This window comes from Butyricicoccus sp., assembly GCF_977037065.1.
In genome coordinates, this window is sequence record NZ_CDRQNY010000009.1 from 1 (window position 1) to 57,671 (window position 57,671).

General features: G+C 55.4%; 53 protein-coding genes (1 of these 53 running past the window's edge). 24 read left to right on the top strand and 29 right to left on the bottom strand.

Annotated features, from left to right (window positions below):
• Positions 1–455 (top strand): Gfo/Idh/MocA family protein (locus tag ACWVX6_RS04840; protein ID WP_455152494.1); only part of this gene is annotated, 455 nt, incomplete at its 5' end.
• 398 nt (positions 456–853) lie between these two features.
• Here the strand turns inward: ACWVX6_RS04840 and ACWVX6_RS04845 are convergent.
• The 4 genes from ACWVX6_RS04845 to ACWVX6_RS04860 all read right to left on the bottom strand — a co-directional run bounded on the left by ACWVX6_RS04845 (position 854) and on the right by ACWVX6_RS04860 (position 6,968).
• The gene (locus ACWVX6_RS04845) at positions 854–2,188 is read right to left on the bottom strand and encodes an MATE family efflux transporter (protein WP_455152495.1); all 1,335 of its coding nucleotides are present in this window, start codon (positions 2,186–2,188) and stop codon (positions 854–856) included.
• Positions 2,175–2,612 carry a MarR family transcriptional regulator gene (locus ACWVX6_RS04850; RefSeq protein WP_158575223.1) on the bottom strand — a complete coding sequence of 146 codons (438 nt, stop codon included), beginning with the start codon at positions 2,610–2,612 and terminating at the stop codon, positions 2,175–2,177. Before ACWVX6_RS04850 ends, ACWVX6_RS04845 begins: the two co-directional genes overlap by 14 nt.
• 103 nt (positions 2,613–2,715) lie before the next feature.
• Complete coding sequence (locus tag ACWVX6_RS04855; protein ID WP_455152496.1) at positions 2,716–3,411, bottom strand: DUF554 domain-containing protein; 696 nt, start codon at positions 3,409–3,411, stop codon at positions 2,716–2,718.
• 119 nt (positions 3,412–3,530) lie between these two features.
• Positions 3,531–6,968, bottom strand: a complete 3,438-nt coding sequence (locus tag ACWVX6_RS04860) for an S-layer homology domain-containing protein (protein ID WP_455152497.1) — start codon at positions 6,966–6,968, stop codon at positions 3,531–3,533.
• Between the two features lie 411 nt (positions 6,969–7,379).
• Here ACWVX6_RS04860 and ACWVX6_RS04865 point away from each other — a divergent pair, with 411 nt between their 5' ends.
• Positions 7,380–7,757 (top strand): hypothetical protein, encoded by a 378-nt coding sequence (locus ACWVX6_RS04865; RefSeq protein ID WP_455152498.1) that lies wholly within the window; start codon positions 7,380–7,382, stop codon positions 7,755–7,757.
• A 74-nt stretch (positions 7,758–7,831) separates the two neighbouring features.
• On the opposite strand, the gene ACWVX6_RS04870 is transcribed toward ACWVX6_RS04865, so the two are convergent.
• Positions 7,832–8,809, bottom strand: a complete 978-nt coding sequence (locus tag ACWVX6_RS04870; RefSeq protein ID WP_455152499.1) for a D-2-hydroxyacid dehydrogenase — start codon at positions 8,807–8,809, stop codon at positions 7,832–7,834.
• A 114-nt stretch (positions 8,810–8,923) separates the two neighbouring features.
• Positions 8,924–9,226, bottom strand: a complete 303-nt coding sequence (locus tag ACWVX6_RS04875) for a helix-turn-helix domain-containing protein (protein ID WP_455152500.1) — start codon at positions 9,224–9,226, stop codon at positions 8,924–8,926.
• A 119-nt stretch (positions 9,227–9,345) separates the two neighbouring features.
• Here ACWVX6_RS04875 and ACWVX6_RS04880 point away from each other — a divergent pair, with 119 nt between their 5' ends.
• On the top strand, positions 9,346–10,212 hold the full coding sequence (locus ACWVX6_RS04880; protein ID WP_455152501.1) for a hypothetical protein: 867 nt from the start codon (positions 9,346–9,348) through the stop codon (positions 10,210–10,212).
• 49 nt (positions 10,213–10,261) lie between these two features.
• On the opposite strand, the gene uraA is transcribed toward ACWVX6_RS04880, so the two are convergent.
• The 7 genes from uraA to rpmG form a co-directional block, all read right to left on the bottom strand.
• Entirely contained in the window at positions 10,262–11,524 is a 1,263-nt protein-coding gene (gene uraA, locus ACWVX6_RS04885) for a uracil permease (RefSeq protein WP_455152502.1), read from the bottom strand.
• A 45-nt stretch (positions 11,525–11,569) separates the two neighbouring features.
• Positions 11,570–12,412: a patatin-like phospholipase family protein gene (locus ACWVX6_RS04890; RefSeq protein ID WP_455152503.1), complete on the bottom strand. Its 843-nt coding sequence runs from the start codon at positions 12,410–12,412 to the stop codon at positions 11,570–11,572.
• 179 nt (positions 12,413–12,591) lie between these two features.
• Positions 12,592–13,287 (bottom strand): 50S ribosomal protein L1, encoded by a 696-nt coding sequence (gene rplA, locus ACWVX6_RS04895; protein ID WP_118360867.1) that lies wholly within the window; start codon positions 13,285–13,287, stop codon positions 12,592–12,594.
• A gap of 98 nt (positions 13,288–13,385) precedes the next feature.
• Positions 13,386–13,811 carry a 50S ribosomal protein L11 gene (gene rplK / locus ACWVX6_RS04900; protein WP_110435834.1) on the bottom strand — a complete coding sequence of 142 codons (426 nt, stop codon included), beginning with the start codon at positions 13,809–13,811 and terminating at the stop codon, positions 13,386–13,388.
• Between the two features lie 104 nt (positions 13,812–13,915).
• Positions 13,916–14,452, bottom strand: a complete 537-nt coding sequence (gene nusG / locus ACWVX6_RS04905; protein WP_110435833.1) for a transcription termination/antitermination protein NusG — start codon at positions 14,450–14,452, stop codon at positions 13,916–13,918.
• 17 nt (positions 14,453–14,469) lie between these two features.
• Positions 14,470–14,700: a preprotein translocase subunit SecE gene (gene secE / locus ACWVX6_RS04910; RefSeq protein ID WP_110435832.1), complete on the bottom strand. Its 231-nt coding sequence runs from the start codon at positions 14,698–14,700 to the stop codon at positions 14,470–14,472.
• Positions 14,701–14,718: 18 nt separating this feature from the next.
• The gene (gene rpmG / locus ACWVX6_RS04915; RefSeq protein ID WP_110435831.1) at positions 14,719–14,868 is read right to left on the bottom strand and encodes a 50S ribosomal protein L33; all 150 of its coding nucleotides are present in this window, start codon (positions 14,866–14,868) and stop codon (positions 14,719–14,721) included.
• 294 nt (positions 14,869–15,162) lie between these two features.
• Between rpmG and ruvX the strand changes: the two genes are divergently transcribed.
• Both ruvX and ACWVX6_RS04925 read left to right on the top strand, forming a co-directional pair.
• Positions 15,163–15,579, top strand: a complete 417-nt coding sequence (gene ruvX, locus ACWVX6_RS04920; protein ID WP_116705447.1) for a Holliday junction resolvase RuvX — start codon at positions 15,163–15,165, stop codon at positions 15,577–15,579.
• Between the two features lie 199 nt (positions 15,580–15,778).
• Positions 15,779–17,119 carry a Na+/H+ antiporter family protein gene (locus ACWVX6_RS04925; RefSeq protein WP_117491467.1) on the top strand — a complete coding sequence of 447 codons (1,341 nt, stop codon included), beginning with the start codon at positions 15,779–15,781 and terminating at the stop codon, positions 17,117–17,119.
• Between the two features lie 390 nt (positions 17,120–17,509).
• Here ACWVX6_RS04925 and ACWVX6_RS04930 read toward each other — a convergent pair whose 3' ends face one another.
• The gene (locus ACWVX6_RS04930) at positions 17,510–17,878 is read right to left on the bottom strand and encodes a hypothetical protein (RefSeq protein WP_117751899.1); all 369 of its coding nucleotides are present in this window, start codon (positions 17,876–17,878) and stop codon (positions 17,510–17,512) included.
• A gap of 175 nt (positions 17,879–18,053) precedes the next feature.
• Here ACWVX6_RS04930 and ACWVX6_RS04935 point away from each other — a divergent pair, with 175 nt between their 5' ends.
• Positions 18,054–19,352 carry a sedoheptulokinase gene (locus tag ACWVX6_RS04935; RefSeq protein ID WP_455152504.1) on the top strand — a complete coding sequence of 433 codons (1,299 nt, stop codon included), beginning with the start codon at positions 18,054–18,056 and terminating at the stop codon, positions 19,350–19,352.
• 136 nt (positions 19,353–19,488) lie between these two features.
• Positions 19,489–20,133: a CatA-like O-acetyltransferase gene (locus ACWVX6_RS04940; RefSeq protein WP_455152505.1), complete on the top strand. Its 645-nt coding sequence runs from the start codon at positions 19,489–19,491 to the stop codon at positions 20,131–20,133.
• A gap of 45 nt (positions 20,134–20,178) precedes the next feature.
• Here ACWVX6_RS04940 and ACWVX6_RS04945 read toward each other — a convergent pair whose 3' ends face one another.
• The 3 genes from ACWVX6_RS04945 to ACWVX6_RS04955 all read right to left on the bottom strand — a co-directional run bounded on the left by ACWVX6_RS04945 (position 20,179) and on the right by ACWVX6_RS04955 (position 23,426).
• Positions 20,179–20,613 carry a hypothetical protein gene (locus ACWVX6_RS04945; RefSeq protein WP_455152506.1) on the bottom strand — a complete coding sequence of 145 codons (435 nt, stop codon included), beginning with the start codon at positions 20,611–20,613 and terminating at the stop codon, positions 20,179–20,181.
• Positions 20,601–21,713, bottom strand: coding sequence for a GGDEF domain-containing protein (locus ACWVX6_RS04950; protein WP_455152507.1), 1,113 nt, complete (start codon positions 21,711–21,713; stop codon positions 20,601–20,603). Before ACWVX6_RS04950 ends, ACWVX6_RS04945 begins: the two co-directional genes overlap by 13 nt.
• Before the next feature lie 207 nt (positions 21,714–21,920).
• A complete protein-coding gene (locus ACWVX6_RS04955; protein WP_455152508.1) occupies positions 21,921–23,426 on the bottom strand; it encodes a Y-family DNA polymerase in 1,506 nt (501 codons plus the stop codon).
• A 351-nt stretch (positions 23,427–23,777) separates the two neighbouring features.
• On the opposite strand from ACWVX6_RS04955, the gene yedF reads away from it, so the two are divergent.
• The 9 genes from yedF to ACWVX6_RS05000 all read left to right on the top strand — a co-directional run bounded on the left by yedF (position 23,778) and on the right by ACWVX6_RS05000 (position 32,368).
• A complete protein-coding gene (yedF, locus tag ACWVX6_RS04960; protein ID WP_118761811.1) occupies positions 23,778–24,389 on the top strand; it encodes a sulfurtransferase-like selenium metabolism protein YedF in 612 nt (203 codons plus the stop codon).
• The gene (locus tag ACWVX6_RS04965) at positions 24,389–24,631 is read left to right on the top strand and encodes a DUF3343 domain-containing protein (protein ID WP_455152509.1); all 243 of its coding nucleotides are present in this window, start codon (positions 24,389–24,391) and stop codon (positions 24,629–24,631) included. Before yedF ends, ACWVX6_RS04965 begins: the two co-directional genes overlap by 1 nt.
• Before the next feature lie 11 nt (positions 24,632–24,642).
• A complete protein-coding gene (locus tag ACWVX6_RS04970) occupies positions 24,643–25,776 on the top strand; it encodes an aminotransferase class V-fold PLP-dependent enzyme (protein ID WP_455152510.1) in 1,134 nt (377 codons plus the stop codon).
• 30 nt (positions 25,777–25,806) lie between these two features.
• Positions 25,807–26,367 carry an alpha/beta hydrolase gene (locus ACWVX6_RS04975; protein ID WP_455152511.1) on the top strand — a complete coding sequence of 187 codons (561 nt, stop codon included), beginning with the start codon at positions 25,807–25,809 and terminating at the stop codon, positions 26,365–26,367.
• A 69-nt stretch (positions 26,368–26,436) separates the two neighbouring features.
• The gene (locus ACWVX6_RS04980; RefSeq protein ID WP_455152512.1) at positions 26,437–27,957 is read left to right on the top strand and encodes an amino acid adenylation domain-containing protein; all 1,521 of its coding nucleotides are present in this window, start codon (positions 26,437–26,439) and stop codon (positions 27,955–27,957) included.
• Positions 27,944–28,720, top strand: a complete 777-nt coding sequence (locus tag ACWVX6_RS04985; RefSeq protein ID WP_418999229.1) for a GNAT family N-acetyltransferase — start codon at positions 27,944–27,946, stop codon at positions 28,718–28,720. Before ACWVX6_RS04980 ends, ACWVX6_RS04985 begins: the two co-directional genes overlap by 14 nt.
• A gap of 14 nt (positions 28,721–28,734) precedes the next feature.
• Positions 28,735–28,962 (top strand): acyl carrier protein, encoded by a 228-nt coding sequence (locus ACWVX6_RS04990; RefSeq protein WP_318361100.1) that lies wholly within the window; start codon positions 28,735–28,737, stop codon positions 28,960–28,962.
• Complete coding sequence (locus ACWVX6_RS04995) at positions 28,962–30,503, top strand: MBOAT family O-acyltransferase (RefSeq protein ID WP_455152513.1); 1,542 nt, start codon at positions 28,962–28,964, stop codon at positions 30,501–30,503. The genes ACWVX6_RS04990 and ACWVX6_RS04995 overlap by 1 nt, the downstream gene beginning before the upstream one ends.
• A gap of 11 nt (positions 30,504–30,514) precedes the next feature.
• Complete coding sequence (locus ACWVX6_RS05000; RefSeq protein ID WP_455152514.1) at positions 30,515–32,368, top strand: polysaccharide deacetylase family protein; 1,854 nt, start codon at positions 30,515–30,517, stop codon at positions 32,366–32,368.
• A 57-nt stretch (positions 32,369–32,425) separates the two neighbouring features.
• Here the strand turns inward: ACWVX6_RS05000 and aguB are convergent, their stop codons facing one another.
• Both aguB and rnr read right to left on the bottom strand, forming a co-directional pair.
• On the bottom strand, positions 32,426–33,298 hold the full coding sequence (aguB, locus tag ACWVX6_RS05005; protein WP_455152515.1) for an N-carbamoylputrescine amidase: 873 nt from the start codon (positions 33,296–33,298) through the stop codon (positions 32,426–32,428).
• Positions 33,299–33,324: 26 nt separating this feature from the next.
• Positions 33,325–35,595: a ribonuclease R gene (gene rnr, locus ACWVX6_RS05010; protein WP_118481019.1), complete on the bottom strand. Its 2,271-nt coding sequence runs from the start codon at positions 35,593–35,595 to the stop codon at positions 33,325–33,327.
• 214 nt (positions 35,596–35,809) lie between these two features.
• Here rnr and ACWVX6_RS05015 point away from each other — a divergent pair, with 214 nt between their 5' ends.
• Genes ACWVX6_RS05015 through ACWVX6_RS05025 form a run of 3 tightly spaced genes read left to right on the top strand, consistent with a single transcriptional unit; the run spans position 35,810 to position 38,868 of the window.
• A complete protein-coding gene (locus tag ACWVX6_RS05015; protein ID WP_110435809.1) occupies positions 35,810–36,565 on the top strand; it encodes an SDR family NAD(P)-dependent oxidoreductase in 756 nt (251 codons plus the stop codon).
• Entirely contained in the window at positions 36,562–37,362 is an 801-nt protein-coding gene (locus ACWVX6_RS05020) for a tRNA lysidine(34) synthetase (protein WP_455152516.1), read from the top strand. Before ACWVX6_RS05015 ends, ACWVX6_RS05020 begins: the two co-directional genes overlap by 4 nt.
• Positions 37,363–37,374: 12 nt before the next feature.
• Entirely contained in the window at positions 37,375–38,868 is a 1,494-nt protein-coding gene (locus tag ACWVX6_RS05025) for an ATP-binding protein (protein WP_455152517.1), read from the top strand.
• 247 nt (positions 38,869–39,115) lie between these two features.
• On the opposite strand, the gene ACWVX6_RS05030 is transcribed toward ACWVX6_RS05025, so the two are convergent.
• The 7 genes from ACWVX6_RS05030 to ACWVX6_RS05060 form a co-directional block, all read right to left on the bottom strand.
• Positions 39,116–40,093 (bottom strand): TraX family protein, encoded by a 978-nt coding sequence (locus ACWVX6_RS05030; protein ID WP_118761819.1) that lies wholly within the window; start codon positions 40,091–40,093, stop codon positions 39,116–39,118.
• Between the two features lie 195 nt (positions 40,094–40,288).
• Complete coding sequence (locus ACWVX6_RS05035) at positions 40,289–41,722, bottom strand: hypothetical protein (protein WP_455152518.1); 1,434 nt, start codon at positions 41,720–41,722, stop codon at positions 40,289–40,291.
• A gap of 1 nt (position 41,723) precedes the next feature.
• Positions 41,724–42,542 carry a sensor histidine kinase gene (locus tag ACWVX6_RS05040; RefSeq protein WP_118360885.1) on the bottom strand — a complete coding sequence of 273 codons (819 nt, stop codon included), beginning with the start codon at positions 42,540–42,542 and terminating at the stop codon, positions 41,724–41,726.
• A 9-nt stretch (positions 42,543–42,551) separates the two neighbouring features.
• Positions 42,552–44,135, bottom strand: a complete 1,584-nt coding sequence (locus ACWVX6_RS05045) for a response regulator transcription factor (protein ID WP_455152519.1) — start codon at positions 44,133–44,135, stop codon at positions 42,552–42,554.
• 137 nt (positions 44,136–44,272) lie between these two features.
• Positions 44,273–45,241 carry a sugar ABC transporter substrate-binding protein gene (locus tag ACWVX6_RS05050; RefSeq protein WP_455152520.1) on the bottom strand — a complete coding sequence of 323 codons (969 nt, stop codon included), beginning with the start codon at positions 45,239–45,241 and terminating at the stop codon, positions 44,273–44,275.
• A gap of 88 nt (positions 45,242–45,329) precedes the next feature.
• Complete coding sequence (locus ACWVX6_RS05055) at positions 45,330–46,274, bottom strand: ABC transporter permease (protein ID WP_455152521.1); 945 nt, start codon at positions 46,272–46,274, stop codon at positions 45,330–45,332.
• 15 nt (positions 46,275–46,289) lie between these two features.
• A complete protein-coding gene (locus ACWVX6_RS05060; RefSeq protein ID WP_455152522.1) occupies positions 46,290–47,783 on the bottom strand; it encodes a sugar ABC transporter ATP-binding protein in 1,494 nt (497 codons plus the stop codon).
• Between the two features lie 445 nt (positions 47,784–48,228).
• On the opposite strand from ACWVX6_RS05060, the gene ACWVX6_RS05065 reads away from it, so the two are divergent.
• Both ACWVX6_RS05065 and ACWVX6_RS05070 read left to right on the top strand, forming a co-directional pair.
• Positions 48,229–48,714, top strand: a complete 486-nt coding sequence (locus tag ACWVX6_RS05065) for a hypothetical protein (RefSeq protein WP_455152523.1) — start codon at positions 48,229–48,231, stop codon at positions 48,712–48,714.
• Entirely contained in the window at positions 48,648–48,962 is a 315-nt protein-coding gene (locus ACWVX6_RS05070; protein WP_455152524.1) for a hypothetical protein, read from the top strand. The genes ACWVX6_RS05065 and ACWVX6_RS05070 overlap by 67 nt, the downstream gene beginning before the upstream one ends.
• Before the next feature lie 124 nt (positions 48,963–49,086).
• Here the strand turns inward: ACWVX6_RS05070 and ACWVX6_RS05075 are convergent, their stop codons facing one another.
• Genes ACWVX6_RS05075 through ACWVX6_RS05085 form a run of 3 tightly spaced genes read right to left on the bottom strand, consistent with a single transcriptional unit; the run spans position 49,087 to position 53,398 of the window.
• Positions 49,087–51,003 carry a sensor histidine kinase gene (locus ACWVX6_RS05075; protein ID WP_455152525.1) on the bottom strand — a complete coding sequence of 639 codons (1,917 nt, stop codon included), beginning with the start codon at positions 51,001–51,003 and terminating at the stop codon, positions 49,087–49,089.
• Complete coding sequence (locus ACWVX6_RS05080; protein WP_455152526.1) at positions 51,000–52,679, bottom strand: hypothetical protein; 1,680 nt, start codon at positions 52,677–52,679, stop codon at positions 51,000–51,002. The genes ACWVX6_RS05075 and ACWVX6_RS05080 overlap by 4 nt, the downstream gene beginning before the upstream one ends.
• Positions 52,676–53,398, bottom strand: a complete 723-nt coding sequence (locus tag ACWVX6_RS05085; RefSeq protein WP_455152527.1) for a LytR/AlgR family response regulator transcription factor — start codon at positions 53,396–53,398, stop codon at positions 52,676–52,678. The genes ACWVX6_RS05080 and ACWVX6_RS05085 overlap by 4 nt, the downstream gene beginning before the upstream one ends.
• 237 nt (positions 53,399–53,635) lie before the next feature.
• On the opposite strand from ACWVX6_RS05085, the gene ACWVX6_RS05090 reads away from it, so the two are divergent.
• The 3 genes in view from ACWVX6_RS05090 to ACWVX6_RS05100 are tightly spaced (each overlapping or abutting the next) and all read left to right on the top strand, a layout consistent with a single transcriptional unit that may run on beyond the window.
• A complete protein-coding gene (locus ACWVX6_RS05090; protein ID WP_118360898.1) occupies positions 53,636–53,989 on the top strand; it encodes a response regulator in 354 nt (117 codons plus the stop codon).
• On the top strand, positions 53,986–54,384 hold the full coding sequence (locus ACWVX6_RS05095; protein ID WP_455152528.1) for a hypothetical protein: 399 nt from the start codon (positions 53,986–53,988) through the stop codon (positions 54,382–54,384). The genes ACWVX6_RS05090 and ACWVX6_RS05095 overlap by 4 nt, the downstream gene beginning before the upstream one ends.
• Positions 54,381–57,671 carry the 5' portion of an InlB B-repeat-containing protein gene (locus ACWVX6_RS05100; RefSeq protein ID WP_455152529.1) on the top strand. 6,090 nt of this gene lie beyond the right edge of the window, so 3,291 of the gene's 9,381 nt are visible here — the first part of the coding sequence; its start codon is at positions 54,381–54,383; the stop codon falls past the right edge of the window. The genes ACWVX6_RS05095 and ACWVX6_RS05100 overlap by 4 nt, the downstream gene beginning before the upstream one ends.

Below are 57,671 nucleotides of genomic sequence, written 5' to 3' on the forward strand. Positions count from 1 at the left end.
CCGAGGCTGTTGAGATCTCCGCTGTTGGTTCCTGCCTCGTTAACCCGAACCTGCAGGAAGAGTCCGGTATTCCGGATGTTGACACCGCTGTTGTTACCATGAAGATGGCTAACGGCTGCATCGCTGTTATCAACAACTCCCGTCAGGCAGTTTACGGCTACGACCAGCGCGTTGAGGCGTTCGGCTCTAAGGGCATGGCTTCTGATGCCAACGACCTGCTGAACACCACCACCGTACTGACCAAGGATGGCGCTCACTCCGAGAAGCCGCTGTGGTTCTTCCTCGAGCGTTACAACCAGGCATTCATCAATCAGGTTATCTCCTTCGTTGATGCAATCAACAACGATACCCAGACTGTTGTCGGCGCTATCGACGGCCTGCGTCCGGTTCTCATGGCTAAGGCTGCTACCGAGTCCTGCCAGGCTGGCGGCGTGTTCGTCAAGGTCGGCGAGTAATTCTTCTTAGAATTTCTTTCTCCTCTCTCTATTCTAAATTAGAAAAGCAGCTCCAAATGCTTTTCATTCCCTCAAATACAACAGCAAGGCATTTTTTGAAGTGACCTCTAAAAGTCAGACAAAAATTGTTCAAGCGACCGAAAGGGCTTGCTGCCTGTGAATTACAGGCGGCAGGCCCTTTCGCTTTGCCTTGATTCTGCGGTTGCTGTAGTACAGATATGCAATGCGTTCCTGTTTGAAGTGTTCTGATGTTAGACTTCACCGCAGGGTTCGCCGACCTTAGCGCTCCGCCGTTTGCGCGCTTTTCCTTTACTCTACACCTTCATCCTATATACAATTCGTTATATTTCACCTATATATAACAAAAGAGTGCTGTTCCCTCAACAGCACTCTTTCCCTTAATACTGATACTTTTTCCGTCCCTTGACGAGAAAAAACACCGAAACCATCACGCCGAGCGCCTCTGCTACCGGAACAGCCAGCCAGATGCCGGTTTCCTGCAAAATCAGCGGCAGGAGCAGCAGCATCGCCACGAGGAACACAAGCGTGCGCGAAAACGAGATGATCGCAGACACGAGACCATCCGAGAGCGCGGTAAACAGCGAGGACGCGAAAATACTCGTGCCCATGAGCAGGAAGCTGACCGCATAAATCGGAAAGCCGTGCATGGCAATCCCATACACACTGCTGCCGCGCGGCGTAAACAGGGTCAGCGCCGGCTCGAGCGTCAGCCACGAGAGCAAATATGTGCCGAGCGAGCACGCCAGCACGAACGTTATGCAGATGCGGAAGATATGCCTCAGCTGCGGGATATTTTTCTCGCCGAATTTGTAACTGATAACCGGTGCAACGCCCATCGAGAAGCCGAAATACACCGCCGTAAACACGAACTGGAAGTACATTGCAATCGTGATGGCGGCTACACCGTCTTCGCCGCGGTAGCACATGAACAGCGTATTGAACACGAATGTGGTGATGGCGTTCGCAATGTTGCTGACCATCTCGGACGAGCCATTGCCGCACGCGGCAAGCAGAGTCTGTCCGTCGAATTTGAAGGGCACAAAGTACAAGCTTCCAGTGCGGTTTTTAGTGAAATACACCAAACCAACGATGGACGGCACGCAGTAGCCGAGGCAGGTGGCAATCGCCGCACCGGCAACGCCCATGTTCATCGGGCCCATGAACAGCCAGTCAAGCACCACGTTTGTGATGCCGCCGCCCACCGAGGTCAGCAGACCCAAGCCCGGCTTGCCTGCGGTGACGAACAATGTCTGGAAGGCAGTCTGCAGAAACAGCATGGGTGCAAACACCAGCTGAATGCGTGTATAAATACGGCAGTCTGCCCACTGCAGCTCACTCGTGCCAAGCAGACGCAGGATGGGGTTCAGAAACAGATTGCCAAACACGGCGAAAATCAGACCGATACCCAGCGCAACTGCAATCAGCATGGTGAAGTTGCGGCGCGCCTCTTCTGTTCGTCCCTCCCCCTGCCGGCGGGCGATAATAGCGCTGCCGCCCGTGCCGAGCATAATGCCGGTAGCCATCTGCAGGCAGTTGAGCGGAAACGACATATTGATGGCGGAAAGCGCGGTTGTTCCGGCAAACCGCGAAATAAACATGCCGTCCACGATGGTGTACATCGACAGCAGCATCATCATTGCAATGTTCGGCAGTGCGAATCGGAGCAGCGATGCGGCGTTGAATTTGCGCGCAAGCGCGTTATTCTGCTCCATTGCGAATCTCCTTTTCAAAAGAATCGGTAAATTTTCGGGTCATTTCCACCATCATGGCGAACTGCTCAGTGCCCATGGCAGCGGCGGCGCGTTCCTCTGCGCGATACAGACCGCCCAGCTTATCCGCTGTGTAGCGTTTGCCGGATTCGGTCAGACGCAGCGGCTTTTCCTTGCGGCCGGATACGCTCACCTTTTCCAGATAACCGGCCTGCTCCAGCTCCTGCACCACCGTATGAATTGTCTGCTTGGGCAGCAGGCACATCTGCGCGATTCCTCCTTGTGTCATCTCCGAAAACTGATCTAACATATAAAGCACCGTTACTGTACTGGGTTTCATGCCGCTGTGCTTCGCCCAGATGTCGTACAGCTCATCCTGTCGAAAAATACATGCGCACAAGTCGTTCATTTGTCTGCGAAAATCCATAATGCACCTCAATAGTCCTAAATCGTACCACTTCATTATAGTATGATTTAGGACTATTGTCAAGCAAAAGAAAAGCAGACCCGTAAAAGAGTCTGCTTCAAATTTATCCCATCAGCATGGTCCAGAGTGCGCTGAACGGCATGACGAGTATCAGCGCGGGCATGAGATCGATCAGCAGCACGGATTTGATCTTGGAGACACGAAAACCGGCCGACATAGTCAGCACGCCGCCGCACGCGGACAAATCCGCGAACATTTCCGGTGTGAGCACACCGGACAGCAGCCGTCCTGCGATAAACACGCACAGGAGAATCACGCACTGCGGCAGCGGGATAGCGCAGATGGCCTTGCCGAGCGTAGACGCGAAGATCATTGCAGTGAACAAGTCCAGCACGGACTTTGCAAACAGCAGGTTCGGATCGCCCGCGATGCCCTCAGTCAGCGTGCTGTACCACCCGAAGCCCGAGCAGCAGAACAGCGCGACCGCCGTGATGTAGAACTCCATATCAATATTATCCCCGCCGAGGTGCATGGTTTTGACCAGTCGATGAAAAAACCGGCTTGTCCAATCCTCAAGGTGCAGCAGGTGCCCGATGGTAAACCCCACCAGAATCGCCAGCACGACCGCTGTCATGCTGACCGCCTTGATGATGGAATTGATACCGATAGCGATCGAACACATGCCGAACAGCGTCGGCAGGTGCTCTTTCAGGCTGTTCGGCAGGACGTGTCCCAGTGCGGAACCGATCACGCCGCCGGCCAGCACCGAGATACAGTTGACAATTACTCCGATTGGCATAGGATTTCCTTCTTTCTCTTTCCCCTTCTCCTCTATTTCCCATTTTACCGTAGAAAAGCGTCTTTGGCAAGCAAAAAAACCGCACAGCCGAAGCTGTGCGGTTTTTGTTGCATTTTCGCTTACTTTTCCACGTTTTCGCAGAAACGCATGAGCATTGCCGCTACTTCCGCGCGGGTCGCGTAGCCCTTCGGGTCCAGCTTGCTGCCGGACTTGCCGTTCATCACGCCGGCGCCGCAAGCCCACTGGATCGCCGGGATCGCGTACTGCGAGATGGTCTGCGCGTCCGTGTAGGAGAGGATATTGGTATCCTCGCCGACAGAAACGTCATACTTCTTGTTCTGCGCGTAACGGTACAGCATAGCTGCCAGCTGCTCGCGGGTGATGTTCACCTGCGGGTTGGTGCCGTCGGATACGCCGTTCGCCTTAGCCCAGTTCATACCCTTTTCGTACCAGACAGAGCCGCCGGTGGTGTCCTCGCCGGCATGGCGTGCCAGAACCGTCATCAGCATGCCGCGGGTGGTATTAGCCTTCGGAGAGAAGGTATTCGCTGCGGTGCCGTTCATCATGCCCTTGCCGGTTACATAATCAACCGCGGAAGCGAACCAGTCGTTCGCGGAAACGTCGTTAAACGTGGTCTTAGACGGGGTTTCGGTGGCCTTAACATAGCTTACGCCAACCTTCACTGCGGAAGCAGGCATGGTGAAGGTGTAAACCGTGTCGCTCTTCTTAACGGTAGAGACCGTCTTGCCGGAGCCGTCGATAACGGTCAGCTTGTCCAGCTTGTAGCCCTTGTCCGGGGACAGGGTAATGGTGATGGTCGCGCCCTTTTCCGCGGAGGACGGAGAAGCGTTTACGCCGCCGTTGTTAACCGCCGAGGTGGTTACCTTGTAGGTCGTCTTGCCGGAGGAGCTGCCGCCGGAGGAACCGGAGGACGGCTTGGTGTAGGAGAAGGTCTCCGTTGCATCCTTGGCAACATCCTTGTTCGTGCCGTTAAACTTAACGATAATAGCAACGCCGGTGTCGTTCTTTACCTTAACAGACTTGGTGGTGTTGAAGGTCAAGTCAAGTTTATCGTTCTTTACAACGGTGATTTCGTCGCCGTCCTTCGCTGCGTTTGCAGCATCCTGCAGAGACTTGTACGCATTGCCGTTTACCTCAGCAACAACATCCGGGTTAGTCAGTGCAAAAGTGAACGGGCTGAAACCGTTGGTAGTAAACGTAATCTTGCCGGTAGTTGCATCGGCAGTTGCAACATACAGGTTAGCACCATTATTGTGGTTGATATAAACCTTTTTGCCCTTGAAAGCATCCGGCAGAGTTACCTTAACCTCAGTCGAACCAACCTTTGCATCCTGTGCAGATTTCAGAGGAACCGTTTTCTCATCAGCACCAGTCTTTGCAACTGCAATCAGGTTATACTTCGGAGCAATGTTCATAGAAACCGTATTGCTCGTGGTATCATATGCAGTTACGGTAACATCCAGGTAGGTTTCCTTTACAACGGTAACGGTAGTATCCTGCGGAATCGTGCCGTCCTGATTCAATGTAACCTTTTTGTTCTTTACAAGTTCAGTCAGAGCCTGCGCCTTGTCGTCTGCCGTAATCGGAGTGGTGTCCGTCAGCTTGGTCGGAGTTACGCTTGTGCCGACAGCCGTTGCAGCAGTTTTATCGCCTGCAGCGATTTTATCGCCCAGAGTTGCCTGAGTAGCGCCCTTTTGGGTATCAGTCTTGATTTCGTTTTCGTCCTTAACTTCAACGGTGCCAACCTTGTACTTGTAGCCGTCCTTATCACTTGCTACGCCGGTCTTGCCGGTTACGCAGTAAGCGGACGGGTCAACGTTGAAGTAGCCGCCGGAAATATAAATCTTCGGAACTTTCAGATTAGACGGGAGAGACGATGTAAACAGAGTTTGAATATTGGTAATATCAAAATTACCGTTTTTAATATTCAGAACGGCCTTATTTTCCGTCTGCTGTTCAGCAGTATCCGCTTTATCGTCCCACTCATATACCATTTTGCCCGTGATTTTGCCTGTGGTATCAACATTAACCGTTGTACCACCCGTATAACCACCGCGCGGCCAAAATGCTACATACAGACCCGTCTGGCCGTTATAAGCCAAAATATTGGAATTGCCCTTAATATTTAGAGTGCCGTTATCAACTTCATAAGCAATCTGAGCATATTGATCTTCCGTTGCATCAACAGTGAAATCTTGGAAAGTTACATCACCATAAGTATGAACGACCTGCACTAACTGATTATAATTTGCAGCTTTTAATGTACCGTTCATAAACTTTGCAGTGCTCGTCTTCAGTACACGAATACCCTGCGATACAGTACCAGTAGAACCGACTGCCGGCGCGCCAACCGTATAAGTATGACCATTAAAATCAATTACATAATTCATATAATTGTCAGTCTTATCGCTACCAATACCGCCGCCATCGCTATCCTTGAGCAGTGTAATCGTAGTCGGCTCAGACGGAGCAGCACCCTCGCCGCGCGGCAGAGCTGCGTATGCATCAACAAGGGATTTATAATAGGTATTGCCAATCTTAGCTACCGCATTGGTTTCACCCAGTCGCTCAACAGTGCCGTTATTCTGAACGTAACCCTCTGCAACATATGCAGAAACATCAGAGGAGAATGTACCGCCGGTAATGCTCGCCGTGCCAGTATAAGACGAACCATAATGGTTTTCAACCATTTTCTGCGAGCCATTGCCCGTAAATGTGCCATTATTAACAATCAGCTCGCCTACTGCTCTGTTCGCATGATATGCAGCGGTAAACAAAACCGCATCTGCGCTATCCTTAACAGAAAAAGTGCCATTAGTAATGGTAGCCTTATTCCAGTTCATGATAACGTACTGGGAAGTGTTGCTAAATGTACCACCATCAATCGTCAGGATACCACACTCATCATTTTTTACGGCATTAAGACCACCGCTAAAATTACCATCTTTAATAGTGAGATGCGATTCATCATTGCACTCAGAATCGCCACCATTGCGAATTGCACTGGAATAGCCACCACTATTTTTGACCGTAGCATTATTGATGGTCATCGTAGCACCCTTATCATTAAGGATGGTATAACAGCTATTACCGCCATCGCTATATGGGCTTAAAGTACCCTTTTCGCTTGAGCGTTCCAATGTAACACCATTATTAAGCACAACCTCACCATAGTTTACCAGAGCGCTCTTAGCGTGAGTTACATTATCAACAGTGCCCACACCGTTAATCGTCAAGGTTGCACCCTGTTCAACAGTAATGGTATGGCCGGTCTTGTTCGTCAGCTTCTTACCATTCAGGTTAAGCGTAATGTTCTGACCCTGCTGAATCGTAATATCCTCGGTATAATCCTGATCCAAGGTAACTGTGCCGGTTCCTTTAATGCCGTCAATCTGCTGCTGCGGCGTCTTGGCAGGTGCAGCTTCACTGGAACCAGTGCCGTCAGTCGGCTCAACGCCATCCGCCGCAAATGCCACCGGCGCCATGGTCAGCACCATCATCACAGCGAGAAAAGCCGATAACAATCTTCTTTTCATGTTTATCCTCCTCAAAATTATTTTTTTCCGGCAAAAGCGGTGCCGTTTCGCCCTTCCTTCGCAAAATTTGTACTTAGGAAGGTTTTGTGTCTGAGGGCGAGTACCTCAGACACAAGGGTACCCTTGTGCCTCTTATTTGCCTACATCATACCACTGTTTTACATTTTTTGCAATGCCGTTTATCACAAAATTTTGTCGATTTGGTGTCAGTTTTGCGTATTTATAACTTTTTCATCACTTTGCACAATTGGAACCGGCAGTATTTGTACATATCTTCACCGCTTGTGTTTTGCGCCCGGTTATGCTATGGTAAAAACAGTAATTTGGAAAATTTGTGTTCAACCGCTTCTGAGTCCGTTTTATCGGACACCCGATATGCGATACTCAAAGCATGAAAAGGAGGTCAGGCATATGAAAAACGACGATTACGGCTTCTACGGCAAGGGACTTGACGGCTATGTGCACTACCGGCAGGGCATGCAGGAAGCGGCGCGCAATGCACCGAATGCGTCCGGCGGCCGCCGGCCTGTCTCCGCAGAGCAGAAAACAACCGAGCCTGCACCGAAATCCGACGAATCCGGTCAGATCAGCAAGTGGATCCTGCACCATCCGCTGCATACGGCGTGCATGATCAGCTTGTTTATTGCGCTGACCTGCGTGGTTATTGAAAGCCTGGGCGAACCGTCCATCCAGTTTATGGCGGCAACGGCTGTCATCTGCGTGGTTGCCCTGATTTTCCTCGGCATAGAGGTTATCAACTTTATTATCTGGTTTTTCAAAAACTGCTGAGCACCAAAAAACGAGCCGACAGCATGGCTTTCGGCTCGTTTTCTCTTTGTTGCTATACCTGCGGGAAACGCGTATCAGTATCCCTCCGACCGGTTTACGACATTTTTCAGCGGGTTTCCGATCAAATACCGCTCCAGATTGTCCATGCAGATATGCCAGATCGTGTTCTGCACGTCCGCGCTGCCGCCGAAGCTCGGGCCTGCGATATGCGGCGTGAGCAGCACGTTCTCCATGTCCCACAGCGGACAGTCCGCCGGAAGCGGTTCGGTCTCGAACACATCGAGTGCGGCGCCGCCGAGATGGCCGTCCTGCAAAGCCGACACCAGATCGTCCGTCCCCGCCAGACTGCCGCGTCCGACATTGACCAGCACCGCGCCTGCTTTCATCGCGTGCAGACGCTCGGCCGTCAGCAGACCCGCGGTCTCGCGCGTGTTCGGAAGGCAGCCAATGACGATGTTCGCCCGCGGGAGCAGAGCGTCTAACGCACCGAGTGTATGTGCTTCGTCGAAGTCTGCCGGTACGGCCGAAACCGCTGTGCGCTTCACGCCGAGCACAGCTGCGCCAAAGACCTTCAATCGGCGGGCCACATTCGCGCCGATGTCGCCCATGCCGAGTACAAGCGCGGTCTTGCCGGAAATCGTCTCCGCATGGTCGTATTTTTGCCAGATATACGCCTGTTTATTGCTCCAATACCGTCCAAACGAGCGGTACAGCGCCACCAGACTGCCAATCGCGTACTCCGCGATGATCGTGCCGAACGCACCGGATGCATTCGCCAGCACCATGCTCCGCGGTAGATTTTCCATGCGCGTGTACTTGTCCGCGCCCGCCCAGGTCAGCTGCAGCAGACGCAGGTTTTCGGTCTGCGCCAGCTGGGCTTCACTCGGTTCACCGAAAATAACCGCAGCCGCGCGAAGCTGCTCTGCGGTCGGGTGTTCGCCGTTCTCCGCGAACGCGAACGCGCACTGCGTGCCGAATCGGGTATTTAATGTCTCGCGCATGGTCAAATCGCACTGTGCGAGCACCAAAACGGATGTTTTTTCGTTCTGCATTGTGTTTTCTCCGTTATCTGTCAGAATATTTACAATTATATAGTACGGATTTCCGGTTTTCAACAATGGGATAATAAAAAGCATCTGCATGAGCAGACACTTTTCTAATTATTTTTATAATTTCATTTCGCGGTTCTTTCTGCGCAGATAGGTCGCCAGCGCATACAGAACGCCAATATCCTCCTCGTCCAGACCTGTTAAATCCAGCGTCTGCGTTTTTGCAACACACAGCAGATAGTCTGTCGATACCTTGAAAATCTCGGATAATTCGATAATATACTGCGTACTCGGTACATTCAGGCCCAATTCCCACGCATTTACGCTCGACCGTGTGATGCCCAGCCGCTTTGCCAGCGCGGCCTGTGAGATGTTGTGGCTCTCCCGCAGCATTTTAATTCGTTCCCCTATAATCAGCATGCTATCACCTTATTATAGGGTATGCTAATCACGATGATATTACGATATCATTATGATATTTTTAATTGACATACATATTTCTTCCAGCTATACTAAAGAAGATAATAGGAGGACTGTACATGGTAATCTTACTAACGCTCTTAGTATGTCTGATCATAGCTCTCATACTCCGGGGAATCTATGCTGCCCTTCGTTCCATACTATCCAACAAGTGGCTTCATGACGAGGCACGACAGGATGTTGTACATCTGTTTAATCGAGACTTACCTAAATGGTTAGAAGCAGCTTATACCGCCTTATACCAACATTTGCAGACACAGGGCAGCAAATGTGACTGGAGCATAGAAATTACATGCCCCTCCCATGCTGTTATTGATCGATGCCGTATCAATTTTTCCGGTTCGCAAGGTATTATTCTGGACAGTGCCAATCAGCAATTACTCTATTATAAAACAAAGGATTTGCCGGAATTACATGCCCTTCAATGCACAAATGCCCACCCGTTAGAAGCATTTGAGTGTTTTTCTCTCCCCTACTCCGATATTCTCCAGGCACAGCTCATTACTTCCGCGCACGCCTATACGCAGAGGAAAACGAAAGGCGGCATTTCTCAAGGCGCCGCCGAACAGCATGCCGCCGGGCAAACGGTCTATGACAAATTAGCAATCGTTATTCAAATCAAGAATCCCAATCATCCATATATAGAATTAGACTTTTCTAATCATACCGCGGTATCTGAACTGTGGAAAATCCTTCAGACCTCTGGCATATTAGGAAATATCTTTGAAACCGAGACTAAATTCAGCATTTCATATGCAGGCTGTGATACCGATATCAAGATTCAAAAGCGTTTCTCTGCTATTCCATCGCTTCCATTTGCTCTGACGTCGATCGGACCGGCACAGTTAAATATGTTAAATCAAACCCTGCTCCATCTGGAAGCGATTGCACAAGCTGATCCGTCCGATTCCACACCTGTTTCATGATTTTCATAATAAAAAAGCGTCTGCTCACGCAGACGCTTTTTCGATTCATTTACGCATCATTCGACAGATGCAGTTTATCGAACGCATAGAACACAAGGCTCATGATCATGCCGACGATAGCAGCGAGGGTCATACCGGAGAGCGATACATCGCCCAGCGCCAGCGTCACGCCGGACAGACCGGTAACAAAGATAACCGAGGTCAGAATCATGTTGCGGTTCTTGCTGTAATCCACATGGTTGTCAACCAGAATACGCAGACCGGAGGTGCCGATCATGCCGTACAGCAGGAACGAGATACCGCCGATGACCGGACCCGGAATCGTCTGGATAAGTGCCGCCAGCGGGCCGACGAACGAGCAGATGATGCTCAGCACAGCCGCGCCGCCGATAACGCGCACGGAGTACACCTTGGTGATGGCCATAACGCCGATGTTCTCGCCGTAGGTGGTGGTCGGCACCGAGCCGATAAAGCCGGAGATCATAGTCGAGAAGTTATCCGCGAACAGCGAACGGTGCAGACCGGGATCCTTGAGCAGATCGCGGCCGATGACCTTGCCGGTAACCAGCTGATGACCGATATGCTCATTTGCGATAACCAGAATGACCGGAAGAATGATCAAAATCGCGTTGATGTCAAACTTCGGGGTCTGGAAATTCGGAATAGAGATAATGCTGGTGTGCAGCGCATCCACAATGGTCTCCATCTTGATAACGCCCGTGAACACACCCGCAATATAGCCGCAGATAATGGCGATCAAAATCGGGATAGTCGAGAAGAAGCCGCGGAACAGCACGCTGCCGAATACCGCAACGGCCAGCGTTACGAGGAACGTGATGACCGTGCCTCTCGTTACGCCACTACCGATAATACAGCCGGTTTCAGCCGCCGATCCTGCTAGCTCCAAGCCGATCAGCGCAACGACCGGGCCCATGGCTGCGGGCGGCAGAACGACGTTGATCCAGTCCGTGCCACACTTATAGATAATGAACGCGAGCACACAGCCGCACGCACCTACGACAACAAAGCCGCCGAGCGCATACTGATAACCCCAGTTTTTAATAACGATGGTCGCCGGAGCGATAAACGCGAACGACGAGCCGAGGTATGCGGGCGCCTTGCCCTTGGTGATGAGGATGAACAGCAGCGTGCCGATACCGTTCATGAACAGCACGATCGCCGGGTTCATCTTGAAGATGAACGGCACGAGCACGGACGCGCCGAACATCGCAAACATATGCTGGATGGACAGCGGCACGAGCAGGCGCGGCGGCACCTTTTCCTCTACCTGAATGATTCTGTTGCTTTGCATCGTTTTTTCATTCCCCCTAAAATATTTCTCTTTTACCAAAACCCGTCAGCGGAACAGATTTTTGATCTGCTCCATCCGGGCACACGTCATATTATACCCCATTTCATAGCCCCATTCCAGCTTTTTCACGTCTTTTTCAAAGCTGTTCAGCGATTTTTCCGGCTGAAGGAGTACGGTATCCTGCGGTTTGTTCTCCGCAAGGCGGTGACAGAAGCAAACTGTCTCGTTGTAGTGCTTGGCACGCTCAAGCAGCACCTTGGGCATTGCCGGATATTTGCGTTTCAGCCACTTTGCGGTGAACTGCACGCCGCGTCCAAGCGTTTTGCGGTAGCTTTCCGGCTGCGTAAGCACGATCAGATTGCGCTCGTTGCCGTCGTGCAGGCTGCGCAGAATCGGGATCGGGTCAGCCAGACCGCCGTCGTAATACGTTTCGCCGCCCATCTGCACCGGCGGAAAGTAGATCGGGATGGCGCAGGTCGCTCGCAGCATCGTGCACGGACGGTCCATACGCATGCCGTCGAGGTATTCGGCCTTGCCGGTCTTTGCATTGGTGACACCCACCAAATATTTACCCTGATATTTATGGAATGTGTCCCAGTCAAACGGCATAAGCTGGTTCGGGATGGTATCGAACACAAAATCCGTACCGAAGATGGAGTGGTCGTGCAGCAGGTTGCGCGCGCCGAAATAGCGCTTGTCGCCACGATACTGCCGCAGTATGTTAATGTTGCGCTCGCGCTGCCGCGAGAGATACGACGCCGCATAGGTGATGCCGGCGGACACGCCGATAACGTAATCGAACATGATGTCGTTGTCGAGCAGCGCGTCCATCACGCCGCAGGAGAATACCGGGCGGAAGGTGCCGCCTTCTAAGACTAAACCGGGCATAATTAACCTGCCTTTCCTGCTATTTTTCTGAAATCGAGAGAGTTTTCGTATTTTTCGACACACGCTGTCTGGTGCAGTAAAAATCCACGCTATTTTACAAAAAGACAGACCAACAATCGAAATCATCGGTCTGTCTTTCTGACGCTCAGCGGAAAACCGCCGAGTAAAATGCTATTGAATTAGCCGATCATCTTTGCGGTGCTTACCTTGATGCCGGGGCCCATGGTAGAAGCAACAACGCAGGAACGAACGTACTGACCCTTTGCAGCAGCCGGCTTAGCCTTGATGATAGCACCCATCAGAGCGTCGAAGTTGTCCTGCAGCTTCTCAGCGCCGAAGGAAGCCTTGCCGATCGGGCAGTGGATGATGTTGGTCTTGTCAAGACGGTACTCGATCTTACCAGCCTTGGACTCCTGAACAGCCTTGGTAACGTCCATAGATACGGTACCAGCCTTCGGGTTCGGCATCAGGCCCTTAGGACCAAGCACGCGGCCCAGACGGCCTACAACGCCCATCATGTCCGGGGTAGCGATAACTACGTCGAACTCAAAGAAGTTCTCCTTCTGGATGCGCTCCATCAGGTCCTCTGCACCAACGATGTCTGCGCCTGCAGCCAGAGCCTCGTCAGCCTTTGCGCCCTTAGCGAATACAGCAACGCGAACCTGCTTGCCGGTGCCGTGGGGCAGAACGATAGCGCCGCGAACCTGCTGGTCAGCGTGACGGGAGTCAACGCCCAGCTTTACGTGCAGCTCGATGGTCTCATCGAACTTAGCCTTCGCGGTGGAAACAACGGTGGAAAGCGCTTCAGCCGGATCGTACTGCTTGGTGCGGTCGATCGTCTTTGCGCTGTCTACATACTTTTTACCTTTATGCACAATAAATCCTCCTTAAGTGGTTAAGCGGGAACTTGAATAACCCTCCCACTGTATGCGGCAGATAGCCGCAGCTTCGTACAACAAATAAAAACCGGAGATTACTCCTCGACGGTGATACCCATCGAACGGGCGGTGCCCGCGATCATGCTCATAGCAGCCTCGAGAGAAGCGGCGTTCAGGTCGGGCATCTTGGTCTCTGCGATCTTCTGGCAGTCAGCCTTGGACAGCTTTGCAACCTTGGTCTTGTTCGGTACAGCAGAACCGGACTCGATGCCGCAAGCCTTCTTGATCAGAACCGGCGCCGGAGGCGTCTTGGTAACGAAGCTGAACGAACGGTCAGCATAAACCGTAATGATAACCGGAATGATCATGCCGGCATCGTTCTTGGTGCGCTCGTTGAATTCCTTGGTGAAAGCCATGATGTTTACACCGTGCTGGCCGAGAGCCGGACCTACCGGGGGAGCCGGGGTTGCCTTGCCTGCGGGAATCTGGAGCTTGATATAACCTACTACTTTCTGTGCCATGTTGAAAGGTTCCTCCTTCAAAAAATGTGGTGGCTGGCGAGTTCCTAATTGGCACGGAACTCTCCCACTTGCCGTAAATGCGGAAATCTATCTTCCGCTCATTGTCACTCGTCGAGAGTTTCAACCTGATCGAGCTCAAGCTCGACAGGGGTTTCGCGGCCGAACATGGAAACGGTTACGTTTACCTTGTTCTTATCCGGCTCAACCGACGATACAACGCCGATAAAGCCTGCCAGCGCGCCGTCGATAACGCGAACACTGTCGCCTGCGGCGTAGTTTACCTCGATCTCGCGCTTTTCCACGCCCATTGCGATGATCTCTTCCTCAGTCAGCGGAATCGGCTTAGAGCCGCCGGACTTGTCCTGACCCAGAAAACCGGTGCAGCCGCGCGTATTGCGGACCAGATACCAGGTTTCATCGGTCATGATCATCTTAACGAGCACGTAGCCCGGGTACAGCTTGCGCTCTACCTCGCGGCTTTTGCCGTCCTTTACCTCAACGACCTTCTCGGTCGGGATGTTGACGGCTTGGATCAGGTCATGCAGCTTGCGGTTTTCGACCGCTTTTTCGATCGAAGAGGCTACCTTGTTTTCGTAGCCGGAGTACGTATGAACAACGTACCATTTTGCAGCGTCTGACATTGTTGCCTCCTTTTAAGTTAGGCGGCGAAATGTTTAAGCAGCGTCTGGACACCAAGACCGAATACGATGTCAAGCACCCAGATGAAAATGCCGATGATGACTACGCAGGCGATAACGACCAGCGTATTATTCGTCGTCTGCTCACGGGTGGGCCAGACGATCTTACGGCATTCGCTCTTCAATTCGCGGAACCACTTGCCGATACGAGCAAAGAGACCGGGCTTTTTCGCTTTGGTTTCTTCAGCCATTAAGCTACTTCCTTTCCCTTACTTCGTTTCGCGGTGAAGCGTGTGCTTCCGGCAGAAACGGCAGTACTTGTTCATTTCCAGACGATCCGGATCATTCTTCTTGTTCTTCATTGTGTCATAGTTTCTCTGCTTGCACTCGGTGCAGGCCAGCGTGATCTTTACGCGCATAGATAACGGCACCTCCTTTTAATATCTCGCTTCGTTTCCGTATCCCTGTGACACGGCTTGAAGCTAATTGCCTCCCTCTGTCAGCGTTCCGACGTCAACTTTTCAGACACACGAAAAATAGGCGCAAAAAAAGAACCTGCATAGGTGTTTTTAGTATAGCATGTGAGCGATTTACGGTCAAGCATTTTTTCTGAAAAAGTGCTGATTATTTTCGTTTTTTATGGTATACTCAGGGTAATCACACGGGCAGAAAACACCGATTTGAAAAACTGCCCAAGAAACAGGAGTATGACTATGCGTATTTTGGGCATTGATTACGGAGACGCCCGCACCGGCCTTTCGATCTCCGATCCTTCCGGCTTTCTTGCCGGCTCGCCGAGCGTGATCCATGAGTGGAATTACGCCAAGCTGGTGGACAAGCTGGTGGCCTTCATTCAGGAAAACAAGATTGAGGAGATCGTCCTCGGCCACCCGAAGAACATGGACGGCACAGTTGGCCCTCGTGCCGAGAAGTGCGAGACTCTGGCGAAGGAGCTGGAGGAGCGCACCGGACTGCACGTTGTGCTGTGGGACGAGCGCCGCACGACGGTCGCCGCACACGAAATCCTGCACCGCAGCGGCAAAAAAGAGAAAAAACACCGTCAGAACGTCGATGCAGTCGCGGCAACGCTTATCCTGCAGGGCTATCTGGATTTTAAGCGCCGCCAGTGATTTCCGGTATATCTATTTATATAGTATCCTTTTTCGGCACCTGTTTCCCGCAGGTGCCGTTTGCTTTTCCAACAACTTCTTTCGATAAGAAACATTTCTTGACGGTTTGGCTTTTTTCTGCTACAATAAGAAAAACTTCAATACTTTACCGTGTGCAAGTCCCGCTGCATGCGGTTTTTGTTTCTAAGGAGAATGATACATGTCTATTCTTTTCAGCCTGCTCACAAACCCGGTCACGATATCCGTACTGGTGCTCTGTGTTCTGTGCCTGACCGGTTTGAATGTGCTGCTGTCCATGCTCATCGCGTGCATCATCGGCGGCGTGGCCGGCGGTATCCCGCTGCTGAACGCGCCCGAGGGCACGCAGACCGTCATGCAGCTGCTGACCGGCGGCTTTGCCAGCAACGCCACGACTGCGCTGGCGTACATCCTGCTCGGCACGTTTGCCACCTGCATCGCCACGACCGGTCTGGCCGATATTCTGTCGAAAAAGCTGTCGCGCCTGCTCGGCGGACACAAGCTGGCGCTCATTGGTGTGCTGACGCTCGTTGCCTGCCTGTCGCAGAACCTCATTCCGGTGCATATCGCATACATCCCGATTCTCGTGCCGCCGCTGCTCGGCATGATGAACCGTATGCGGCTTGACCGGCGTGCCGTTGCGTGTGCGCTGGCGTTCGGCCATAAAGCGCCATATATCACCATTCCGTTTGGTTTCGGATTGATTTTCCAGCGCGTTATCGCGGATAATCTGAGTGAAAACGGTCTTTCTGTAACGGTCAAGGACGTTACCGCCGCCAACTGGAGTATTGGCGTTGCCATGCTGATCGGTCTGTTCATCGCCGTATTTGTCCTGTACCGCAAGCCGCGGGACTACCACGACATTGAAGCAGACACCTCCGCTGCCGAGGTAATTTCGGAAAAGCTCGAGTACCGCCATTATGTCATGCTTGCCGCCGCGATTGTTGTCGCAGTCGTGCAGGTTATCAGTCAGGATCTGGCGCTTTCCGCGCTGTGCGGCCTGATCATCATCATCGTGTTCCGCGCTATCAAATGGAGTGACATTGACGAGCAGATCGAGGGCGGTATCCGTCTGATGGGCCAGATTGCCATTATTATGCTGGTGGCAGGCGGCTACGCCTCAGTCATCAAGGCCACCGGCGGCATTGACGCGCTCGTAAACGCCGGTATTTCCGCCGTAGGCGGCAGCAAGGTTGTCGCTGCGATTGTCATTACACTCATCGGCCTGCTGGTGACGATGGGCATCGGCACCTCGTTCGGCACTGTGCCCGTGCTCGCTGTGCTGTTCGTGCCGATGTGCAGCTCGCTTGGGTTCTCCACTCCGGCTACCATCCTGCTCATTTCGGCCGCCGCTGCCCTTGGCGATGCAGGTTCGCCCGCATCCGATACCACGCTCGGCCCAACCTCCGGTCTCAACGCCGACGGTCAGCACGACCATATCCGCGATACCTGTATCCCAACGTTTATCGCGTTTAATATTCCGATTATGATCTGCGCGATTTTGATGTCGCAGGTGCTGTAAAATAACACCCCTGCAATAATATTAAGGTTTAAGGCGCGGCCTCCAGCTGCGCCTTTTCTCCGCCGTAACGATAAAAAACGCTCGAGATTACTCGAGCGTTTGAGGCTGTCGCGAAACTACAGTTTCGTCGACAAGCAGGAACGGATTGTAGACCGTTCCAAAGTCGTCCGAAAGTTCCTATACAGAAACTTTCTCCCTCCAGAAGTTCAAAAAGGGTGATACATGCTCCCCCTTTTTGAGCATTTGCAGAGCTAATGCTGTTTCATGCGCGCTGCCGCGCGAAATGCTGAAAAATGCTGACCATACGACTTTTTCGACAGACTGAAACGCTCGAGATTACTCGAGCGTTTTTTATTTTATCCACAGCAATGTGGATAACTTGGTGGAAAGCTACTCCGTCTTTCCAGCCAGAATTTCCGCAATATCGTCAACCAGCTGTTCCCAATCATCCTCGGTGCCCTCGGTCTGCAGAAATCCGGTGCCCATATCGTTGACAAAGGCGTGTCCGATGTCGATATAACTGTCGTAATCCGGCTCATGATAGCCGTATTCCGTGCCGAGCAGCACGATTTCGTCGCATTCATCGCCCTGCAGGTGCGCCATCGCTACATTGAGAAAGCCGTTTTCCGCCATGCTGTCATCATCGTCCGGCGCCGCCCATGCACGCTCCCAGTATTCGTCCTCATCCTCGTTGAACAGGCCGTCCTTGTAATAGTCCAGCTCACGCCGAATGCTCTGCTTGAGAAAATTTCGGTCCATGTTGTTCGCTCCCCTTTTCTCTGTTCTGCGACTTTATTATAGCATGTGCAACTCGTTTTTCAAGTCGGTAAATTATCCACAAACTTGTGGACAAATTTGTGCGCAATTCCTTTTCATACACGCTCCGCTGTGCTATACTGCTGACAGAACCATCAGGCGAACCGAGGGACCCAGCATGACAACATTAGGCATTGACATCGGCACCACAACAATCAGCGCGGCTGTGCTCGAGGACGAGCAATTCCTCGCCAGCGAAACGCGGGCAAACGGTGCCTTTATTCCGTCTGCACTGGCGTGCGCACGCGAGCAGGACGTGGAAAAGATCACGCAAACCGCACTTTCTGTTATCGAAACGCTGTTTGAACGCTATCCGGATATTCATTCCATCGGCGTGACTGGGCAAATGCACGGCATTCTGTATGTGGATGCGGACGGTAACGCCGTCAGTCCGCTGTACACCTGGCAGGATGCACGCGGCAGCCTGCCGCACAGCAAAACCGAAAGCTGGGTGCAGTATCTCACGCGCGTGACCGGATACCTTGCCGCGGCAGGCTACGGTCTGGCAACGCACGCGTACAACCTTGCCGCCGGACTTGTGCCGCCCGCCGCCGTCACCTGCTGCACCATCGGTGACTACCTTGCCATGCGGCTGTGCGGATTGGCTGCGCCGCGCATGGATGCCAGCAATGCCGCAAGCATCGGCTTTTTCGACGCGGAACGCCGTGCTTTCGACCAAAACGCTCTGCAAAAAGCCGGTATCGACCCGAACTTTGTCCCGCAGCTTGCTGCCGAGCCGGTAATCGGGCACTTCCAAAATGCGGCTGTCTGTGCCGCCATCGGTGACAATCAAGCCAGCTTTCTGCGCTCGGTGCGCAACAAAACCGCTGAAATGCTCGTGAATGTCGGCACCGGCAGTCAGTTTTCCGTGTTCACGCCGCACTATCTGCAGGCAGACGGCTTGGAGACCCGCCCCATGCCGGGCGGCGGCTATCTTCTGGCCGGTGCTTCGCTGTGCGGCGGACGCGCTTACGCGCTGCTCGAGCAGTTTTTCCGCTCCACCGCGTCCATGCTCGGCACGGAAGTGCACAGCTGCTATAACGCAATGGCGCGTCTGCTAAATGAAAATCCGCGTCCGGATGATGTGCCTGCCGTCTGCACCCTGTTTGAAGGCACGCGCACGGACAGCAGCCTGACCGGCAGTATTTCCGGTCTTACAACGCATAATTTCACGCCTTTACACCTGATTTACGGCGTGATGGACGGCATGGCCGACGAGCTGCACCGCATGTACACCGCATACCGTCAGGCCGGCGGTACGCCGAAAAGGCTGATCGGCTCGGGCAACGGTCTGCGGCAGAACCGGTATCTGCAGCAGCGCTTTGAGACTGCCTTCGGCTGTCCGCTCACGCTGTCCGATGGCCGTGAGGAAGCTGCCGCAGGTGCGGCACAGTTCGCTGCGGAGCAGCAGATTTGACAGCAGCAAGATTATTGAACAAGTCGTATCATCAATATTTTGAATTTCGCGCGTTAGTGCGCATGAATAGCGTTTGCTTTGCAAATGCCAAAAAGTCAGGGCGTGTACCTGCAGGGTTCGGAAAGGATGGAATGCTATGCAAGCCTTCAAAAAAGTCGATATGGAAAGCTGGCCTCGCCGTGAGCACTACCGCTACTATACCGAGGCTCTCAAGGTCGAATTCAACATGACGGCGCCGGTGGATGTGCAAAACCTGCTCCGTTTCTGTCATGCACACGGCTGTAAATTCTACGCAACGGCGATTTACTGCGTCACCAAGGCGCTAGGCCGCATCGAGAACTTCCGCATGTTCAAAAACGCGGACGGCGAACTCTGTGTCTGGGATAAAATCGTGCCGAATTTCACATTCTTTCATCCGGATGACTGCACGTTTTCCGACTGCTGGACGGACTTTTCCGAGGATTTCCCCACGTTTTACAACGCCATTACCGCAGATATGGAGACCTATAAGGATGTCAAGGGCATCAAGACCAAGCCGAACCAGCCTGCGAATTTCTACTGCGTATCCTGTACGCCGTGGACGGCGTTTACCGGCTGCGGCAGCCGCGTCGCGGACGGACAGCCTGCATACTTCCCCATCGTTGTCATGGGCAGGTATGAAAAATGCGGCGACAAGGTCCATATGCCGGTCAATATCACCATCGCACATGCGGTAGCAGATGGATACCACGCCGGTTTGTTCTTCCGGTATCTGCAGGAAGAACTCGATTCCTTGCGCTAACTATACAAAAATCCACGCTCTTCTTTGTGAAGAGCGTGGATTTTCTTATTCATTCTGTCCAAATATTGCCCCGTCCAGCATCAGCACATCCTCCATCGGAATCACCGTGCCGTCTGTCAGGGTCAGCCGTCGCGCGAATTCATCCGCCTTTTTGACCACACCGGAAACTGTGCGGTATGCACCGCCGGATTTGCGTTCATCCGGCACAAAATAGGTGATCTCCACCTCGGGTTCTGCATCAAGCACGGAAAGCAGCAGCTGATACCGCTCGTTGAGCGCGGTCAGCATGGTCTCATCCAGCTCGATTTGACGGTCGGTCAGCCGCGCTGTCTCACGGATAACACCGGCATATCCGGTCAGCGCCGCAAACGGTGAAAACTGCGCCGCACGGTCGCTTATAGGCATCTGCGGACGGGTTGGGGAGACATGATGCGGCAGATTCATAATCCCGGCGTATTTTCGATTGTCTATTGCGGACATGCTTCACCTGCTTTCTTCGACTGCGTTTCGTCCAGAAAAATCCACAGCAGCTCATGTGCGTCTGCGGAACTCCGGTCGGCCATGGTGATTTTGAGATGTACCCGGCTGCCGTCCCGTATCCGATAGGTCATCTTCAGCGAACCATGCGCCGCAATCTGCTCCTCTATATAGCTGTAATCCAGCAGTTTTGCAAATTCGTCATGATACTCCGGGTGGACCAGTTCGCGGCAGTACTCACGCACGGAAGACATAAACGCATGATGATTATTCTCCAGCATGGTCTTAAAATACGGCGGAACATAGATATACCGACAGGTATCCTGCTTGGTATTGACCATGTACACTCCCCTGTAAAGCGGTGCAATCGCCTGCAGAAAACGGGTGACATCCTGCTTTTTGATGCGCAGCTGCTCCAGCTTGTCGTCGATGATACGCATTTGACGGATACCGCCGTTATTGCGGTAAAACTCCATCTTGTCATGCCGCATGGCCGTTTCAGCCTGATTGACCGTCTCGTTCAGCGTCTGTCTGTCCATGCTCTCAGACACGCCGACCGAGACCTCATACCCCATCTCACGGATTGTGTCGCAGAACGCCGCAAGGCTTTCTGCAAGCTCCTCCGGCTGACGCGCCGGACACAGCAGGACAAACTCGTCACCGCCGATACGATACGCGCAGTCATCCGGGAAATACTTTCGAATCCCGTCCGCAATCGAGCGCAGCATGTGGTCTCCGGCCTCATGTCCCAAGTGGTTGTTGATCTCATGCAGGCCGACGGCATCCATATAAATGCAGGTCAGCCGCGCATAATTCGCCAGCTGAAAGACCTTGAGGTCGTGCTCGTACTTGCAGCGCGTGTACAAATGGGTCAGCACATCATGATTATAATAGTCCTCGGAATGATCGGCTGTATGGTGCGACAGCTGCAGTTCCTCTTCACCGAGCACGATGGGCTGACCGTTCTCACCGTTCTTAAGTGAAAGCGTGATTTCCATATTTTCATCCAGAATCATATCATCCGGATATCGTTTTTCCAAATATTCCGCTACCAGACGCAGGACATTTCCGGCGTGATAGCCTTTTTCGCAGATAATTTTCATTTGCCTTCTCCGTATGCAGCTGCCTTGCGGCTTCGCAATCCTTCCAGAAAAGATATATTTCCCATATTATTATGAATATATTATATTTCCTTTGATTGCCATATACAAGGATGACTGCCTGAAATGTCGAATTTTCGACACAGAACGTCCGTGAAGAGGCAGAATCAGGCAATAATATATTTACATTGCCTTAGCATGTTTTTCCGATTATGCGTTATGCCCGCCGATTTTTCCGTTTCGCTCGATGGCAGTCGCGCCTTTCTCGAGGTTCATGCCCTTGAGCAGCGCGTTTTTGCCGTATTTGCTCTTGATGGCGAGCGCTGCCTGCTGCAGCTTTCGCTCCCGCTCGAGTGCAGCCTGCTCTGCCCTCCTGCGTTCCTGCTCAGCGGCGTAGTCGGTGAACAGGTCAAGCTGCTCACACCGAGCCGGCTGGGGCGCGTCAGATTCCGGAATGGCATGATTTGCCACCAGATACATGCGCCGGATGAGCAGATTCGGGTCGATAATGCGGTCGAACAGCACGGTCGCTGCGTCCATGAGCTTTTGTGTAGACGAGGTCAGTTCTCCGAGGCTATGCGTACCGTGTGCAGATTTGGGCAGCGTGCGCCCGTAGCGATCGGTCTCGGTCCTGCCGTGGTAGTTAATCCGCCGTGCCGGATCGTTCAGGTTATCAATATCGTACCCGACAGTCAGCACAAGCCGGTCGGTGACCAGGCCCTTGCTCACCAGATCGAGTACCAGCTGATCCGCCATTTCGCGGACAACCAGACGTGCCTTGTCCGCTGTATACGGACACGCGAGCACCTGCCCGGTGCTGATGCTGTTGGTGCTCGGCTTGTAGGCTTTGATATCTGCGACCGTGCACGGCTCCCATCCCCACGCATGGTCGATGAGCAGCTCCGCATTTTTACCGAACAGCTTATACAGCAGATCCTCGTTTTTCTCCGAGCACAGCGCGATATCGCCCATGGTGCACATGCCGTACTGCTCGAGTTTTTTCGCGGTGCCTCGTCCCACGCGCCAGAAATCGGTGAGCGGCTGATATGACCACAGCTCGTGCCGGAATCTGCGCTCGTCCAGTTCGGCAATACGCACGCCGTCGCGGTCGGCGGGAACGTGCTTGGCGACAATATCCATCGCCACCTTGCACAGAAACAGGTTGGTGCCGATGCCCGCCGTGGCCGTGATGCCGGTGGTGTTCAGCACATCGAGAATGATTTTCCGCGCCAGCTCACGCGCGGTCAGGCCGTAGGTCTCAAGGTAGCCGGTCACGTCCATGAATACCTCGTCAATAGAGTACACAACCATGTCCTCCGGCGCGACATATTTCATGTAAATGGCATAAATCCGGCTGCTGTACGCCATATAATGCGCCATATGCGGCGGTGCGATGATGAAATCCATCGCAAGAGACGGGTTTTCCCGCAGTTCCGCAGCAGAGTAAGACGCGCCGGTGAATGTATGCCCGGGCGCACGGCGCTGCCGCTCGGCATTGACCTGCTTAACGCGCTGACGTACCTCAAACAGCCGTCCGCGGCCGGAAATGCCGTAGCTTTTCAGCGACGGCGTGACTGCCAGACAGATGGTCTTGTCCGTGCGGGTCTCGTCCGCGACAACAAGGTGCGTGTCGAGCGGATCGAGGTCACGCTCCCGGCACTCCACGGAGGCATAAAAGGATTTCAGGTCGATGGCAAGGTAGGTGTGGGATCGCATGGTTATGCCTCCTTTCAGCGTGTCAGTCAATCAGATAATGATTTTGTATCAGATATTGGATATTCGGGTTATCCATAGATAATTTTCCGGTAACACAGCTCAAATAAGCAAGTAATATTTGTAAATGTGTTCTATATAAGGTTACGGATAGATAATTATCGTTTATCGCATAATTCATCTATCCTTATTATTTGTAAAATACACTGTAATTTTACCCTTTTTAAGAGAACACCGTCAAGAAAAACCGTCCTCTCCTCCCAGTATTCCGCGAGCCTGTGGATAAATTATGGTCTTCCGTGCTCTATTGTGCTATACTATCCACAGAACATCCCCAAAAGGAGGAACTTTATTATGGTACAAGTGAATGCGATCGGTGACGCATGTCCGATTCCGGTCATCAAAACACTGCACGCGCTGCAGGATTTAAACGGTGCGGGCACGGTGCAGACGCTGGTAGATAATGAAATTGCGGTGCAGAACCTGACCCGCCTTGCGGAGAGCAAAGGCTGCTCGATCACGACCGAAAAACGCTCGGACAAGGAGTTCTGCGTGACGATCACGACCGAAAACACCGTCGGCAAGGCAGAAGCCGATGAGCAGATTGCCTGCACCGTACCGGCGGCGCAGAAAAAGACGGTCGTTGTCATTTCCGCCGACCACATGGGCGAGGGCGACGAGGAGCTGGGCCGCATTCTCATCAAGGGCTTTATTTTTGCGCTCACCCAGCAGGAGCACCTGCCGAGCACGATTCTGTTCTACAACGGTGGCGCACGCCTGACCTGCGAAGACTCGGCATCGCTCGAGGATCTGAAAAACCTGGCATCGCTCGGTGTGGAGATTCTGACCTGCGGTACCTGTCTCAACCACTACGGCCTGACCGACAAGCTGGCAGTCGGTGACGTGACCAACATGTATGTCATCACAGAGAAGCAGATGCAGGCCGACCTCATTCTGCGCCCGTGATGCGGCGCAAACGGCCGTTTGCGGTCATCGCGTTCGCGTCCACCGAGCAGGCACTCGCGGCAGAAGCCATGTTCACGCAGCGCGGTCTGCCCGGGCGCATGATCCCCATTCCCTCTCAGGTGAGCGCAGGCTGCGGATTGGCATGGAAGGCCGAAACAAGCGAGGAACAGGCGCTCCTCAACGCTCTGCGTGAAACCGGCATCGGATTCGAGACACATGCTCTCGTCGAACTGTTCGACTGACGGAGGAAATCATGATTTATCTGGATAACGCAGCGACCACGCTGCACAAGCCGCCTGAAGTCGCAGAGGCGGTCAAAAACGCCATTCTTACCGCAGGAAATGCATCGCGCGGCGCACACGGCGTGTCGCTTTCCGCGTCGCGCATGGTATTCAAAACGCGGAGTCAGCTGGCGAAGCTGTTCGGCTGTCCGCGTGCGGACCATGTTGTGTTCACCGCAAACTCCACCGAGGCGCTGAATATTGCAATCTACGGTCTGTTTTCGTCCGGCGATCACGTCATCTCGACCGATCTGGAGCACAATTCCGTGCTCCGTCCGCTGTATGATCTGCAGACGCGCGGCGTATCGGTGGATTTTGTACCAGCGGACCGTCAGGGCAATATCCGCTATGAGGATATGGAACACCTGTTCCGGCCGGAAACCAAGGCCGTTGTCTGCACGCATGCATCCAATCTGACCGGAAACCTGCTCGACATCGCCAAAATCGGTGCAATGGCGCACGCACACGGTGCGCTTCTGGTCGCAGACGCATCACAGACGGCAGGTGCGGTACCGATCGACATGCAGCGCATGAACATTGACGTGCTCTGCTTCACCGGCCACAAGGGCCTGATGGGTCCGCAGGGAACCGGCGGCCTGTGCATCCGGCCAGGTGTAGAGCTTCGGCCGCTGCTCCGCGGCGGCACCGGCATTCACTCCTACGACCGCGAACAGCCGCAGGCGTATCCTGCACGGCTCGAGGCGGGCACGCTCAATACGCACGGCATCGCCGGACTGCATGCCGCGCTGAAATTTATCGAAAAACAGACCGTGCAGATCATCGGAGCACACGAACGCGCACTCATGCGGCGGTTTTACGACGGTGTGAAGGACCTTGACGGCGTGATCGTCTACGGCGATTTCTCCCGGTCGGAACGTGCGGCTGTTGTCGCGCTTAACATCCGCGATTATGACTCCGCCGAGGTCGCGGACGCGCTGTTTGCCGATTATGACATCGCCACACGCGCCGGTGCACACTGTGCGCCGCGCATGCACGAGGCGCTCGGCACCGTGCAGCAGGGCGCGGTGCGCTTCAGCTTTTCGTATTTCAACACGGAAAATGAGGTCGATACCGCAATTGCCGCCGTGCGGGAGCTGGCGGAGTAATCCTGCATTTTCCCCAAAGGAGCCTTACCTATGAGCAACCAGCTTGCCGTGCTGTTCCCCGGCATCGGCTACCATATCGACAAACCGCTGCTGTATTACAGCGCAAAACTTGCACGCGCACGCGGCTACGACCTGCTCGCGGTGCAGTATCCGGCTCTGCCGACCGGTTTGAGAGGCCATGCCGAAAAAATCGAACAGGCTGTGCAGACCGCGCTTTCTGCCGCAGAGGAACAGCTTGCCGCCATCGACTGGACCGCTTACGACCGCGTTTTCTTCCTCTCGAAAAGCATCGGCACTGCGATTGCCGCACGGTATGCTGTTCAGCACAACATTCATCCGCGGCAGGTATACTACACGCCGATTGAACAGGCCCTGCCCTATCTCGACCCGACCGGCATCGCCTTTCACGGCACCGCCGATCCGTGGGCGGATACCGAGATGATCACGAACGGCTGCCGGAAGATCGGCATTCCGCTCTATCTGACCGAAAACGCCAACCACTCAATGGAAACCGGCGATACCTTGCACGATATTTTTATTCTGCACGATATTATGGATGAAACCGCACACTGGATGGATTCTCCGACGTGACCGCCGTTTTCCGTTTACTTTTTCCGCCCTCTATGATAAAATAGACTATCATAATGAGGAAGTATGTCTATGAGAAAAAATGTACTCGAATATTTGGAATCCTCTGCCCGAATGCACGCGGACAAGCCTGCGTTCTGCGATGAGAACCGCGTGTTCACCTTCGGCGAGCTGCTGAAGGCCGCACAGGGTCTGGGCACGCACCTTGCCGTAACCGTCGATACACTGCACAAGCCGGTCGCGGTTTTGATCGGCCGCACGGCCGAAAGCGTGGCCGCGATGCAGGGTGTGCTGTATGCGGGCGGCTGCTACGTTCCGATTGACGACCATATGCCGGAAGCGCGTATCCGCCGTATTTTTGAGCAGATCCATCCTGTTGCCATCGTCTACGCCGAGGGCAACCGCAAGCAGGCCGAGCCGCTTGCCGACTGTGCCCCGCTCATCTCGATGGACGAGGGCTTTGCAGCACCGGCTGACGCAAACCTGCTGCAGTCCATCCGTGAGAGCGTACTGGATATCGACCCGGTGTACCTGCTGTTCACCTCGGGTTCGACCGGTGCGCCGAAGGGAATCGTCATTCCGCACCGTGCGGTCATTGACTTCACCGACTGGATGAGCGAGTTCTGCGGCTACACCGAGCATGACATTTTCGGCAATCAGGCGCCGTTTTACTTTGATCTTTCGTGCAAGGACCTGTACCAGACCCTTTCGCTCGGTGCAACCTGCCATATTTTCTCGAAAAAGCTGTTCACCTTCCCGATGCTGCTGCTCAAGGAGATGGAGCGTGTCGGCGTGACCGCCATCAACTGGGCCACCAGCGCGTTCCACTTTGTGGCAAGCTCGGGTGCGCTGAGCAAATGTGCGCCGCCCACGCTGCGCAAGGCCGCTCTCGGCGGTGAAGCGCTGCAGGCGCGCTATGTCAATGCGTGGAAGGCCGCGATTCCGGGTCTCGAGGTTGTCAATATGTACGGACCGACCGAGACCACCGTGGACTGTGCCGCATTCCATCTCACCCGCGATTACCGCGACGATGAAGCTATTCCGATCGGCAAAGCCTGCCGCAATATGCAGATTATACTGCTCGACAAGGACGGCAAGCCCGTTCCGGACGGCGAGGCCGGTGAGATCTGCGTGCGCGGCAGCGGACTGGCCAGCGGCTACTTCGGCAACTGGGAAAAGACCAACGAATGCTTCATCCAGAACCCGACAAACCCGTATTTTCGCGATATTCTGTACCGCACGGGCGATATCGCCGTCAAGAAGGACGACGGTCTGCTGTATTTCCTGTCGCGGCAGGACGGCCAGATCAAGCACATGGGCTACCGCATCGAGCTTGGCGAAATCGAGACCGCGCTGCACAGCGTGGACGGCATCGCCGCAGCAGCCTGCCTGTTCGACCGCAACCGCGACCGCATTGTCTGCATCTACGAGGGCGAACCGGATGCCGCGGCACTCGCGCGTGCCATGCGCAGGCTGGTGCCCAAGTACATGCTGCCCAACATCTACGAAAAGCTGGACGCACTGCCGATGAACGCCAACGGCAAAATCGACCGCGTCAAGCTGAAGGAGCAATTTATCCATGCGGAAGATTGAGAATTTCGCACAGATTTCCGATCTGCTGAACGCACAGTTCAAGAAAGGCGTCATTACCAACAACTTTCTGCGCGGTGACGACTACACGCGCGAAATCGCGAACGGACTGTACATCCACGAGGCAGGCGGCGCACTGCTGCTGTTCCGCGAACGCGGCGACCACCTTGTGATGACGTTTTATCTGCATCCGAACGCGGTGCTTTCCCTGCCGGAGACGGACAGGCCGGTTGTGACCGAGCTGTCCTGCCGCGCGAAAGACGCGGAGGCGATGGCCAATGCCGCCGAGCAGTTCTGCGCTCTCGGTTTTCGTGAGGTGCTGCGCCGCACGCGGCGCACCCGCAAACCGGAAGCATTTCCGGTGGAAACAACCGCAGTTCCTGCAAAGCCGGAGGATTTCGAGGATATTTCCCGCTTTTTAAGCGAGCACTTCTCCGCTCTCACCGGCTGTCTGCCGACTGCGGACGATCTGCGCGAAAACCTCGCAAACGGTCAAACCGTTATCACCCGGGACGAAAAAGGTGTTTCCGGTGTGCTGCATTTTGCGGTTTCCCGCGCCTCGACCGAGATTCGGCACCTTGCCGTGCGTGCGGACTGCCGCGGAAAAGGTCTCGCCGGCGAGCTGCTCACCGCGTATCTTGCGGCAACGGACGGTGCAAAAAGTCAGGTATGGGCGCGGACCGGCAATGCTCCTGCCGAGCATTTTTACGAACAACACGGCTATCGGCCCGACGGATGGACTTCCGCCGTGCTGCAATATAATTAAAGGAGAAATCGACCATGAGAGAAAAAATTATCGAAATTCTGAATGAGATCTGCCCGGGCAACGACTTTGAGAACGAAACTGCCATCATCGACGACGGCATCATCGATTCCCTCGACATCGTAGCCGTTATTTCCGAGCTGATGGAGGAGTTTGACGTTCAGCTGGGTGTCAACGACCTGACGCCGGAGAACTTCAACTCGGTTGACGCCATCGTTGAACTGATCGAGAACGCGCAGGAATAATGGCTTTTACTTCCGCTTCGTTTATCGTACTCACCATCGCGAGCGTGCTGCTCTACTACATCGTACCGAAAAAGGCACAGTGGTGCATCCTGCTGCTGGCGAGTGCGGCATTTTACATGGCCGGCTCGGTCAAGGCGTTTGCGTGGGTGGTTCTGGTAGCCGGAATGACCTGGGTAACCGGACTCATTCTCGGACGCTATAACGCCATCAAGCCTGCTGACAAGGCGCAAAAGGCCCAAATACAGCACAAAAAGAAGCAGATCGCGGTAATTTGCGCGGTCTGCTGTTTTGGCTTGCTCTACGCGATGAAATACTGGAATTTCACGCTCGAGCTGCTGCCGTCCACGCTCGGCAACCACATTCCCCGATGGGATTTTGTCGTGCCGCTCGGTCTGTCGTTTTTCATTTTCCAGTCCATGAGCTACGTCATTGACGTGTACCGCGGCAAATATGCGCCCGAGCGCAATCCGCTGCGCTACGGTCTGTTCGTATCGTTCTTCCCGCAGATGGTGCAGGGACCGATCAGCCGTTTCGATCAGCTGGCGCCGCAGCTTACCGCAGAGCGCAAGCTGTGCTGGGATGACCTGCAGATCGGCATTCAGCTGGCGCTCTGGGGTTACTTCAAAAAAATCGTCATCGCCGACCGCGCGGCTGTTCTGGTAAACAACGTCATCATGGAGAACTGTCCCTACGGCGGCGCTGTCATTGCGCTCGGTATTCTGTTTTACTGCATTCAGCTGTACTGCGATTTTTCTGGCGGCATCGACATCACACGCGGCGTCGCGCGCATGTTCGGCATCGATATGACGCTCAACTTCCGCCGACCGCTGTTTTCCACCTCGCTCACCGACTACTGGCGCCGCTGGCACATCACACTCGGTGCGTGGATGCGCGACTATGTGTTCTATCCTCTGGCGTTTTCCAAGCCGTTCGGCAAGCTCGGCAAGTGGGCGCGCAAGCATTTCAAGGGCATGATGGGCAAGATCTGTGCCACCTCGACCGCTACGTTTATCGTGTATTTGATCATCGGCATCTGGCACGGCGCCAACTTCCGCTACATTGCGTTCGGCCTGTGGAACGGTATCCTCATTACCGCTTCCCTGCTGATGGAGCGCCGCTTCCTTTCGTGGAAGGAAAAGCTGCACATCAACGACAAATCGACCGGCTGGCGCATCTTTATGACCGTCCGCACGTTCGGACTGGTGTTTATCGGCCGTTATTTCACCCGTGCACCGCGTCTCAAGACTGTATTCACGCTGCTCGGAACGACCGTACTGCACCCGCATTTCAGTGAGTTTTCGTCGGTTGTGCCGACGCTTGGACTGGGTATTTCCGACTTTATCATCATTTTTGTCGGCATTCTCATCGTCCACGGCGTGGAGTTCTTTGAGGAACGCGGCACGGATGTGCAGGCGTGGCTCAACGAGCGCCCGGCGCTCATGCAGCTGACCGTGCTGACCGTTTCGCTCGTGGTCCTGCTGCTGTTCGGCATTTTCCGTGCCGGATACATCTCGTCCGAGTTCATCTACAAGCAATTTTAAGGAGGCAGAGCATGAACGCAAAAAAATGGGTGCTTTCTCTGCCCGTTATCGTGCTGATCCTGACCGCACTGCTGGCCGGATTCAACTACGTCACCGACCCGTTCGGCGCGTTCGGCGACCGGTTTATGCAGTGGTTTTCGTATGACGAGACCAACAACCCGCGTGCGGCGAAAATCTCCTATCTCGAGCAGCACCATGACGAGTACGACTCGTATTTCCTCGGCTGCTCGTCCACCAGCTCGCTGCCGACCGAGTCGTTTAACGAGATGCTGAACGCCAGATTCTACAACATGATCATGTACGGCGCGGATATGAAGGACTGCGAAAAGATTGCAAACTACCTGATCGACAACTACACGGTCAAAAATCTGGTGCTGAATGTGTATCTGGACAACGGACTGACCTACGATGATGAGTCCAACAAGCTGACCCACAGTCTGCACTACAAAACCGACCCGGATATGTCCGCGCTGTCGTATTACTCGCGGTTTCTCCTCGCGGACCCGCGGTACGGCTATCAGAAGCTGGTGAACAAGAAGAAAGACACGCTCATGCCGCAGTCGTTCGACGTATTCGACGAGCAGACCGGCGCGTATGACAAGCGCGTGCGTGATGTAGAGCCGATCAGCTCTACCGCGGATTATCTGAACGCCTATCCGGTATTCACCAATTATCCCAACCACGAGCCGCTGCACCTGTACAAGACCGAAGCCTGCATGCAGTCGGTGGCCGCAATCCGCAAGGTTTGCGAGGAAAACGGCGTCAATCTGATTGTGCTGACCGCTCCGGTGTACACCGACTATTACAAGAACTTTTACGACGAGGATATCACGAATTTCTACGAATCTCTTGCCAAAGTGACCGATTACTGGGATTTTTCGTCCTCGTCTGTCAGCAGCGAGCCACGCTTCTTCTACGACAGCACGCACTTCCGCAACAACATTGGCGAGATGATGGCAACCCGCATTGCCGAGAAGGAGTATCCCGACTTTACGCCTGCTATCACCGCAATTCCGTCGGATTTCGGCACTTATGTGACCCCTGACACGCCGCATGACTATTTCACGCAGCGTCCTGCACCGCGCACGGACAACGATACCGCCGTTAAGGTTCCGGTGCTGACGTGGCACCAGTTGACCGAGAAGGTCAGCGGCTCGGCTACCATTTCGCCGGAGGCGTTCCGCAAACAGATTCAGGCGCTTTCCGATGCCGGCTTCAACGCGATTTCGCTCGAGCAGCTGCGCGATTACGTCTACAATGGTACACCGCTGCCCGAGAAACCCATCGTCCTCACGTTTGATGACGGCTATCTGAGCAACTACGCGGATGCATTCCCTGTTCTCAAGGAATACAACATGAAGGCGACCATTTTCGCCATCGGCGTTTCCATCGGCAAGGACACCTACAAGGATACCGACCACGTCATGACACCGCACTTCGGCGCGGCTGAGATGCAGGAAATGGTGGATTCCGGCCTGATTTCCATCCAGAGCCACACCTATGACATGCACCAGTGGCCGCCGTTCGAGGACGGAAACGACCGTGTTCGGGAAACACTCGCGCAGCTTCCCGGCGAAAGCGATGCGGACTATGAGGCCGCTGTCAGGGCTGACATCCAGCAGAGCCAGCAGGCCATCGAGCCGATCACCGGTGAGAAGGTCAACGCGCTGTCCTATCCGGAAGGCGCATACGGCACGCTGACGATGGATGCGCTGCGCAGCCAGGGCATCGAGCTGACATTCACCACCCAGCCGGGCGTGAATGCGGTCGTACAGGGTCTGCCGCAGACGCTGTACAGCATGCACCGCATCACCATGACCGAGGATACGGATATGGAGGACTTTCTGGCAAAATTGGAGCAATAATCCTTTATACAGTAAAAGAAAACCCGATTGCGTACACGCAATCGGGTTTTCTTTTGCTTATTCTGCGCCGTAACCGCGCATTGCACCATACATTTCCGGTCTCCGGTCGCGGTAGACACCCCACGAACGGCGCATCTCACGGATTTCATCCAGATCGAACGTATGCGTCAGCACGCCTGCGTTTTCGCGGTCAGCCTGCTCGACAAGCGCGCCGGTTTCATCCGCGATGAAGGACGAGCCGTAGAACGTCAGCGAGGACGACTGGTGCTGGTTATCCTCGGTCGGCTTGACGGTCTCGGTGCCGATGCGGTTTGCCGCGATCAGCGGCATAATGTTCGCCGCCGCGTGGCCCTGCATGCAGCGCCGCCAGTGCGGCATGGAATCGCAGTCGAGAATCGGCTCGGATCCGATAGCCGTCGGGTAGAACAGCAGCTCGGCGCCCTGCAGCGCCATGCAGCGCGCGGACTCCGGGAACCACTGGTCCCAGCAGATACCGACGCCGATTTTCGCATAAGCCGTATCCCAGACCTTGAATCCAGTATTTCCGGGCGTAAAATAGAACTTTTCCTGATAGAAATGGTCATCCGGAATGTGGGTCTTACGGTACTGACCCATGATCGTGCCGTCCGCGTCAATGACAGCCACCGTGTTGAACGTGGTCTCACCGACCCGCTCGTAGTAGCTGACCGGAATGACGACCTTGAAATCACGGGCAATGCTCTGCATCTCGCGAACCGCCGGATTTTCCTCGAGCGTTGTCGCTAAATGGTAATTTTCATAGCTTTTTTCCTGGCAGAAATACCAGTTTTCAAACAGTTCGGGCAGCAAAATGATCTGCGCACCCTGAGATGCCGCTTCGCGAACCTTCTCGCAGGCTTCTTCCAGACCATAGGTCATCTGAATCGCAGCAACGGTTACTTTATTGGACATAGAAAATTTCTCCTCAAATTATCTAATTATCTTCTCTTGCGCGTGGGCGGCTTTTTGCCCTTGCCGGGCTTGCCGCCGCGTCCCTTGCCGCTGTGACGGCGGCGCTCGGCGCGATTGCCTCTCGGGGCACGGTCGGTGTCCTCACGACGCGGACGATCCAGCTTTTCCGAGACCGGAAGCGAGCCGTCTGCCGGTGCAAAGTCGATCTGACCGGTGGTGTCGCTTGCGGCAAGCAGCTTGACGCGCATCGGCGTGCCGATCGTAAACCGCTTGCCGGTGTGGCGGCCGACCATCGCCATGTGCTCCTCGTCGTACTGGTAGAAGTCGCCGGTCATCAGCTCGGCACGAATCAGACCCTCACAGCCGTTTTCCAGCGCAACGAACACGCCGAACGACTGCACGCCGGAAACCTCCGCGTCAAATTCCTCGCCGATGAACTGCTGCATGTAGGACGCGATATACAGCTTGTCGATATCGCGTTCGCAGTTGTCGGCGGCCTGCTCACGGTTGGTGGACTGGTCTGCGGCTTCCTCGCACATCGTTTCGTCTGCCGCGGTAAATTCTTCGCCGAGCAGTGCCTTCTGCAGCATGCGATGCGCCACCAGATCAGGATAACGGCGGATCGGCGAGGTAAAGTGCAGGTAGAACTTCGCCTTCAGACCGTAATGACCAATGCACTCGTCCGCGTAGCGGGCACGCGCCAGTGAGCGCAGCAGAAGCGTCGGCAGCACGCGCTGCTTCGGGTCGTTCTTTGCGCCGCGCAGCACGGTCTGGAACTGCGCCGTATCCTCCGGCTTGGACGGGTCGATACGGTAGCCGAACGGACGCGCAAACGACGCAAACACGCGCAGCTTGTCCGGATCGGGATTCTCGTGCACACGGTAGACGGTCGGCAGCTCGCGCTTGCACATATACTCGGCAACCGCTTCGTTGGCCTGCAGCATGAATTCCTCAATGAGCTTTTCGCTCTCGCCGCGTTCGCGGAACCGGATTTCAACCGGCTTGCCGTTCTCGTCCACACGGATTTCCGCTTCCGGAATGTCCAGCTCGAGTGCGCCGCGCTCAATGCGGCGCTTGTACAGCGCGTGCGCCAGATTGTTCATCGTTTCGGCAGTCTCGACCAGAAAAGCGTATTCCTCGCGCAGCCCCTTGTCGCCCGCGAGAATTTTGTTGACCTTGTTGTAGGTCATGCGGGCCTTGGAGCAGATGACCGACTTGGCAAATTTCGCTCCATACCGGCGGCCGTCCTTATCGACCTCCATCAGCGCAGAGAACGCCAGACGGTCCACCTTCGGGTTGAGCGAGCAGATGCCGTTGGACAGCGCGAACGGCAGCATCGGCACAACGTGTCCCGGGAAATAAACCGACGTGCCGCGGCGGAACGCCTCGGCGTCAAGCGGCGAATCCGGCGTGACGTAATGGCTCACGTCCGCGATGTGTACGCCGAGCAGATAGTGTCCGTTTTCCAGCTTTTCGAGCGATACCGCATCGTCAAAGTCCTTCGCGTCATCGCCGTCGATGGTAAAGATCAGCTTGTCGCGCAGGTCAAGCCGCTTGCCGGCGGTGCCCATATCGACCTCCTGCGGAATGGCGAGCGCCTGCTCGAGCACCTCGTTCGGGAATACATCGTACACACCGTTTTCGTGCAGAACAGCCGCGATAGCGGCCTCCATTGTACCGCTTTCGCCCAAATCCACGCGAACAACGCCCTGCGGCATAAACTGCTCATCGCCGTAGTGCGAGATCGAAACAGCCACGCAGTCACCGACGGCGGCTTCGCCGAGGTCATGCTTGTCCACCGCGATCTCCGGATACTTTTTCGAGGTCGGCTGCACGAAAAATGCCTTGCCGCGCTGCACGAGTTCGCCGGTCAGCTCCTTGCCGGCGCGTCCCAGCACGCGGATAACGGTTGCTTCCTTGCGGCCGCGGTTGTTCTTGCGCTCACTCACCTTGACGAGCACGCGGTCGCCGTGCCACGCACCGCCGGACGCATTCGGCGGGATGAACAGATCATCCGGCTTGGCTTCGCCCTCCGGATAATCCGGCGCGACAAACGCGAATGCCCGCTCGGTAGCCAGATAGGTTCCGGCCGCACAGCCGTAGTGCGCGGAGACCGCAAAGCGGTTTTTCTTATTTTTCATCACCCTGCCGTCCGCAATGAGCGCGTCCAGCGCGTTTTTGAGATTGTTTTTGCCTGCATTCGGCAGCTCGCGCCGGATGTCCTCAATGCGGCATGGGTGCACCAGGATTTCCAACAGTCTGGATTCCAATTCGGTGTCTGCTTCTTTATTTTTCATATTCGCCCCTCCTATCTTCGGCTTCTGGCGAAAAAATCAATGCACTATTTCATTGTTATTATACCATTCTCAAATCTTATTGAAAAGCAAAAACCAAGTAAACCCATCACCATCCGCAAATTTGTACAGAATGTGACGAACAACATGAATTGACGCGGACAAGTCCGCATGGTACTATATAATAAGTTATCACAGTGATTTGGAGGGAATTTGCATGAAAGCACTCATCACGGGTGCGTCCTCTGGACTGGGACGCGAAATGGCGCGCCTGCTGGCGGCACGCGGCTACGAGCTGATCCTGTGCGCCCGCAGAGAGGAACGCCTGCGCGAACTGGCGGCAGAGCTGCCGGTGCCGTGCCGCATCATCGCGGCGGACGTGTCGGACGAGCAGGAATGCCGCCTGCTGTACGAGGCGGTACAGAGCGAGGAACTGGAGGTCGTGATCAACAACGCGGGGTTCGGTCTGTTCGGCGAGTTTGTCACCGCCGATCTGGATGAGGAGCTGCGCATGATCGACACCAATGTGCGTGCCGTGCACATTCTCACCAAGCTGGCTGTGCGGGATTTTGTGCAGCGCGGACGCGGCTACATTCTCAACGTATCGTCCTCGGCGGGATTTTTGCCGGGACCGCTGATGGCGACCTATTATGCCACAAAAAACTATGTTCTGCGCCTGACAGAAGCCTTGCGCGAGGAGCTGCGCCGCGCCGGCTCTCCGGTGCGTGTGTGCGCCCTCTGTCCGGGACCGGTGGACACCGAGTTCAACAAAGTCGCAGGCGTGCGGTTTTCGCTCTCCGGTCTGTCGGCAGAGCGTGTGGCGCGCGAAGCTGTTGACGGCCTGTTTGCAGGCAAGGCAGTTGTCGTTCCGGGTGCAGCCATGAAGGCCATGACACTGGCGCGGCATTTCGCGCCGGACAGCATTCTTGCCCGTATCACCTATCATTTTCAGCATAAGAAGGGCGCAAAATGACTGCAAAAGAGATAAAAAGAACGCTGCAAAGCGAATTTGTGCGTACACTGCGCAAGCCGTTCGTGGACGCGGTAAAAGCATATGGACTGGTAAAACCGAGCGATAAGGTTGCGGTGTGCATCTCGGGCGGCAAGGATTCCATGCTGCTGGCACTGCTGCTGCAGGATTTACAGCACACGATGAATTTTGACCTCGTGTTCCTTGCAATGGACCCGGGCTATGCGCCGGAGGGCCGCAAGCACCTCGAGGAAAACGCGAAACGGCTGGACATTCCGCTCGAAATTTTCGATACCGATGTACTGCGCGTGGCAGGGGTACACTCTGCCGAGCACCCCTGCTTTCTGTGCGCAAAAATGCGGCGCGGCTATCTGTACACCGAAGCACGCAAGCGCGGCTGCAATAAAATCGCGCTCGGTCATCACTATGATGATGCCATCGGCACCGTGCTGATGGGACTGATCTACGGCGGTCAGGTGCAGGCCATGCTGCCGCGCGTCAAGGCCAAGAATTACGAGGGCATGGAGCTGATCCGTCCGCTGTATTTCACGCGCGAGCAGAGTGTCCTCGACTGGGCGGAATATTGCAGTCTGACCTTCCTGCCGTGCGACTGTCCGGCGAAAAAGCTGGAAAGCGACACCAAGCGCGCGGAAATCAAGCAGCTGATCGCGTCTCTCGCGGCAAACAACCCGCAGATTGAAGCGAACCTCTTCAACGCGGTCAAGAACGTCGATACCGCCAAGCTGCTCGGCTGGCGCGATGCGAACGGCAAACATAATTTTCTGGATCAATTTGACTAACGAGGCGCAGTTATGAACATCAAACGAGCAAAAAACGAAATCAAAAATGCGCTCAAGGCGTATCTCACGACCGATGAATTCGGCGCGTATCGCATTCCGCCGATTCGGCAGCGGCCAATCCTGCTGATGGGACCTCCGGGCATCGGCAAAACGCAGATCATGCAGCAGATTGCCGAGGAGACCGGCGTCGGTCTTGTCTCCTACACGCTGACACACCACACGCGCCAGTCCGCGCTCGGTCTGCCGTTCATCGGCAAGGTGATGCTCGGCGGCGAGGAACGCACCGTCACCGCCTACACAATGAGCGAGATTATCGCTTCGGTGTACCGCGAAATGGAATGCACGGGCGTAAAAGAAGGCATTCTGTTCCTCGATGAAATCAACTGCATTTCCGAGACACTCACGCCGATGATGCTGCAGTTTCTGCAGTGCAAGACCTTCGGCAACCAGCAGCTGCCCGCCGGATGGGTGGTCGTAGCGGCCGGAAATCCGCCGGAATACAACAAATCCGTGCGGGAATTTGACGTGGTAACACTCGACCGCGTCAAAAAAATCGACATCGAAGAGGATTTCGGCGTGTGGAAGGAGTACGCGTACCGACGCGGCATCCACGGCGCGATTCTGTCCTATCTCGAGATCCGGCGCGAGCATTTTTACCGCGTAGAGGCCACCGCTGACGGACTGCAGTTTGTCACCGCACGCGGCTGGGAGGATTTGTCCGAGCTGATGCAGGTGTACGAGTCGCTGGGTATTCCGATTGATCGTCAGGTTGTGGAGCAGTATCTGCAGCTGCCGCAGGTGGCAAGCGATTTTGCGAATTATCTGCAGCTTTATGACAAATACAAGCAGGTTTACCGCGTGGATGAGCTGCTTTCCGGCACCTGGGAGCCGGTTCGCGCTTCCGAACTGCGGGACGCGCCGTTTGACGAAAAACTGGGCGTACTCGGTCTGCTGCTGAGCCGACTGGCGGACGGTGCCCGTGACGCGTACCGTCTGGATGCGCTGACCGATGCGCTTCACGCCGACCTGCTCGCCATCCGAGAAGGCGAAAAGGCCCTCACTTCCCTGCCGGATGAAAAGCGTACCGCGCTTGCAGACAAGCGAAACGGCGGCTCGTCCGACAAGGACGCGCTCTATGTCGCCTCCCGTGAGGTGGAACGTCTGGATGCCTACCGGCAGGCGCTCACACTCGAAAAAGTACCCGATGAGCAGCAGTTTGACCACCTGAAGGCGCTTTTCTCCGCCGATGTGGACGCACGCGCGGCCGCCGTAGACAAGACCGACACCGAACTTGCGAACGCCTTTGCCTTCCTCGATGCCGCCATTCCGGACTCGCAGGAGTTGGTGCTGTTCGCTACCGAGCTGACCGCGAACTGGTTTACCTCGTGGTTTATCCAGAACTTCGGGTGCGATGCGTATTTTGCGCATAATAAGCGCCTGCTGTTCGATGATACGCAGAAACAGCTTCTGCAGGATATTGAATCCGCAAGAAACGAAGAATCATGAACAGTTTATCCGGAAACCCGGTTGCGCATTAGGCTGCAGCCGGGTTTCCGGCGTATGTAGAGAAGGTAAATTGTAAAAGCAATACCGTATAATTGAACAAGAGCGATTTGCGAATAAATTTTGCATACTGATAAGGCGCGGACGGAACTCACGCAAGGAACCGAAGCCAAAATCAGAATACAAAATTTCCGCTTAAAGCCTGCAAAAAACAGACCGACATTCACTCTGTCGGTCTGTTTTTTGCGATTTACAAATAATACTTCAACAGCTTGAGCTGCGTCAGCGGACCTTCCGCTGCAATCACCATCGCCCAGATCACCGCGAGGTGCAGCGGATACGCCGCATAAAAGGCTTTGTTCAGCTTCGGGTGCGGTTTCCGGCTGCGCTCGCCGTTGTACAGCAGCAGAAGGAGCGCTGCCGCCGCCGTGCCGCAGATCGAACCCCAATCCGGCATACCGAGCGAGGAATAAAACAGCGCACCCCAGAGTAAAACAACAAGCGCGCGACTCCATCGGCTCTCGGCATACGACAGGCACAAAATCAGCAAAATTCCCCATACACCGTAGTCGATGTTGCACCGGAGATGCGCAAGCGGATACCGCTCAAACAGCAGCACAACAAACACGAGCACCGCAAACCGCGCGAGCCAATCCCGCAGGGCAAGGTGCTTTCGCCAAACGTGCAGCAGCGCGACCGCGATTGCCGAGGCAAGGAGCAGCACGGTGCACAGCCGGCGGAAGCGCGAGTCAAACTCCGGCTCCGCCGTATAGACCGCGAAGCCGCCGCAGGCGAGCAGGAGCACCGCAAGCCCTTTGGACTGAATCACCCGCGCCAGCGGCTTTTTACGAAAGAAAACCAGCAGAACCAACCCGATAAACAGCGTAAACAGAATATTTAAGCTTCGGAACGCCCGACTCGGGTTAATGGGAAACACCTCTCCGAACGCGGGCTCGAGATACCAGCGGTTGAGCGTAAACGCATACGGAAGCTGCGAGATGACCCCGAGCAGCAGCAGACGCCCGCCGTATCGGCGGAGATCATGGCTGTGGCGGAATCCTTCGACCAGACAGAAGGCATAAATCGGAAACGCCATGCGTCCGATTGCTCTGGAAATCATATACACCTTGCTAAACCCCGGAAAAAACACCCTGTCCAGACGGCACGCCGCCGCATGGTCGATCACCATCGCAAGGAACGCGGCAAGCTTCAGCATCAGTTCGGTCATAACAGTCCCTCCTTTCCGACTGTTGCGGAAAGCGGCATCCGGAGGAGCATTGACGCTGATCGAATGCCGCTTTGTTTCCTATGCTTTTACAGTTCTATTATATCGGTTTCCGAAGATTGTCACAATGTGGAATTCCCACAAGGTCGGAGGTCGGTTGTCGTGCAGATTGGATAAGAAAAACGCCGCCTGCACACATCATTCCTTGATGTAGCGCAGACGGCGCAGAAACTCTTCGTTATCGGTTTTTTCGCAGATAGCGTCAATGCCGGAGGAGATGATCCAGACCGCCATGCCGCGCCGCGCGCACAGCACCAGCATATCAATGATCATCTTGTGATGCGCCGATTCCTGTCCCGCGAACGGGAAAAAGCAGATCAGCAGCTTGGGATTGAGCAGATACCACCGATAATACGAAAACCGCAGGCGATCGGGCAGTGACCATGCGCTGAGCGGACGCAGCAGCATTTCGCGCGGGAACCAGCGAGTCGCCTCCTCCAGAATACTGGAGACGAGCTTTTTGCGGATCAGCCACTTGTCTGCCTTAGGAATCAGACAGGTGCACAGATTGTCGAGCGCGGTCATGTTGTCAAACAGCACGCCGCCCGGTCGGTCGGGCTGCTCAATCTGGATGCCGATCTCGGTGCCGATGATACGGTTCAGCTCGCTGTGGTCGTAAATTCTGCCGTCCAGCCGGAAAATGCCGTTCTGCCAGCCCTGATTCCCCAGAAAGCAGTCGTGCAGACGGCGTCCGGTGCTGTAATTCTCATCGTGCAGAAAGGCGATCTCGCCGGCGCATACCTCGAAGGACAGCGGCGGCAGTGGCGGCAGGGACAGTTCAAATACGGAAAGCACCGTCTTGCCCTTTGCGGGCGCTGTGCGCTCCATCCATGCCGGACGGCTGGCACGCTCCCAACCGAGCAGCTCAAACAGGCGCGGCCCGTATTCCTCGGGATACAGCCGGAAAAAGGTGCGGCGCTCCTTAATCACATCAATGCGGCCGGCATAGCGGAACATGAACATCTCATCCATATCGAAAAGGAGCACCGCCATGCCATGCCCGAGCAGAAGCTGTACGCACTGCATCAGCCGGTCCAGATCCTGCCGGCGCAGTGCCTCTGTCAGCCGATCGAGGACGAGCAGCCGGCAGCCGGTGAACCATGCGCGGAACACCGAAAGCCGGTAATAATCCAGCACCGAAAGGTCGGCAAGGCGCGTCTCCCACGAATGATCCAGCCCAAGCTGCCGCAGCATATCGGTCGCGGCAAGCGATTTCAGCCGTGCCGCACTGCGGTTCTTCTGCCGGTACGAGGTCGTTCTGCCAAGCGCCAGCACAAAATCGCGCATGGTCAGCTCCCTGCCCGCAAAGCGGGATTTGTCCACCAGCATGGTGTTCTGCCGGATCCAGTGCTCGATCACTGCGGCGCCTGTCTTGCTGCCGCAGCAGAAGGCGCGTCCGTCCGTCAGTGCAAGGCCTCCCTTGAAAAGATCCAGATATGCAGTACCAGAGGTCAAATACTCATCCACATATACGCCGATGCACTCGCCACAGGAAACCGAGATATCAAACCGGTATTCGCCGGTATCGCTGCGGAATACACCATGCTCAATGCGTATCAGTTCTTCCTTCATGTCACTCCTCCTGCAGCAGCAGCGGCAGTGTAACGCAGCATTCGGTACCGATTCCCTTCGCGCTGAATATCCGCAGACCGTAATTTTCTCCGAACATCAGCCGTATACGGCTGTTGACATTGCGCAGCGCAATGCCGCCGCGTTTGCGGCTGACGGCGTTCGCGCTGCCATGGGCAAACTCCTCGTTCAGCTGCTCCACCTGCTCCTCGGAAATACCGATTCCGTCGTCCTTGACGCGCAGAAACAGCGTGTTTTCGCTGTTTTCCACCGAAATATGTACGGTTCCCTGCCCTATCTTGCTCTCCAGGCCATGCACGACGGCGTTTTCCACCAGCGGCTGCAGGATCAGCTTGGGCATACGCGCCTCGAGCAGGTCCTCGTTTTCCATTTCCAGTTCCATATCCAGCTTGTCACCAAAGCGGCAGCGCTGGATGGTGAAATAGTTCTCGGCGTTGTCCAACTCGTCCGAAAAGGTGACATATTCCTGCACATTAGAGATGGTGTAGCGAAAAAAAGTCGCCAGTGCCTCGGTCGTCTCCGCGATGTCCTCGCAATCCGCCAAGAGCGCATCCGAACGAATCGCCTCAAGCGCATTGTACAGAAAATGCGGATTGATCTGGTTTTGCAGCGCCAGATACTCCGCCTGCTTCTGCCGCAGGCGGGTGATCTCCTCGCCGTGCAGACGATCCTCGATCTCGTGGAAAAAGGCAAAAATATCGCGGCAGCGGCTCCAATCCTCGTGCAGCACCGCATCCAAATTGCCGTCCCGCCGATAACGGCGCAGCGCCCGACGCAGCTTCCATTGTGTTTTCAGCCACATGCCCTTCACCTACCTGTACAGCTTTTTATAGTCCGACGGACTGATTCCGGTGGTTTTCTTGAACAGGCGGGAGAAATATTTCAGGTCACGGTAGCCAACCTGTTCGGCAACGTCCTGCACCGAGCATTCATCGCCGCACAGCAATTCCTTCGCCTTATTCATGCGCAGCTCGGTCAGATAATCCATGAAATTCTGTCCGGTCTCCTTTTTGAACATGGCGGAAAAGTAGGTCGCGTTGAAGCCGACCGCATTGCTGACGTCCTCGAGCCGCAGAGATTCCTGATAATGCTGCTGGATAAAGTGCTTTGCGTCCGTAATGGGACGCGCTTCGCGCTGAGAGCGCTCCCGGCGCAGACGGTTCAGCTCACCGCTGACGCCGTCCTGCAGCAGCCGAAGCAGCTCCTGTGCGTTGGTACACTGCCACAGTCCGTCCTCCATGCGCTGATAGAACTGCTCATCGGCGCTGCCGTCCTGCTGCAAGCCGTAGCGCACTGCAGTTAGTATCTGCCGGAACCAGTCCTCCAGCATTTGTCCCCAGAGCGGCTGCATAGACATAACTGCGCGGTAGCTGTCCTCCAGCTCCTCGGCGTACTGCTCGGTGTTCAGACATGCGGCAGCCTCCTGAAAGCGACGCTTCTGCGCGCCGTCCAGCGTATAATGCAGGGAAAAATCCGGTGTTTCGGCTTCGGCGTCCCGCCAGTTTGGTGTGTGGCACAAACCGTCGATGCACAGCCAAAGCGCCTCCTTCAGCGAAACGGACAGCTTTTCTGCGGTGCTCTGCCGGCTGCCAAGGCAGACGGCGGCGCGAATGCCCCAGAACAGGTCGCGCTGCTTTTCGATCTCCTTGCGTATCTTGGTGAAGCACCGCTTGACCTCGACCGGCTGATACTCCGGCAGATAGACCGCAACAGCGACACCTTCTCTTCGAATGGCTGCGGCAAAGCCGCATTTGAGCTGTCCAAGCTCCTGCCGGACGATTTCAAGTGTGTGCTTCATCATGGCGTGCACGCCATCCGGGTTCTTCCATGCTGATGGAATATCCGGCTTGACAATAGCGGCGAAATAACAACCGTTGGATGGCAGACCGTATTCCAGATTGAACGACCGCACCGCACTGGAGGTACGGACATCGCCGTGTATCTCGCCTATCAGCGTGTCAATGATACGCTCCTGCTCACGCTCATCGCTTTTCTTCAAACGGTACTCAATCGTAGCCTGCTCACTGAGCTTGCCCTTAAGTCCGGTGAGAAGATCGGTCATCTCCTGCACCTTGAGCGGCTTCAGCAGATAACCCTCTACACCGTATTTCAGTGCATTCTGCGCATATTCAAACTGGGCATAACCGCTGACAACGATAAAATGCAGTCCCGGCTGTATCTGCTTTGCCTGACGGATGAGATCAATGCCATCAAAGCCCGGCATCCGGATATCGGTTACGAGCAAATGCGGCTGTTTGTCGCGTATCATCTCAAGCGCATGTATACCGTCGCTTGCCATGCCGACAATCTCAAAGCCAAGACTTTCCCAGTCAATCAGCTTGCACATCAGCAGCAGGACCTTTTTTTCATCATCTGCCAGTACGACCCTTAACATACATATTCCCCTTTGAAGGTAATTTTAGGAAAACAGATTTTGCTTGTTGATAGGAAAAAGGGAAAACGTAACCGTTTTCCCTTTTTCTTATTCATAATAACACTGTTTGCAAGGATTTGCAAAGTATTTTCAAGAAATTACTCGTAATCCTTAACGTTGCTGGAGTCGATCCAGGTGTTGTCGGTTACGATCTCGGTGGTATCGAGGGTTTCGCCCTTGAGCAGCTTAACAGCAGTCTCGATGCCGTTTGCAGCCATAGCGCCGCCGTTCTGAGAAACCGTACCGGAGATACGGCCGTCCTGAATAGCTTCGAAGCCGTCCGGCGTGCCGTCAACGCCTGCGATAACGATACCGGAGTTTGCACCTGCTGCGTTGCCGGCGCCTACTGCCATGCCGTCGTTCTCACAAACGATAGCGTCCAGATCGTAAGCGGACAGCCAGCTCTCAACGGTGGACTGAGCGCTTGCGGTGTCCCACTGGCAGTCAGCCGGAGCAACGACCTGCTTGATCTCGGGATAGTTCTTCAGAATGTTCTCATAGCCTTCCATGCGCTGCAGACCGCCTGCATCACCGGACGGGCCGGTCAGGATAGCGATGTTGCCCTTGCCATTGAGGAGCTTTGCAACCTGCTCCATCTCGGTTTCGCCGGCCTTTACGTTGTTGCCGTAGGAAACAGCGGAGATGCCGTTGTTCTGCCAGTCGGTGCAGGCAGAGATGATGTTGATCATAACAACGCCGGAATCAGCTGCGGACTTTGCAGCATCAGCAAGGCCGTCCGGATCAACAGGCTCGAACAGGATGGCATCATAGCCCTCGGATACACACTGCTCAATCTGGCTGATCTGGGTAGCGGCGTCCTGATCGGCGCTCAGAATGGTCAGGTCAACGCCCAGCTCGTCAGCCTTGGCCTCAGCAGCCTCGGATACGGCAATCTGGAATGCGTTGGTCTGGTGCTGCTGGATGAGGGCGATCTTGTAGGAATCGCTGCCGGAATCAGCACCGGAATCGGTGCCTGCATCAGAACCGGTGGAAGTACCGCCGCAGGCAGCCAGACTCAGAGTCATGGCACCGGTAAGCAGCATAGCGAGAAATCTCTTCTTTGTCATTTTCTTTTTCCTCCTTAGAGACGTTGTGAATATGATGAAGAGGAGAGGGGAGCGCGAAGCACTCCCGCTGCCTCTTTATCAGCAAAAATCAGTTTTTCTTGGTCTTTCCCTTTACGTCGATCAGGACAGCTACCACAATGATAACGCCCTTGACGATCTTCTGCCAGTGGGACGATACACCCATAATGTCCAGACCGTTTGCAATAACGGTGATGAGCAGACAGCCGATGACAACGCCCCACGGCTTGCCCACGCCGCCGGTCATGGATACGCCGCCGACAACGCACGCCGTGATGGCATCCATCTCGTAGCTCTCAGCCGCGGTCGGCTGGCCGATGGTAACGCGGGAGGTCATCAGGAAGCCACACAGACCAGCCAGCAGGCCGGCAATGGCGAACGTGGAAATGCGGATGGCAGTGGTGTTGATGCCGGAAACGCGGGCCGCCTGAAGATTGCCGCCGCAGGCGTAAACACGTCGTCCGTAAACCGTTTTGGATAAAACAAATGCACAGATGATGATAACGATTACAAGAAAGACGGACAGCATCGGGATGCCTGCGATAGAGGAGGCAGCGACCGCCTTGTATTCCTTGCTGATGCCGGTAATCGGCTTGCCGTTGGAGGTAAGCAGAGCCAGACCGCGCACAGCCGTCATCGAGCCGAGTGTCATAATAAACGGGGGCAAATCGCCGATGGCAACGCCGATACCGTTTACCATGCCGACTGCCAGACCGGCCAGCATCGCAACGACCAGCGGCACGATCAGCGGCAGGTCGCCCTTGCCGAGCAGCGCTGCCAGAATGCCAGTGAATGCAACGGTGGAACCGACCGACATATCAAAGCCGCCTGCGATGATGACGAACATCATGCCGAACGCCAGAATGCCGTTGATGGAAGCCTGCTTGAGGATGTTCACGAGGTTGGTCGGTGCGATGAAGCTGGGCTTCAGGCAGGTAAGCACAACGACCAGTGCAATGAAGATCAGGAAGATGAAGTATTCACTGATCAGTCCCTTAAGATTTTTCTGTTTCATGTTGTTCCCCTTCCTTTATACTTCAAGCGCGGATGCCAGCGTCATGATGCGTTCCTGCGAGAACTCGTTGCGCTTCACCTCGCCGGAGAGATTGCCTTCGCACATTACCATGATGCGGTCGCAGACGCCCATCAGTTCGGGGATCTCGGACGAAATCATGATAACGGCCTTGCCCTGCTGCACCAGTTTGCCGAGCAGCAGGTAAATATCGCGCTTGGCGCCGACATCGATGCCGCGGGTCGGCTCATCGAGGATGATGATATCCGGGTCGTTCAGCAGCCACTTGGCGATAACGATCTTCTGCTGGTTGCCGCCGGACAGGTTGCCCGTAATCTGGTCGCCGGAAGGAGTTTTGATGTTCAGCTTTTTGATGTACTCCATGGAAGCGGCGCGTGCCTTGTTCTTGTTGTAAAGGCCGTGGCTGAGCAGCTTTTTGATGGCTACCATGGCGATATTGTCGTTTACCGAGCCGCTGAGGTTCAGACCGGTGACTTTTCGGTCCTCGGTGATGAGGGCCACGCCCTCCTTGATGATGTCCTTCGGAGAATGGACCTTGACCTGCTTGCCCTTGACGAAGATCTCGCCGGAGGCCAGCTCGTGCATACCGAAGATGCCCTCGACCAGCTCACTGCGGCCCGCGCCTACCAGACCGCCGATGCCGAGGATCTCGCCGCGGCGGACGGAAAGGCTGACGCCCTTTACCTTGTTGTCCGCGCGGACGATGTTCTTCGCCTCAAAAACGACATCGCCGATTTCGGCCTCCAGTTTGGGGAATACATCGGTAATCTCGCGGCCGACCATCATTTTGATGAGTTGAGCCTCGTCGAGGTCCTTGGTGTCGCCCGAACCGATGTACTGACCGTCGCGGTAAACGCTGACACGGTCGCAGATGGAGAAGATTTCGTCCATACGGTGCGAAATATAGATAATGGCAACGCCCTTTGCGGTCAGGCTGCGGATGTGCTCGAACAGCAGCTCGACCTCGCGGTCGGTGATGGCGGCTGTCGGCTCGTCCATGACGATGACCTTTGCGTTAATGGAAATTGCCTTGATGATCTCGATCAGCTGGCACTGTGCAACGGTTAGGTTGCGCAGCTTTTCTTTCGGAGAAACGTGCAGGCCGCACTCCTTGATGAGCTTTTCCGCTTCTGCGATCTCTGCCTTTGCATCGACCAGACCGTTTTTGCGGAGCTCGCGTCCGACGAAGATATTTTCATACACGGACATATCCAGAATCGGGTTCAGCTCCTGATGGATCATGGCAACACCATGGTCCATGGCTTCCTTCGGGTTAGAAACGTGATACGGCTGACCGTTGAAGATGATCTCGCCGCCCTCGTCCTTGGTGTAAATGCCCATCAGAATTTTCATCAGGGTGGATTTACCGGCACCGTTCTCGCCCATCAGCGCGTGAACCTCGCCCGGCTTCACTTGAAGCTGCACATGATCAAGCGCCTTTACGCCCGGGAAAGACTTGCTGATATCTTTCATTTCCAGTACATACTCCATGCTGTTCTTCCCTCCTCATGTGTCATTTCTTTGTGATGATTTTATCAAAGTCGCCGAAATTAGAAAACACACAATCTTCACATTAGGGGTGATAATTTTTAGTTTTTTTACAAATACGGCACCTTGCTTAAAACACTGCATTTCAAATTGTGCAGATTGACAATATCTTTTGTGTACACCGATTCAAATGTACGCAGAGCAGCAGGTTCCTGCACAGTGCATTTCCTGTGCAGAGACCTTGGGAAACACCGCACAATTAAAGCGCTCTTGTTCAATTATAGTGAAGATTTACATCGGAGTGAGAAACCGCTCATCTGAGTAGAGCTTATACATCACGGCAGTGTGGAAAGCCGCTATGCGGATAACCTATTTTCACCGTTTCGATGCAGAAACAGTGCACCCAACGGCGAAGCCGAAAACAAAATGAAAAGATGAGGTGCAGCTTATGAGCAGCAGAGATACAGAAAAGACGATAAGAGAGCTTCAGCAGTTCCTGCGCGAGCATGAGGACGAAATCACCGATGAGGACAGCATGCATCGTCTGGCGATAACCTTTATGTCGCAGCACAACAGCCGGTTGCAGCCGAAACAGACCGAGCCGGAAGACGCATCCGATTATCTGGAGCTGGCGGAGGCGGCAAGCTCTAAGAAGAAACGGCTGGAATACCTGCACAAAGCGGTCGAAGTCGAGCCGGAAAATATTGGCGTGCAGTTGGAGCTGCTGCTTGCGGAGCACGAAAAGCAGCCGAACGAACAGCTGCCCGGGCTGCAGTGCTTGATGGAACAGGCAGAGAAGCAGTTGGACGAAATGGCATTTTCGAGGAATTTCAAGGCGAGTTCTGGCGAGCTTATGAGGAAACGCAGATGCTGCTTCCGCTGGCCATTCTGTACTACAAGCAGAACCAGTTCGACAAGGCGAAAGACTATTTGAACCGCCTTGCTAAAGTAAACCGAGACACAAAGAAGTTCATGCGTCTGGAGGCGAAGCACGATGGGTACAGCCTGCGTATGGAACAGGGAATGTACGGCTATCGGCCGGGCACCATTGAAGAACTGGTAGACGCGTATTTGAACTCGACCTATCTGTTCAATGCAACGCCGTATTTCAGCCAGTGGGCATATCAATATCTGCGCACGCAGACTGCCTCGAAGAAGAAAAAGCCGAAAAACGAGGAGTAAGTCCGAGAGCCGCAGCGAATAACGAAGATGACAAGAACCCGATACGGTGTAAAGCACGGTATCGGGTTCTTGTTCTGTTTCACAAATAGGACATGGGGCTACGTCCAAGCAGGTGTTTTCCTCGCTATTCTTCTTCATCCGCACGTTCCGGCAGGATGAGCACCACGCGGAATATGCTTTCCTGCGGCTCGAACTCCACCGTTCCGCCAAGACGGCGAGTCAGCTCGCGCACCGAGGCGGTTCCGATTCCGCTGCCCGTATGCTTGCGCGAAAGGAACGCACTGCCGCGCCGGTTCACCTCGCCGTCATAGCTGTTTTCGAGCACCACATACAGCCGCCGAAACTGCTGCTTCATGTACAGGCAGATGGACTTTTCCGTGCTTTCGGGCAGTCTCCAGCACGCCTCCAGCGCATTTTCCAGCAGATTCCCCAGTATGGTGCAGAACTGCACGCTGAACGCAGCGGTATCCTCGGACAGCTCGGCACGAACCGACACCCGAATTCCTGTGCGCCGCGCAGAACTGACATAATAGTACAGCATCGCATCCACCGCCGGATCGTGGCAGTAGCTTTCCGGTCGGGTCGCTTCGGACAGCGCAGTAATGCGGCTGATATACGCGAGCTGCGCCTCCGGATCGCCCGCCATACCCGCAATCGTGCGCAGATGCTGTCGGAAATCGTGCCGCTGTCGGCGGCTTTCCTCAATCTTCTCCGAAATCTGCGCAAAATGCGCCTTCTGCATGGCAAGCTGCCGCGCCATCTGCCGCTGCTCCTCCGTAAAGGTCAGGCTGCGTCGGTAGCCCTGTGCGATATCCTGCCAGAACACCGCGCCCAGCACGCACACCAACAGCAGACAGCCCCATTCATAAAACCATTTGCCGAGAATCGGCTCGTAGGCAGGCAGCAGGCAGTCCCACAAAAACAGCGTGCCGTAGAAAATATCCGCGCAGAACAGCGCTCCGGCGTGCCATTCCCGTCGGCGCGCCGCATAGAGGGCCGAGCCGAGCAGATAGACTGTCACCGCCAGCCGAAACAGCACCGTCAGATCGGAAAATGCGCGGATACTCCATTCGGACAGGTGCGCGGCACACGCACCGCACAGCAGCGCCGCACCACATATGCCGGCGCAGACCAGAACCGCCGCCTTGTGCGCGGCATTCGGCAGCGCACAAATACGTCCATGCAGCAGAACGATCAGCAGCGTGGTCAGGTAGCCGCTGACCAGCTCGATGGTGTACCAAGGCTGCACCGGCAGCGCCTTCAGCGCATGAACGACCGGACCGGACAGCAGCACTGCCGCGCTCAGACTCAGCAGCAGAAACAGCCGTGAATTGGGCGGGCACCGCATGGAGCCGAGACACAGCCACAGCGCAAAGGACGCAAACAGCAGCATAAGTGTCAGCATAGCGGCGGAGATGCACACGCGCACCGCACGCTGGGTATTCACGCCCAGCGCTGTACCGAACGCCGGCGGATAGGTCATACCGCTGTATATCCAGCTTTCATCTCGCACCGCCAGCAGCAGGCGCACCGTGCCGCTGCCCTTAAAGCTGACCGCACGGTTTTGCAGCCGCGAGCGGTACTGCTCGTCGTTCGTCTCGCCTGCGTAGAGCACCAGTTCGTCATCAATATAAAACCGGTAAGCGGAAAAGATCTCGGGCAGCTCGATCAAATACCGCCGCGGCGTTTCGGGCAGCAGCAGCGTCAGCATATAGGTGCCGCAGCCATGCGGCGTCCGTTCCGTGCTGCCGAAAGCAAAATTGCTGTATGCGCCAATCTGCACTGAACGAACAGTGCTTTTATCGCGGTTTTCGCAGGTTTTCGGGGAAAGCAGCACATCGGGATAGAAATTCCAGCCGTTCCACAGGCTGCGCACCGGATACGCCGCCAAATCGTCCTCAGAAACGAACAGCGTTCCGGCGATTGCCTGCGGCGCAGACTGCGTATATTTGTTGTCATAGTGGTACAACAGCAGGCAGAACGCAGATGCCGCCGTAAATACCAGCAAAGCCGTCAGCAAACGGCGAAAGAACCGGCTCACAGGTGTTTCCTCCACCACATCAGACCGAAAACTGCCGCCAGCACGGCCGCGCCTGCAGCCGCAAACGGCAGCTTCTGTTCCGGTTCGGCAGGTGCTTCTGCCTCATCGGTCGTCAGCGTCATACCGTCCGGCAGGTCGATCTTCTCTCCGTTCAGCCGCAGTTCCACCTGTGCTCTGCCCTCTGCCGATCGAGTGAGCGTAACCGCAAGAGTATCCGCATCGGTCAGCTCCAGCGCCCGCAGCGTATCGACCGGAAGCGAAAAGGCAATACCGTTTTTATTCAGCGTCAACGGCTCGTCCAGCTCGATCAGCGCCAGCAGGCGCGTACCGGAAAGCACCGCACCGTCTGCGGTGTCCTGCTCAAGGACAGTCGCGGCCGGCTCCGCCGCAACCGGCTGCTTGACTTCGCCGGACGGCGCGCCAGCGGGCTGCCGCTGCACCGGCTGTCGGCTCTCGATCTGACCGCGCAGCACCGGCGGTGTCGGTATCGTTGCCTCGTTCTCAAGCCTTGACGGCGCAGCAATGAAAGGAACGGTGGGGACTGCCGTTTCCGGCTTCTCCGGTGCTGCGGGCGTCTCCGATTCATCGTCTGCGGGCAGGTCAGGCTCGGGTGCTTGAGCGGCATCTTCGGACGGCGTTTCCGGCTCGTCCGCTGCCGGTTCGGAGGTACTCGGTCGATGGTGCGAGCCGCCCGAATGTGAGCCGCCGGGCGATGGCTGAATAATATCCGGCAGATAGGTATCCTCACCGCCGCCGTCGCGGCTGCCCGCACTGTAGCCGTGCTTGAGCGGAGCGACGTCGTATGTAAAGGTCAGAATGCCGGTCTGCCCTCCGGGATATTCCACCTGCAATGCACAGGTCGTTCCCGATGTCAGTCCGCAGGTCTGCGGATAGAGTTTCAGCGCGTCCGTCCCGACCGAAATCCCGCGCGTCAGCGCCTCCCATGCACCGTTTTCCCGCTTAAGCCATACCGTGAACCGGTCGCGCTGCGCCTTTTGCTCCTCGGTCAGCACCCACGGAAAAATCATCTGACCGCGTGCCGTGATGAACTCACCAATCTCCGGCTTTCCGGTCTGCTGTACGCTCACGCGACAGCGAATCATCGGCGCTTCCACGCCCTCGGCAAGCGAAAAGCACGCTCTGTCCTCCCCATCGACCAAAAGCAGCGGCGCCACAGCATCATACACGCCGGGCGTATTCCAATCGACCGCCGACAGCTCCCACGCTCCGGTGAAAAAGTCATAGGGTGTGCCATCCGCATCATAGCCGCACAAGCCGTCTCTCGTATCACGGAAAAAGGCGTGCAGCGCGTCCGCATCTCCGCAGGCAATCGCGGCTACGTCAACATTCACCTGTGTGTCGAAGCGCGTCAGCACGATGGTTTCCGGTTCCGGTTCGGGCGTGGATTCGGGCGGTTCGGGTTCCGGTTCGGGCTCGATCCAAAAGCCGCTGTCCATATCGGGTTCTGCCGGCTGAATCGCGCCGTTTTCCTCATTTTCATCCGATACTTCCGGCGTTTCCTCGATGGTTTCCGTATCGGCAGGCTGATTTTCCGCAATGGCAGGCGGCTGCTCCGCGCCGTGCTCCGGCAGATCCGGCAGTTCGCCCGCCAATGCCGCGCCGGTACACGCTGCCGCGCACAGCAGCGGCAAAATCAGCTTCGCATATGCTCTCATAATCCCCTCTCCATTTCCCGCAGGGCAAACGCCTGAAAGCTGCGCAGCACCTCGCTGCGGCAGCGCCGCGCAATCGGCAGACGAAGTCCGTTATCCATAATAAAATCACTGCCCTCCTGCGCGGCTACATGCCCGAGTTGGATTAAAATACCGCGCCCGATGCCGAGAAAACGGTTGTCCGTCTCCAGCGGCGCGGTCAGTTCGGCAAAGGTCGCTGCACTCTCAATACTGTACTCACACAGGCGCACCACGCCACGCCGTGCGATCGACTCGATGCACACAATCTCCCGCCGGGAAAGCATCTGCACGCCGCTTTTGGTGGGTACAGTCAAAAGATCGGACGGATCGGGCGCAGGAAAGCAGAAATCCAACGCCTGCCGCAGGCGCTCCTCGGCAAAGGGCTTAACCAAATAGTAGGTAGCGCGCACCGCATAGCTTTCCAACATAAATTCCTGGCTGGTGGTAAGGAAAATGATCCGGCAAGCCGGGTCGCGGTGATACAGCAGCCGCGCGACCTCCATGCCGCTGACCTCGCCCATGTAAATATCAATAAATGCGGCGTCATACCGTCTGGGCACGAACGCGGCGATAAATTCCTCGCCGGAGGCAAACTCCTCGATGGTGAACACAGCGCCGCGCGGAGCAAGCTCCCGCTCGAGCGCCTCCCGCAGAACCGCGCGGTCGGCGGACAGATCATCTATAATCGCGATACGCAGCATACAACGCCTCCTGAACAAATTATCCCAGTTTCATTATAGCACAAAAACAACGCGGTCGAGCAACCGTTTGGTCGCTAAAAGCAGCCGTTCGGTAAAACCGCTTGCCGCGGGCTTGACAGCGTAGTTTACTATAATCAGCCAGACTCGATACGGAGTCTGTCTTTTTATGGCAATCCCGCATAATTGAACAAGAGCGATTTGTGAGTAAATTTTGCGTACTGATGAGGAGGAGAACATATGCATCTGGCACTGCTGGCACGATATCTGGACGGTGACTTGTGGGAGGCGCGGCTGTGCGCTGCTGTTCCCGAAGAGCCTTTGCCGGTTGATGAATTCAACGCGCTTTCCGCGCTCTCCGGCTGCACCGCCGCCTACGATGCGGCAGTTGTGGCACTGGATGGTCCGGACGGTCTGACAGCGGTACGCGAGCTGCGGCAGCGGGCGCCGCTGCTGCCTATCCTCTGGATTGCAGATGAGATGGAATACGCGGTGTTCGCGTTCCGATATCGCGTGACAGCATTCCTGCTGCGCGATGCTTCAACTGCGGCACTGCGCAGCGCGATCAACACCATGAGGAGGGAATCTGCATGAATATTGCCTGCTGCGGCATCGACCGCGAGCAATTCCGCGCAGCAGAACAGGCGTGTGGCTGTCCGGTGCTGTATTTTGCCGATGCACCCGACCGGCGCGGCGACGTTCGGCTTGCCTATGCCCTGCGGGACGGTGTACCGATCCGGCTGGCGGTAGTCGGCTATCAAGGCGCGGCGGGACTGACCGCGTGCGATTTTCTGTGCAGCCATCTGCCCGGAGAGCGCATACTGTGGCTGTGCCGCCGACCCGAGTTTTCCACAGAAGCGCGGCGACTCGGCGTACACTTCTATCCCGTGGGACCGCCCGATACCGTCCCACCCGATCAAATCACACAGGAGCTCATCCGCCTGCTGCGGCAGCAGCCGGAATACAATAAGGGAGGCATAACAGAATGAAATACAAAAGAGGGATCAGCTTGACATTGACAGCGGCACTGCTGCTGTCAATGCTGCCGCAGATCGTACTGCCAAAGGCAGCGGCAGCCAATATACCGGAGCGCGAGATCGACAGCAGCACCTATGCGGCGCTCGGTCTGTCGCTCAATGCCGAGGACAAGGGCGCGTCTCTGACAGCGCCGTACAGCAAGAAGCACGTTTCGCAGGCGTTCACCGCCAGCGAGGTCTATGTTGCGGCGAGCGGTTCGCAGGCGAACCGCTACCTCATCCGGGACGGCTTCGACCGCATGGAGACCAACAACCGCGATTCCGCTGTATGGGACGGCGACAACAAGAGCAATGTGCAGGGCAATCTGGACGGCGCGTATATCCGCTATGCCGTCAACGGCTACGGACTCGGCTTGGGCAAATACGGCAACACCTACGCCAGCAAGCTCAGCTCGAACAGCAGCAACCTGACCGATTACAACAATAACGACTTTTCCGGTATCTATGCGACAAGCACGGCATTCAGCAAGGGCGACGGCAAGGATAACTACATTGCCGAGCTGCGCGCTTACGGTCGCGGCGAAAAAACCACCATCGGCAGCGAAAAGTACGACGGTAAATTCGAACTCGCACTGTTTAAGGTAAACGATAACGGCAAGCGTTCCCCTGCCGGTACGCTATCCCCGACCGCTACCGCAGAAATGACCTACGGCGGCGGCATGGCGTACTTCACCCGCCGTTATGTGCAGGAAATGGACGCCATCATGGACGTTGCCGCGGCAGATGTGAACGGCGACGGCAAGGACGAGCTGTTCGTCTACGCCGGACGCTGGAAAGACGAAAACGGCACGCGCTACGCCTATGTGGATGTATTCAACACCGCTTCCATGAAACGCATTGACGAGTTAAAAATCAATGCCGGTAAATCATCCTCGTATCAGCAGGCAACGCAGTGGCAGTGGCAGATCGAGAAAATCCCGGTCGTGACGCTTGCCGGCGGCGACCTTGACCGCGACGGCAAGGAGGAAATTGCCGTTACCGCATCCGCACCGACCGACAACAGCAATGTGGCCTCGGCGGCGCACCTGACCGTATTCACCGAGGAATCCGGCACGCTCACGCCGGTCAGCGGTCTGGATACCGTATCGCTTGCCGACGGCAAGCAGGCGATGGTATCCGCAAACTGCGCGTTCGGCACGTTCTCCCTGCCGGATACCGGCATCACCGGTACGGTGCTCATCGCAGCGGGTTATCAGAGCAATAACGCCTCTTCCGCGCATGACTCCGGCGCGTATACGACCGCTGCGTACCGCTTTGCCTACTACGATCCGCAGTCGAAAAAGTTTAAGCTGTCCGAGTACCGCACACAGGCACTCGGTGACAGCGGCAAGAAAATCGCGCAAAGCTACATTGATGACCCGGATGAGGACTATTACCGTCCGGTCCATGCGCCTATCGCGCTCGGCTGCGCGGATATGGAGGGCATCGGTGCAAACAACAGCAACGATGAGGTACTGCTCGGCGGAGAAATCTACGATTTTGACACTACCGGCGGTATCACGACCCAGCTTTCGTCCGTCAGCGTATGCACCTCGCAGGTCAACATCAACGGCAAGAACAAGGCCAAGGAACAGGTCTGGATCAGCGATGTGCAGGCGGGCGTAGTGGATAGTAACCCATCCGGCCAAAGTGAGGTAAATCAGGACAACAAATGGCGCGAATCCTTCGTTTATGTTGCCGGCGTACACCGCGAGGAGCCGGTCAACGGCAGCGATGATTACTACTGGATGGACCTCGGTGCGGCATATCTGACCGGCGCAAAGAGCGGCGCGTCCGATTATACCGCAAACCATATGTTCTTCAGCACGCAGGAGGGCGTTATCGCGGAATCCAGCCGCCGCAACGACAATACGGGTACGTTCGTCAGTCTGGCACTGCCGGATTTCGGTAACGACTCGATCACCATGCGCTACGTTGCCGACTATACGGTATACACCAATCCCGAAGTATACGCAGTCCTGCAGGCGACGCCATACTTTGCCGACCTCAACGAAACGTATGACTACATCGGCAACGGCGGCACCGCCTACGGCACAAGCAAATCCACCGGCGACACCAAAACCGCAAGCGTTTCGCAGGCGCTCGGCGTATATCACTCGCTCGAGGTACAGGCGCTCGCCGGCGGCGAATACGAGGTTGAGCTGTCCGCAAGCTACAGCTATGACTACGCAGAATCGACCGAAATCGAGCACTCCGTCACCTACAACGCGCAGGCAGGCGGCGGCGATATGGCTGTTGTGTACACCATACCGTATCAGTACTATATTTATGAGATGTACGACCCGGGCAGTAAGCAGTGGAGCACTACCATCCTGCCCGCAGCGCTCGATCCGACCGTTGCGGTGCTCGATGTGGAAAGCTATGACGAGATCGCCGCGGAAACCAAGGGGCTGGAGCCGATTTCCGGCAACCTGCTTTACTCCACGCCCGGCGAACCGGAAACCTACGCCAATCAACCCGCCGGTACGCGCGAGTTTGCCTTTAACGGTGCCTATGCGCACACGGGCGCAAGCAGCACCACTGCCGATACCACGCAGGAGATCACCAAGACGACCGGCCAAGAACACAGCCACGCCTTTAATCTGGAGCTGAACTACAAGGTTGGCGGCGGCGGCGCACTGTTCGGCAACAAGGGCTATGTCGGCGTGACCGGCAGCACCGGCGCAGGCGGCGGCTGGAGCAAGTCCAGCGCGGACGGCACGGCGTTCTCCGGTACGGTCGATTCTCTGCCTGCTGAGGCAACGCAGTACGGCTTCGAATGGAAGCTGATCGTCAACAACGCACAGCTTGGCGGAACACCGGTCTGGATCGTCGGCTACGAGGTCAAAAACGTCAATCAGCCACCCAGAATGCCCCAGAATCTGACCGTTACCGAGGTCAGCACCAGCACGGTGGATTTGGAATGGGAATCCAGCGGCGGCGCAGCATATTACGAGATCAGCATGATTGACCAGCATGGCGAATACAACAAGATCGCAACAGTCCCCTATACGGTAACACAATATCAGGTGACCGACCTCGATGCCAACACCGATTACCGGTTCAGCGTACGCGCGGTCAGTCCAACCAAGGGCAGCAGTATCGACAGCCCAATCGCCTACGCTACTACGCTGAACGGTACGGCGAATTTTGAGATCACCACCCACCCGGAGGACGCCTCGACCGCCGCAGGTAAAACTGCGACCTTCACCACCGCCGCGACCTACACCGATGACAGCGGCGCCAAGCCGGTCAGCTAT

Bases quoted from the DNA above. Each gene is read 5' to 3' on its own strand.
- ACWVX6_RS05030 (WP_118761819.1), bottom strand. From the start codon at position 40,093: ATGACCGAACTGATGCTGAAGCTTGCCGCGTTCCTTGCGATGGTGATC.
- ACWVX6_RS05035 (WP_455152518.1), bottom strand. From the start codon at position 41,722: ATGAAGGAAGAACTGATACGCATTGAGCATGGTGTATTCCGCAGCGAT.
- ACWVX6_RS04980 (WP_455152512.1), top strand. From the start codon at position 26,437: ATGAGAAAAAATGTACTCGAATATTTGGAATCCTCTGCCCGAATGCAC.
- ACWVX6_RS05050 (WP_455152520.1), bottom strand. From the start codon at position 45,241: ATGACAAAGAAGAGATTTCTCGCTATGCTGCTTACCGGTGCCATGACT.
- ACWVX6_RS05055 (WP_455152521.1), bottom strand. From the start codon at position 46,274: ATGAAACAGAAAAATCTTAAGGGACTGATCAGTGAATACTTCATCTTC.
- ACWVX6_RS05040 (WP_118360885.1), bottom strand. From the start codon at position 42,542: ATGTGGCTGAAAACACAATGGAAGCTGCGTCGGGCGCTGCGCCGTTAT.
- ACWVX6_RS04990 (WP_318361100.1), top strand. From the start codon at position 28,735: ATGAGAGAAAAAATTATCGAAATTCTGAATGAGATCTGCCCGGGCAAC.
- ACWVX6_RS04870 (WP_455152499.1), bottom strand. From the start codon at position 8,809: ATGCAGAACGAAAAAACATCCGTTTTGGTGCTCGCACAGTGCGATTTG.
- ruvX (WP_116705447.1), top strand. From the start codon at position 15,163: ATGCGTATTTTGGGCATTGATTACGGAGACGCCCGCACCGGCCTTTCG.
- ACWVX6_RS04845 (WP_455152495.1), bottom strand. From the start codon at position 2,188: ATGGAGCAGAATAACGCGCTTGCGCGCAAATTCAACGCCGCATCGCTG.
- ACWVX6_RS04975 (WP_455152511.1), top strand. From the start codon at position 25,807: ATGAGCAACCAGCTTGCCGTGCTGTTCCCCGGCATCGGCTACCATATC.
- ACWVX6_RS04925 (WP_117491467.1), top strand. From the start codon at position 15,779: ATGTCTATTCTTTTCAGCCTGCTCACAAACCCGGTCACGATATCCGTA.
- ACWVX6_RS04945 (WP_455152506.1), bottom strand. From the start codon at position 20,613: ATGTCCGCAATAGACAATCGAAAATACGCCGGGATTATGAATCTGCCG.
- ACWVX6_RS05015 (WP_110435809.1), top strand. From the start codon at position 35,810: ATGAAAGCACTCATCACGGGTGCGTCCTCTGGACTGGGACGCGAAATG.
- rplK (WP_110435834.1), bottom strand. From the start codon at position 13,811: ATGGCACAGAAAGTAGTAGGTTATATCAAGCTCCAGATTCCCGCAGGC.
- nusG (WP_110435833.1), bottom strand. From the start codon at position 14,452: ATGTCAGACGCTGCAAAATGGTACGTTGTTCATACGTACTCCGGCTAC.
- ACWVX6_RS05020 (WP_455152516.1), top strand. From the start codon at position 36,562: ATGACTGCAAAAGAGATAAAAAGAACGCTGCAAAGCGAATTTGTGCGT.
- ACWVX6_RS05065 (WP_455152523.1), top strand. From the start codon at position 48,229: ATGAGCAGCAGAGATACAGAAAAGACGATAAGAGAGCTTCAGCAGTTC.
- ACWVX6_RS05090 (WP_118360898.1), top strand. From the start codon at position 53,636: ATGCATCTGGCACTGCTGGCACGATATCTGGACGGTGACTTGTGGGAG.
- ACWVX6_RS05070 (WP_455152524.1), top strand. From the start codon at position 48,648: ATGCTGCTTCCGCTGGCCATTCTGTACTACAAGCAGAACCAGTTCGAC.
- ACWVX6_RS05085 (WP_455152527.1), bottom strand. From the start codon at position 53,398: ATGCTGCGTATCGCGATTATAGATGATCTGTCCGCCGACCGCGCGGTT.
- ACWVX6_RS04860 (WP_455152497.1), bottom strand. From the start codon at position 6,968: ATGAAAAGAAGATTGTTATCGGCTTTTCTCGCTGTGATGATGGTGCTG.
- ACWVX6_RS04865 (WP_455152498.1), top strand. From the start codon at position 7,380: ATGAAAAACGACGATTACGGCTTCTACGGCAAGGGACTTGACGGCTAT.
- ACWVX6_RS04935 (WP_455152504.1), top strand. From the start codon at position 18,054: ATGACAACATTAGGCATTGACATCGGCACCACAACAATCAGCGCGGCT.
- ACWVX6_RS05080 (WP_455152526.1), bottom strand. From the start codon at position 52,679: ATGAGAGCATATGCGAAGCTGATTTTGCCGCTGCTGTGCGCGGCAGCG.
- ACWVX6_RS05060 (WP_455152522.1), bottom strand. From the start codon at position 47,783: ATGGAGTATGTACTGGAAATGAAAGATATCAGCAAGTCTTTCCCGGGC.
- ACWVX6_RS04850 (WP_158575223.1), bottom strand. From the start codon at position 2,612: ATGGATTTTCGCAGACAAATGAACGACTTGTGCGCATGTATTTTTCGA.
- secE (WP_110435832.1), bottom strand. From the start codon at position 14,700: ATGGCTGAAGAAACCAAAGCGAAAAAGCCCGGTCTCTTTGCTCGTATC.
- ACWVX6_RS05025 (WP_455152517.1), top strand. From the start codon at position 37,375: ATGAACATCAAACGAGCAAAAAACGAAATCAAAAATGCGCTCAAGGCG.
- ACWVX6_RS04995 (WP_455152513.1), top strand. From the start codon at position 28,962: ATGGCTTTTACTTCCGCTTCGTTTATCGTACTCACCATCGCGAGCGTG.
- uraA (WP_455152502.1), bottom strand. From the start codon at position 11,524: ATGCAAAGCAACAGAATCATTCAGGTAGAGGAAAAGGTGCCGCCGCGC.
- ACWVX6_RS04955 (WP_455152508.1), bottom strand. From the start codon at position 23,426: ATGCGATCCCACACCTACCTTGCCATCGACCTGAAATCCTTTTATGCC.
- ACWVX6_RS05000 (WP_455152514.1), top strand. From the start codon at position 30,515: ATGAACGCAAAAAAATGGGTGCTTTCTCTGCCCGTTATCGTGCTGATC.
- ACWVX6_RS04880 (WP_455152501.1), top strand. From the start codon at position 9,346: ATGGTAATCTTACTAACGCTCTTAGTATGTCTGATCATAGCTCTCATA.
- ACWVX6_RS05045 (WP_455152519.1), bottom strand. From the start codon at position 44,135: ATGTTAAGGGTCGTACTGGCAGATGATGAAAAAAAGGTCCTGCTGCTG.
- ACWVX6_RS04855 (WP_455152496.1), bottom strand. From the start codon at position 3,411: ATGCCAATCGGAGTAATTGTCAACTGTATCTCGGTGCTGGCCGGCGGC.
- ACWVX6_RS04940 (WP_455152505.1), top strand. From the start codon at position 19,489: ATGCAAGCCTTCAAAAAAGTCGATATGGAAAGCTGGCCTCGCCGTGAG.
- ACWVX6_RS04890 (WP_455152503.1), bottom strand. From the start codon at position 12,412: ATGCCCGGTTTAGTCTTAGAAGGCGGCACCTTCCGCCCGGTATTCTCC.
- ACWVX6_RS04985 (WP_418999229.1), top strand. From the start codon at position 27,944: ATGCGGAAGATTGAGAATTTCGCACAGATTTCCGATCTGCTGAACGCA.
- ACWVX6_RS04970 (WP_455152510.1), top strand. From the start codon at position 24,643: ATGATTTATCTGGATAACGCAGCGACCACGCTGCACAAGCCGCCTGAA.
- ACWVX6_RS04950 (WP_455152507.1), bottom strand. From the start codon at position 21,713: ATGAAAATTATCTGCGAAAAAGGCTATCACGCCGGAAATGTCCTGCGT.
- rnr (WP_118481019.1), bottom strand. From the start codon at position 35,595: ATGAAAAATAAAGAAGCAGACACCGAATTGGAATCCAGACTGTTGGAA.
- ACWVX6_RS04930 (WP_117751899.1), bottom strand. From the start codon at position 17,878: ATGGACCGAAATTTTCTCAAGCAGAGCATTCGGCGTGAGCTGGACTAT.
- rpmG (WP_110435831.1), bottom strand. From the start codon at position 14,868: ATGCGCGTAAAGATCACGCTGGCCTGCACCGAGTGCAAGCAGAGAAAC.
- ACWVX6_RS04965 (WP_455152509.1), top strand. From the start codon at position 24,389: ATGCGGCGCAAACGGCCGTTTGCGGTCATCGCGTTCGCGTCCACCGAG.
- aguB (WP_455152515.1), bottom strand. From the start codon at position 33,298: ATGTCCAATAAAGTAACCGTTGCTGCGATTCAGATGACCTATGGTCTG.
- ACWVX6_RS05095 (WP_455152528.1), top strand. From the start codon at position 53,986: ATGAATATTGCCTGCTGCGGCATCGACCGCGAGCAATTCCGCGCAGCA.
- yedF (WP_118761811.1), top strand. From the start codon at position 23,778: ATGGTACAAGTGAATGCGATCGGTGACGCATGTCCGATTCCGGTCATC.
- ACWVX6_RS04875 (WP_455152500.1), bottom strand. From the start codon at position 9,226: ATGCTGATTATAGGGGAACGAATTAAAATGCTGCGGGAGAGCCACAAC.